Consider the following 57,671-nt stretch of genomic DNA (forward strand, 5'->3'; position numbering starts at 1 on the left):
CACACGTCTGCCCACAGATACTTGCTGGGCGGTGATTCAACTTTACCGCAGTTCCCGATCAGATCCGACCGGAGCGGACCGCGCCGTTTCTGGCGCAACCCTTCAAGCTTACTTCATCATCTTGCCCGTGTCCAATCGCCGTCTCCGGCGGGTTGAGCTCGGTGGGATGTCCCTGGGTTCCGGCGCTGCCGTGTTCCCGGGGCGAAGAGAACATTAGGCAACCCGGAACCTTGCGTCAAATCAGCGTCCACACGGCGTTTCCCCAGGTCAGAGCACCTATTAAAGGCTCCGATGACTATTGGGCGACACGACTGTTACCCGGGTCACATTTCATGCGGCGCGGAGTTCGGCCGCTCGGGCCAGGTCGGCGGACGCGTCGCCGGCGCAGTCGGCCGCCTGGTAGGCCTCCGCGCGGACCTCGTACACCTCGGGGGAATGCGGCGACGACGCGGCGGCGCGGAAGCAGTCGGCCAGGGCGGCGATCGGGTCGCCCGAAGCCAGGTTGGCGCGGGCGCGCAGCAGGTGCACCCGCAGAGGGTGGACCCGCAGGCGGCCACCGCGCGGGCCGGTTCGCCCAGGATGAGCAGGCATTCGGCGCGGTCGATCCGGGCGTCGCCGTCGTAGGCCTCGGCCCTGGTGGAGACGTCGAAGTCGGCCAGCGCGTCGGCGGGACGGCCGAGCGCGAGGAAGACCCGGCCGCGCACGGCGTGCCCGCCCGGGTAGGACGGGTCGAGCAGCAGCGCGCGTTCGGTGTCGGCCCACGCGCCTTGAAGGTCGCCGCCGAGGCAGCGGGGCATCGCGCGGGCGGTGTACCCGGCCGCCGTGAGGCGGACCGCCAGCGACCGCGTGGCGGCGATCTCGGCCTGGGCGTGTTCGCCGAGGCGGCAGAGGAGGACCGCGCGGCGGCGGTGGGCGGCGGCCAGGTCCTCCTCGGAGAGGTCTCCCGTCACCGCCACGGCGAGCTCGGCGAGCGCGGCGCGGTGGTCGCGGGCGGCTCCGTAGGCGATGCCGCGCCGCAGCCGCAGCGCCGGGGACGGGTCGCCCCCGGCGAGCGGGCGGTTGCATTCGACGAGTTCGGCCATCACCGGGCCGAGCGCGGTCACATCACGGTCGAACATGCGCTCACCTATCGTCGCTGGTGGGAGGGGTGTGGCAACGATAGGGCGGAGCACTCAGAAGTTCTGTGTACGAATTCACACAGGACTAGGCGATCTCGACGCCCCCCAGCGTCTTCTTGCCGCGCCGCAGCACCAGGAAGCGGCCGTGCAGGAGGTCGTCGGCGGTCGGGACGTACTCCTCGTCGGTGACCTTGACGTTGTTGAGGTAGGCGCCGCCCTCCTTGATGGCGCGCCGGGCCTCCGACTTCGACTTGGCCAGGCCGCTCTCGGCCAGCAGGTCGACGTAGGTCGTACCGAGAGAGGCGGTGGCCTTGGGGACCTCGGCCAGCGCGGCGGCGAGCGTCGGGGCGTCGAGATCCTGGATCGACCCCTGCCCGAACAGGGCCTTGGACGCGTCGATGGCGCGGGTGACCTCGTCGGCTCCGTGGACCATCGTGGTCAGCTCTTCGGCCAGGGCGCGCTGCGCCTCGCGGGCGAACGGGCGCTCGGCGACGGCCTGCTCCAGTTCCTCGATGCGGCCGCGCTCCAGGAAGGTGAAGACCTTGAGGAAGCGGATCACGTCGCGGTCGTCGGCGTTCAGCCAGTACTGGTAGAACGCGTAGGGCGAGGTCAGCGCGGGGTCGAGCCAGACCGCGCCGCCGGCGGTCTTGCCGAACTTGGTGCCGTCGGCCTTGGTGATCAGCTTGCCGGTGTAGGCGTGGGTGTGGGCGCCCTCGACGCGCCGGATCAGGTCGGTGCCGGCGGTGATGTTGCCCCACTGGTCGCTGCCGCCGACCTGGAGGGTGCAGCCGTTGCGGCGGTAGAGCTCCAGGTAGTCGTTGGCCTGGAGGATCTGGTAGCTGAACTCGGTGTAGCTGAGCCCCTCGCCGGCGAGCCGCGCGGAGACCGACTCGCGGCCGAGCATGCGGTTGACCGGGAAGTGCTTGCCGATGTCGCGCAGGAACTGGATGGCCGACATCTCGGACGTCCAGTCGAGGTTGGAGACCACCTGGGCGGCGTTGGCGCCCTCGAACGACAGGAACCGCTCCAACTGGACGCGGATCCGGCTGACCCAGTCGGCGACGACGTCCTCGCTGTTCAGCGAGCGTTCGGTGCTGCGGCCCGACGGGTCGCCGATGAGCCCGGTGGCGCCGCCGACCAGGCCGATCGGCTTGTGGCCGGCCCGCTGGAAGCGGGTCAGGATGAGCAGGGTGGCCAGGTTGCCGACGTGGAGCGACGGCGCGGTGGGGTCGAACCCCGAATAGACCGTGACCGGACCGTCGGCCAGCGCCTTGCGCAGCGCTTCGAGGTCGGTGGTCTGCGCGGTCACATCGCGCCATTCGAGCTCATCGAGGATGTCGGTCACGATTCCTGGCTTTCGGTGAATATCCGGTACGGAGTCGCAAGAAACCCTATCGGCCGGTGCGGGGCCGCGTCGCCACGATAAGCCGCGTGGGGCCCGTCGGCGCAGGTCAGCGTCTCGGCGTGTGGGCCCGGTAGGGCGAGACCGTGGGGTCGCCGTCGAGCCAGAACCGCCACGGCACCTCTCTCCCGCTGGACACGCCGGTCCGCGGCCCTTCCATCACTTTTTCCGGCGGAACTCGCGAACCCTCATATACGCGGATATTTCCGGCAATGACGTCTTCGCCATTGTGATCCCGGCCGAACGCCATGGCCACCGCCAGCCGGGCCGGACCCCGGGCCAGGTCCCGCGCCTTCACGGCCGGCCCCCGCCGCTCCGCCGCCACGTCGGCACCGTCGACGATCTCGCCCGCCCGCAGCAGCACCCCCGAGCCCGTTCCCGGCGGCAGGCAGGTGACGTTGGCGCAGTAGTGCATCCCGTACGTGAAATAGACGTAGAGATGCCCCGGCGGCCCGAACATGACCGCGTTGCGCGGGGTCAGGCCCCGGTAGGTGTGCGAGGCGGGATCCTGGCCGGGGAGGCCGTAGGCCTCCACCTCGGTGAGGCGGACCGCCACCGGCCCATGGACGACCACCTTCCCCAGCAGGGAAGGGGCCACCTCATGGGCCGGCCGGTCGAAGAAGGACCGGTCGAGGCTCAGGCCCCAGTCGCCCATGCGGCCTGCGCGTCGACGAGGTCGCGGAGGTCGGCGAGCTGGTCGCGGACCCGGTCGGGCGCGGTGCCGCCGCGGGCCTTGCGGGCGGCGAGCGCGCCGGGGACGCTGAGCACGTCGCGCACATCGGGCGTGAAGTGCGGCGAGACCTTCAGCAGTTCCTCGTCGGTCAGGTCGCCCAGGTCCTTGTCGTTGACCTGGCACCAGACGACGAGGTGGCCGACGGCCTCGTGGGCGTCGCGGAAGGCCACGCCCTTGCGGACCAGCAGCTCGGCCAGGTCGGTCGCCAGGGCGAAGCCGTCGGGCGCGCTCGACTCCAGCCGCGAGGTGTTGACCCGCATCGTGGAGACCAGGCCCGCCATCGCCGGCAGCACCAGGTTGAGGGTGTCGACCGCGTCGAACACGGGCTCCTTGTCCTCCTGGAGATCCCGGTTGTAGGTGAGCGGCAGGCCCTTCAGCGTGGTCAGCATCGTCATCAGCGAGCCGATCAGGCGGCCCGACTTGCCGCGCGCCAGCTCGGCGACGTCGGGGTTCTTCTTCTGGGGCATGATCGACGAGCCGGTCGAGTAGGCGTCGTCCATCTCGATCCAGCGGAACTCCTGCGAGGCCCACAGGACGATCTCCTCGCCCAGCCGCGACAGGTGGATGCCGATCATCGCCGCGGCGAAGAGGAACTCGGCGGCGAAGTCGCGGTCGGCGACGGCGTCCATCGAGTTGGGGGCGGCCGAGTCGAAGCCCAGTTCCGCCGCGACGGCGACCGGGTCGAGCGGCAGCGAGGAGCCGGCCAGCGCGCCCGAGCCCAGCGGCGAGACGGCGGCGCGTTTGTCCCAGTCGCGCAGCCGGTCGATGTCGCGGGTCAGCGGGTGGACGTGGGCCAGCAACTGGTGGCCGAAGGAGACCGGCTGGGCGTGCTGGAGGTGGGTCATGCCGGGGGCGGCTGTGTCGGCGTGCTCCTCGGCCTGGCTCATCAGCGCGGTCTCCAGGTCGACGACGCGCGACACGATGGTGCGGACGTGGTCGCGCAGGTAGAGGCGCAGGTCGGTGGCGATCTGGTCGTTGCGCGACCGGCCGGCGCGCAGCTTGCCGCCGAGGGTGCCGAGGCGTTCGAGCAGGCCGCGTTCGAGGGCCGTGTGGACGTCTTCGTCGGCGACCGTGGGCCGGAACTCGCCGGCCTTGCAGGCGGCCTCCAGGTCGTCGATCGCGGCCAGCATGCGGCCGAGTTCGTCGTTGGTGAGCAGACCGGCCCGGTTCAGCACGCGGGCGTGGGCGCGGGACGCCATCAGGTCATAGGGCACCAAGCGCCAGTCGAAGTGAACGCTCACCGACAGGCGGGTCAGCGCGTCGGCCGGCCCCCCTTCGAAACGGCCACCCCACAGCCGCATCGGCTTCCGTTCCGAGCTCACCGCAAACGCCCACCCTTCGAATACGTTCGTGTCCAATCGGCGACCTTAGCCGATGCAGATGGTCACTGGTCCTTGTTGCGGGCGGTCAGGCGCAGGAACGCCGCCGCCAGGGCGTCCCCGCCCAGGGGATCCCGGCTGATCACCAGGATCGTGTCGTCTCCGGCGACCGTGCCGAGGACGGAATGCCATCCGGCGTGGTCGATCGCGGAGGCGAGGAACTGCGCCGCGCCGGGGGGCGTCCGCAGGATCACCAGGTTGGCCGACGCCTCGGCCGACACCAGGAGTTCCTCGGCGTGCCGGCGCAGCCGGACCTCGGGTTGTTCGGCGGGGGTGGCGGTCCGGTAGATCGGGACCCGCTCCCCGCCTTCGCCGGGCACCGCGTAGACGAGCGTGCCGTCGTCGGTGCGCAGCTTCAGGGCGCCCAGCTCGTCGAGGTCGCGCGAGAGGGTCGCCTGGGTCACCTCGACCCCGCTCTCGGCCAGCAGGCGGGCCAGTTCGGGCTGCGACCTGACCTTGTTGCGGGTCAGCAGCTCGACGATCTTGGCGTGCCGGGCGGCCTTGGTGAGCGGGATCGTCATCGGTTCACCAGCCAGTGGAGCAGCGCTTTCTGGGCGTGCAGACGGTTCTCGGCCTCGTCCCAGACGGCGCTGCGGGGCCCGTCGATGACGTCGGCCGAGATTTCCAGGCCACGATACGCGGGCAGGCAGTGCAGCACGATCGCCTCGGGCGCGGCGAGGGCGAGCAGATCGGCGTTGAGCTGGTAGGGCGACAGAGCCGCGACGCGGGCGTCCTTGCCGTCCTGGCCCATGCTGATCCAGGTGTCGGTGGCCAGCACGTCGGCCGACGAGGCGGCGGCGTGCGGGTCGGCGAGCACCTCGACCGATCCCCCGGTCTCGGAGGCGATCCGCCCGGCCTTCTCGACGACCTCCGCCGCGGGACCGTAGGCGGCGGGCGTGGCGATCCGCACGTGCATCCCGGCCGTGGCCCCGCCCAGCAGGTAGGAGTGGGCCATGTTGTTGGCCCCGTCGCCGAAGTAGGCGAGCGTGACGCCGCGCAGGCCGCCCCGGCGCTCCCGGACGGTCAGCAGGTCGGCGAGGACCTGGCACGGGTGGAACTCGTCGGTCAGCGCGTTCACGACGGGCACCCGGCTGGCCGAGGCCATCGCCTCGACCCGTTCCTGGCCCGCGGTCCGCCACACGATCGCCGAGCACTGCCGGTCGAGCACCCGGGCGGTGTCCTCGATCGGTTCGCCCCGGCCCATCTGGGAGGTGCCCAGGTCCATGATCAGAGCGTTGCCGCCGAGTTCGGCGACGCCGACCGCGAAGGAGATGCGGGTGCGGGTGGACGGCTTGTCGAACAGGACCGCGACCGTCTGCGGGCCCTCGAAGGGCCGGTAGCCGTAGCGGTCCTTCTTCATGGCCTCGGCGAGGTCGAGGACGTCGGCCTGCTCGGCGGGCGACAGGTCGTCGTCGCGCAGGAAGTGTCTAGCCATCGGCGGCCTCATCCAGGATCGACGGGAACGCGGTCAGGAAGCTCCGCACCTGCGCCGAGGTGATCACCAGCGGCGGTGCGAGCCGGATCGCGTCGGGTTGCACGGCGTTGACCAGGAATCCGGCCCGCTGGGCGGCGGCCTGGACCTGGGCGGCCCGGTCTTCGGTGAGGACGGCGGCCAGCCACAGGCCCCGTCCCCTGACCCCCTTCAGCAGGGGGTGGGAGATCGCCTCGATGCCGTCGCGGAGTTCGGCGCCGACGGCCCGGACGTGGGCGAGGTCGACGTTGCCGAGCACCGCCAGCGCGGCCGCGCACGACACGGGGTTGCCGCCGAAGGTCGAGCCGTGGTCGCCCTTCTCGAAGACGGTGGCGGCCGGGCCGAAGCCGACGCACGCGCCGATCGGGAGGCCGCCGCCCAGGCCCTTGGCCAGGGTGAGGACGTCGGGCAGGTAGCCGTCGGCCTGGTGGGCGAACCAGTGGCCGGTCCGGCCGATGGCCGACTGGATCTCGTCGGCGACCAGCAGCGCGCCGGCGGCCCTGGTGATCTCGCGGGCTCTGGCCATGTAGCCGTCGGGGGGCGGGACCACTCCGGCCTCCCCCTGGGTCGGCTCCAGGAAGACCGCCGCGCAGCCGCCGTCGACGGCGGCGGCGGCCAGGGCGTCGGCGTCGCCGTACGGGACGAAGCGGACGTCGAGCGGGAACGGGCCGAACTGGTCGCGGATCGACGGCTTGCCGGTCAGCGAGAGCGCGCCCAGCGTGCGGCCGTGGAAGCCCATCTCGGCGGCGACGAAGTAGCTGCGGCCGGTGGACTTCCCGTACTTGATGGCCAGCTTCAGCGCGGCCTCGTTGGCCTCGGTGCCCGAGTTCGCCAGGAAGACGCGGCCGGGAGCCCCCAGGAGCGAGAGCAGCTTCTCGGCGAGTTCGACCTCGCGCTCGTGCAGGAGCAGGTTCGAGGTGTGGGCAAGGGTCGCGACCTGCTTCGACACCGCCTCGACGAGCGCCGGGTGGGCGTGGCCGAGGGAGCTGACGGCGATGCCGCCGAACATGTCGAGGTATTCGGTCCCGTCGATGCCCCGGACCACCGAGCCCTCGCCGCGCGCCAGGGCGACCGGCGGCACGCCGTAGTTCGGCATGAACGCCGCCTCGAAGCGGTCGAACAGGCTGATCATGGGGTGTCTCCTTCGTCGGGCAGGACCATGGTGCCGATGCCCTCGTCGGTGAAGATCTCGCTCAGCAGGACGTGGGGCTGCCGCCCGTCGACCACGTGGGCCTGCGGCACTCCTCCCTGGACGGCGTGCAGGCAGGCCTCCATCTTCGGGACCATGCCGCTCGACAGCGTCGGCAACATTCGTGCCAGCTCCCCCGCGGTGATGCGGCGGATGACCTTGTCGCTGGCGGGCCAGTCGGCGTACAGGCCCTCGACGTCGGTGAGGACCACGAGCTTGGCCGCGCCGAGCGCGGTCGCGAGCGCGGCGGCCGCGGTGTCGGCGTTTACATTGTAGATCTGCCCGTCGTGACCCCGGGCGATCGAGGACACCACCGGCACCCGCCCGTCGGCCAGCAGGGCCCGCACCGCGCCCGGGTTGACCTCGACGATCTCGCCGACCTGGCCGATGTCGACCGGGATGCCGTCGACGACCGCGTGCTTGCGGGCGGCGGTGAACAGGTGGGCGTCCTCCCCCGACAGGCCGACCGCGAACGGGCCGTGCCGGTTGACCAGCCCGACCACGTCGCGGTTGACCTGGCCGACGAGCACCATCCGGACGACCTGCATGGCCTCGGGCGTGGTGACCCGGAGCCCGGCGGTGAAGTGGGAGGCGATGCCGTGGAGGTCGAGGGCGGCGTTGATCTGCGGGCCGCCGCCGTGCACGATCACCGGGCGCAGCCCGGCGTAGCGCAGGAACACGACGTCGTCGGCGAACTTCTCGCGCAGGTGCTCCTCGGTCATGGCGTTGCCGCCGTACTTGATCACGACGACCGCGCCCTGGAAGCGGGCCAGCCACGGCAGCGCCTCGATCAGCGCCTCGGACTTCTGCAACGGGGTCATGAGCTGTACGCCGAGTTCTCGTGCACGTACTCGGCCGTCAGGTCGGTCGTGTGGATGGTCGCCGAGTGGGGACCGGCCGACAGGTCGGCGGTGACGTGGATGTCGCGCGGGCGCAGGTCGACCTTGGAGCGGTCGTCGCCGGCCGCACCGCCCCGGCAGATCCAGATGCCGTTGATCGCGACGTTGAGCCGGTCGGGCTCGAACTCGGCCTGGGTGGTGCCGATGGCCGACAGGACGCGCCCCCAGTTGGGGTCTTCGCCGTGCATGGCGCACTTGAACAGGTTGCTGCGGGAGATCGCGCGGCCGACCTCGACGGCGTCGGCGACGGAGGCGGCCCCGACGACCTCGATGGCGATGGCCTTGGAGGCGCCCTCGGCGTCGACGAGGAGCTGGCGGGCCAGGTCGGCGCAGACCTCGGTGAGGCGCCTGGTGAACTCGGCCAGGTCGGGCCGGACGCCGGAGGCGCCGCTGGCCAGCAGCAGCACGGTGTCGTTGGTCGACATGCAGCCGTCGGCGTCGAGGCGGTCGAAGGTGACCTCGGTGGCGGCCCGCAGCGCGGTGTCGCACTCCTCGGAGGTCAGGTCGGCGTCGGTGGTCAGCACCGACAACATCGTGGCCAGGGCGGGGGCGAGCATGCCGGCGCCCTTGGCCATGCCGCCGACCATGTAGCCGTCGCCCCGGCGGAAGGAGATCTTGCTGACCGTGTCGGTGGTGCGGATCGCGTCGGCCGCGGCCACCCCGCCGTCGCGGGAGAGCTGCCCGGCGGCGTCGGCGACGCCGGCGAGGAGTTCGTCCATGGGGAGCCGCTCGCCGATGAGGCCGGTCGAGCAGACCACGATCTCGCCGGCCGAGTCGCCGATGACCTCGGCGACCTTCTCGGCGGTGGCGTGGGTGTCCTGGAACCCGGCGGGGCCGGTGCAGGCGTTGGCGCCGCCGGAGTTGAGCACCACGGCCTTGACCCGGCCGCCGCTGACGACCTGCTGCGACCAGATGACCGGGGCGGCCTTCACGCGGTTGCGGGTGAAGACGGCCGCCGCCGCGCGCGAGGGGCCGTCGTTGACGACCAGGGCGAGGTCACGGTGCTCGCCGGGCTTGATCCCGGCGTTGATCCCGGTGGCCCGGAAGCCCAGGGGGGCGGTCACGCTCATGGCGAGGTCTCCTCATCTCCAGAACCGGACATCACGGGCTCACCCCGGCGACGGGGAGGCCGAGCTCTTCGGGCAGGCCGAGCGCGAGGTTGGCGCTCTGGATCGCGCCGCCCGCGGTGCCCTTCGTGAGGTTGTCGATCGCCGCCAGCGCCACGATCCTCCCGGCCCGCCGGTCGAGCGTGACCTGGAGGGCGGCGGTGTTCGCGCCCAGGGTCATCGCGGTCGAGGGCCAGACGCCCTCGGGCAGCAGCGTCAGGAACGGCTCGTGCCTGACGGCCTCCTCGTACGCCTCCCGCAGCGACTCGGGCGTGACGCCCGGCGCGGCCGGGACGACGCAGGTCGCCAGGATGCCGCGCGGCATGGGCGCGAGGGTGGGCGTGAAGGAGACGGTCACCGGCTGCCCGGCGACGGCCGAGAGGTTCTGCTCGATCTCGGGGGTGTGCCGGTGGACGCCGCCGACGCCGTAGGCGCTGACCGCGCCCATGACCTCGCTGCCCAGCAGGTGGGACTTGGGGGACTTCCCGGCGCCGGAGGTGCCGCTGGCGGCGACCACGACGACGTCGGGCCCGGCGAGCCCGGCCGCGAAGGCGGGGAACAGGGCCAGCGTGGCGGTGGTCGGATAGCAGCCGGGCACGGCCACCCGCTTGGCCTTGGCCAGCAGGTCGCGCTGTCCCGGCAGCTCGGGCAGGCCGTAGGGCCAGGTGCCGGCGTGGACGCCGCCGTAGAATTCACCCCAGGCCAGCGGGTCGGCGAGCCGGAAGTCGGCGCCGCAGTCGACGATCAGGGTGTCGTCTCCGAGCTGGGCCGCCAGGGCGGCCGACTCGCCGTGGGGCAGGGCCAGGAAGACGACGTCGTGCCCGGCCAGGGTCTCGCGGGTGGTCTGCTCGATGACCCGCCCGGCCAGCGGCACGAGATGGGGCTGGTGGGCCCCCAGGCGGGTGCCCGCGCTGGACGCCGCGGTGACCGCGCCGATCTTGATCTCCGGATGCCCGAGCAGCAGCCGGAGCAGCTCGCCCCCGGCGTATCCGCTGGCGCCGGCGATGGCCGCCTTCATCCCGCCCCCCGATGGTTTTGCATGTTCATGCAGTGGTTCACATTTTCTTGCTTCCTGAAGATTATGCATCGGCCGACATGATCATGCAAGCCGGGGTTCATTGTGCGAGATGACACTGAAGGCCGCCGAACGTTGTGAGGTGGTCGCTTGGATCCGTACCTACCGGTCGGTATCGTGACGTCTCGTGACGATCTCGCATGACCAGGCGCAGGCGGCGCTGACCGCCCCGGGGCAACTGTTCGAGATGACGCGGACCCCCGGCGGGGTCCGGATCTGGAAACACGCGCCGGCGACGTTCCGGGCCATGCTGGAGACCACCGTCTTCCACGGCGACAAGACCTTCGTCGTGTACGAGGACGAGCGCCTCACCTACGCCGAGTTCTTCCGCGCCACCGCGACGCTGGCCCACGCGCTGCGCGACTCGGGGATCGCCAAGGGCGACCGGGTGGCCATCGCGATGCGCAACTACCCGGAGTGGATCGTCTCCTTCTCGGCCGTGCTGGCCATCGGGGCCATCGCGGTGCCGCTGAACGCGTGGTGGACGGCGGCCGAGCTGGATTTCGCGCTCGGCGACTCGGGCGCCCGCCTGGTCGTCACCGACGGCGAGCGCGCCGGCCGGGTGGCCGGCGTCCCGCTGATCGTCACGCGGCGGGGCTCCTTCGAGGGCGGGCGCGACTGGGACGACGTCCTGGCCGACGAGAAGACCACGCTGCCCCCGGTCGAGCTCTCCCCCGACGACCCGGCGACCATCTTCTACACCTCCGGCACCACGGGCCGTCCGAAGGGCGCCCTCGGCAGCCACCGCAACCTCGGGCAGGCGCCGATGACGGTGGCGTACGCGATGATGCGCGGCGTCGCCATGGCCGGCAGGGACCCGGCCGAGAGCGCCGGTCAGCGCCGCAACACCCTGCTCACCGTGCCGCTGTTCCACGCGACCGGGTGTTTCGCGGTGCTGATGACGACGATGTTCACCGGCGGCGGGCTGGTGCTCATGTACAAGTGGGACCCCGGACGCGCCCTGGAGCTCATCGAGCGGGAGCGCGCGACGGTGATGAGCGGGGTGCCCACCAACGCCTGGCAGTTGCTCTCCCATCCCGCTCTCGGCAAGCACGACATCTCGTCGCTGACGGCGATCTCCTACGGCGGCGCGCCCGCTCCCCCGAAGCTGCTGGAGCGGGTCACCGCGCTGCTGCCCGACCGCACCCCGTCCAACGGCTACGGCATGACCGAGACCACCGCCCTGGCGATCTACAACAGCGGCCGCGAGTACGCGGCGCACCCCGACAGCATCGGCCGCCCGCTCGCGGTGATGGACGTCAGGATCTGCGACCCCGGCGGCCGGGAACTGCCCCGGGGCGAGGTCGGCGAGCTCTGCATGCGCGGGCCCGTGGTGATCATGGGCTACTGGAACCGGCCCGACGCGACCGCCGAGGCGATCGTGGACGGCTGGCTGCACACCGGCGACCTGGCCCGCGTCGACGAGGAGGGCTTCGTCTACATCGTCGACCGGGCCAAGGACATGGTGATCAGGGGCGGCGAGAACGTCTACTGCGCCGAGGTCGAGGCGGCCCTGTTCGAGCATCCGGCGATCGACGACGCGGCCGTCATCGGCATCCCCGACGACGAGCTCGGCGAGCAGGTGGGCGCGGTGGTGCGGGTCACCAGCCCGGTGACCGCCGGGGACCTGCGGGCGTTCCTGCGGACCCGGCTGGCCGAGTTCAAGATCCCGGTGCGGTTCTGGTTCCACGAGGAGGAGCTGCCGCGCAACCCAGGCGGGAAGATCCTCAAGACGGTGCTGCGGCGGCAGGTCCTGGAGGGCCGGCCCGGGCCGGCGGAGCCGCCTGTCCGAGGAGCGTGACCTGGGACGTAATCGACCGCCCGCACGGGCGGATGGGACGTTGGGGTCGTTCCCGCCTCGTACCGGAAGGACCATCCCATGACCGATTACGCCGCCATCGTCGACCGCAGCCTCGTGGCCTGGAACGAGACCGACCCGGAGGCCCGCGCCAAGGCCGTCGCCGCGTCGTGGACCGAGACCGCGCGCTTCGCCGACCCCCTCGCCGACGTGACCGGGCACGACCAGATCAGCGCCTTCATCGGGCAGGTGCACCAGCGGTTCCCGGGCATGCCGCTGACGCGGGGCGAGATCCTCGACGGCCACCACGACACGCTGCGGTTCACCTGGACGATCGGTCCCGAGGGAGGCGAGCCGGTCGTGCGAGGCTATGACGTGCTCGTCCTCGACGGCGACCGGATCGTGCTGCAGCTCGGGTTCTTCGACTGAATATCGAGTTGCGGCTCACCCGCCGAATCGGCCAATCTGGCCGTTCGTGGCCAATAGTTCCCTCGCTCTGCTGCGACGCCTGAAGATGGACGTCAGCCCGCTCCGCGCGTCCCGCGACTTCCGGCTGTTGCTGGGGTCGGCCGCGATCACCATGTTCGGGTCGTTCATCACGCTGGTCGCGGTGCCCTACCAGATGAAGGAGCTCACGGGCTCCTACGTCGCGGTGGGCCTGGTGAGCGTGGCCGAGTTCGTCCCGATGGTCGTCTGCGGCCTGTGGGGCGGCGCCATCGCCGACTCGATGGACCGCCGCAAGATCATCATCTCGACGGAGATCGGCCTCTGCCTGGCCGCCCTGATGCTGATGGTCAACGCCCTCCTCCCGAACCCCCAGGTCTGGGTTCTGTACGTCGTGGGCGCGCTCACCGCCGGGTTGTACAGCGTGCGGGGTCCCAGCGAGCAGGCCGTGATCAACCAGGTGCTCAAGCTCGACCAGATGGGCGCCGCCTTCGCCATCCAGGGCCTGGTCAGAAGCGCCGGAGGCGTCGCCGGCCCGGCCCTGGGCGGCCTGATCGTCGTCTCGTTCGGCGTCGCGTTGTCGTACGGGATCAACGTGGTCACGTTCCTGATCTCGCTGGTCCTGCTGTTCCGGGTGGCCCCGATGACCCGCAGGGCGGCCGTCACCCAGCCGGCGTCCCTGGCCTCGCTCGTCGAGGGGGTCAGGTACGCCGTCCGCCGCCCCGACCTGATGGGCACCTACGTGGTCGACATCGCGGCCATGTTCTTCGCCATGTCGAACGCGCTCTACCCGTTCATGGCCGAGCAGTTCGGCGGCGAGCACGAGCAGATCGCCCTCGGGCTGCTCTACGCCTCGGCCGGCATCGGCTCGGTGCTGGCCTCGGTGACCTCGGGGTGGACGGCCCACGTGCACCGGCACGGCCTGGCGGTCATCGTCGCGGCCCTGCTGTGGGGCGCGGCCGTCGCGGTGGCGGCGGTGATGCCGAACATCTGGCTGATGGTCGTCTTCCTGACCCTGGCGGGCGGCGCCGACATGATCAGCGGCATCTTCCGCGGCACGATCTGGAACCAGACCATCCCCGACGAGTACCGGGGCCGCCTGGCCGGAATCGAACTGCTGTCGTACTCGACCGGCCCGATGCTGGGCAACGCCCGCGCCAGCGCCATGGCCGAACTCGGCGGCACCCGCTTCTCGCTGGGCGCGGGCGGCCTGCTGTGCATGGGCGGCGTGCTGGCCATGGCCGCGATCCTGCCGAAGTTCCGCCGGTACGACGCCCGCACCGACGAACACGCCGAAGCCCAACGGGTCGCGCGGGCGACCGCGTGAGCTCTCCGCCAAGATGGACGGATGCCGGACCCCCTGAGCGAGACGGCCATCGACGACCTGGCCCGCGCCGTCCATGACCACTACCTGCGCACCCGCCGCGCCGCCGGCGACGACGAGACGACCAACGCGTCCCTGGTGACCTGGGACCGGCTGCCCCGCCTGCTGCGCGCCGACAGCCGCGCCCACGCCCGCGACGTCCCCCGCAAACTCGCCGCCGTCGGCTGCCGCCTGACCCGGCGGAGCGACCTGCCCCCCGCCGCGCTGACCGACGTGGAGATCGAACGCCTGGCCCGGATGGAACACGTGCGCTGGACGCTGGCCCGCCTGGCGGCGGGCTGGCGGCCCGGCCCGGTCCACGACGCGGAGGCGCGGCGGCACCCCGACCTCGTCCCGTGGGAACGGCTGACCGAGGACGCCCGCGACAAGGACCGCTCGACGCTGCGCACCCTTCCGGCGGTGCTGGCGGTGGCGGGCCTGCGCATCGTCCGCGGCCCGGCTGAGGCCGTGCTCTGAATCCGGTGCCGGTCTGTGCGTCACTGGCGGGGCGTTGGTGACAGCGGGTGCGGCGCTAGCCGGTGAGGCCGACGGCGATCTCCGCGCGGAGGGTCTGCGCGAGCGGGTCACCGGCCCAGTGGCGCAGGTCACGGGCGAAGAGTCGCAGTTCGGCGCGAGCGGATGCCGAACCGGTGCGGCGAGCCATGTCGAGAGCCGTGCGCACCACCGCCGCGGCTTGTTTCAGGTCGCCGAGGTCGAGGTGGGCCCGGGCCAGGCGGGCCCCGAGGAGGCTGCGGGCGCGGTGCCCGTCGGGCGGGGAACCGTCGATCGCGGTAGTGAGGCGTGTGACGGCGCCGGCAGTACGGCCGAGATCGAACAGGCTCCAGCCGGCGGCCGCCGCGGCCTCGTCGCCGACCGTGGACGGCCCCACCGGGTAAGGACCGAGTTCACCCGGCTGGGTCAGCAGCGCGGCTCCCGCGTCCAGGGCGTCCTCCACGGCGCGGGAGGGCCCGGTGAGAGCGAGCGCCTTGGCCTGCGTGAGCGCGGCCAGCCCCTGAATACGCGGCGACACCCCCCGGTGCCCTCTGACGCCGGCGGCCAGTTCGGCGGCTTGGCGGGGATCGTCCATGAGGAGTTCGGCGCGGCGCACCCACACGTACGCCTCCAGGTCGCGGGCACTGCCACGGCGGGCCAGATCGGCGGTTGCGGTGATCAAGGTGAACGCATCGGCGGTGTCACCCGACTCCTGGGCCATCCAGCTCGCATACTCCGTCAGATGAGCCGCCACCCCGGCCACGTCGGCGGCGCGGGCGCCGTCCAGGTCGGCGACCGTGGCTCGCACCATGTTGAGCACAAGTCGCGCGGGGCGACGGCGCCCGAGTTCCCACAACGTCAGCAGTACGTCGCCGTAGGCCGCCTCATCCGCTCCGTGTACGAGCTTCGGGTGCAGCCGCCCGCGATCGTCTCTGGCCGCTGCCTGCAACGCCCCCTTGGCGTCGAGCAGCGTATCCAGATGTGCGGCGACCTCGGGACTGGGCCGGCGCTCACCCGATTCGAGGCGGCTCAGGTAGGACTTGGAGCAGCTCGATTCCCTGGCCAGGACGTTCAGCGATTTCCCGGCGTGGGTGCGGTAGTCGCGGAGTTTCTCGCCGAAGGTCATCGCGCCCCCTTTTGCAGGGTTGCCCGTTCGCCGCAGTCAACCGGGCAACCCCGGCGGGTCCCGGGCCGGTCCCGCAGACTGAGATCAAGCGTGACAGAAGCCCGCAGGAGTGGCCAGATGAATCTCAGCGAGGTGCGCGTAGGGCGGGAGGGAGAGATCTACACCTCCGACCCTCCGTCTGACCAGCCTCTTTCCCGCATCGGCGGCGTATGGGAGGGGGACGACGCGCGGTACGTGGCTGCGTACATGCCTCGGAACACGGTGTTCGTCGACCAGGGCTGGATGTACAAGATTCAGACGAGCGTAGGGCGGGCGTACACGCTGTTCGCCTTCTTCGACGGGTGCGGCTACCAGGTGAACCTGATGACCCCCCGGCTCGTCGGGTTCCCCGCCGGCCGCATCGACCTCAGCTCCGGCCCTGGGAGGCCGTCGCTCGAAGACGCGTATGCGAGGTCGGTCCTCTGGGCGGCAGGCATGGACCTTGCGCTCGCCGCCGGCTCGACTGTAGTCAGCTACATTAATGATCTTTACCCAGGTATGAGAGTTGTAACCTAAGGGTCACGCGGCACTGGCGCAGAAAAGACGATAATTCAGATGTAAGCATCCAGCGGAAGCCAAGGATGGGAAATGAACGAACGCATCCTGGGGGCGGGCATTCCGTTCGTCCTCAACCTGCAGGCCAAGGAGCCGGTGAAATTCCGGCTGCCCAAGCGTATGCACCCGTCGGGCCAGGCGGGCGAGATCTCCTATCAGGAGATGTGTGAAATTCAGGAGCACGGCAAGTCGGGCACGATGAAGTGGGAGGAAATCCTCTTCAGCGGCACGAAGGCGGACATGCTCGGGCTCTGAGATCACCGCGAAATGCTCGCACCGTTTCCCGGTGCGGGCATTTCTATTTCTGCAGTAGCCAGCCGGCGATGGACGATGAAATCGGGTGCCCGGCGAGCTCTTCAACGAACTCGAATATACCGGCGGGATTGATCTCCAGAAAGACGTATTCACCTTCGGGGGTGACCCTGAAGTCGGCCGCTCCGTAGGTGAGGCCGAGGTCGCGCATCATCGATCGCAGCGCACTCTCGACGCTCTCGTCGAGCGTGAACTTCGTCATCGGCACGGTGTAGTCGAAACGCCAGTCGAGGGTGCTGGCGCCCTGCTGGCTATGGATGGCGGCGGCATAGACCTCCTCGCCTACCACGGTCACGCGCAGGTCCACCGCGGCCGGGATCATCTCCTGGAAGAGGGTGGGAATACGGGGGGCCAGCACGAGCCCCTCCAGGTCGTGGCGATGCACCTGTCTGGTGATGGCCGCGATTCTCTCTGAGATCTTCCAGCCGGAGTAGGAGCTCACGTTCTTGGTGATCACTCGTCCGTCGTTCTCCGCCCAGAAGTCACGCAACCGATCAGGGTCACTGGAAACACAGGTACGCGGGACCCTCAGCCCCAGCGCCCGCGCCATGGCCAGTTGCGGCAGCTTGTATTCCGCGTTTCTGCCGTGCAACGGATGGTTCATCCAGCGAACCGGTAAGGTCAGCAATCCGCCGACGAACCCGCTGACCGTCTCTTCGAGGCCGAATTCGGCGTAGGCGTCGTCGAGAAGACCGGAGACCTTGAGGGGGCCCTGCTCGATCAGCCCCGAAGGGTTCAATCGGGCACCGGGGCTGTAATAGGCACTTCGAATAACGCTGGCGTCGACGCGAAGTTCGTTGAACTCGAGCACGGAGTCAGTCCCCGTCTCCCGCCAGCAGAACGAATTCCCCTGCTCCAGCCACAAGGGCGAGACATGGAGCCAGGATCCGGCCGGAAAATGCTTCTGGATCCGCCGCGTCTCGGTGTTCTCCTCGGCGATGAACAGCAGTCGGACATCGGTCATGGGATCTCCCGGACCACTCGGAAGCCGATGCCCCGGTATCGCCCACCAGGGTCATTGGCGGTTCGATAAGCGGAGCGACAACATTCCGTGTCGTTGTTCCAGCCGCCCCCGCGCATGACTTTCCACCTGCCGGTTTTCGGGCCCTGCGGATCGACCAGATCGTCGGCCTGGTCGGCGTAGGGTTCGAACCAATCGGAGACCCATTCCCATACGTTGCCCATCATGTCATGCAGCCCCAGGGGGTTGGCCTCGCGTAATCCGACGGGATGCGTCTGCCCACCTGAATTGTCTTCGTACCAGGCAAACCGTGGGAGCAGCGTCTCATCGTCACCGAAGTGGTAACTGCCCGTCGTGCCCGCACGGCAGGCGAATTCCCACTCGGCCGAGGTGGGCAGCCGATGAGTCATTCCCAGATGATTTTGGTTCAACGCTCGGATGTATCGCTGCGTGTCTTCGTAGTCGACATTCTCCACGGGGCGGTTGGGGTTGTTCCGGAAGTAGGAGATGTTCGCGGCCACGCCGAGAAGTTCCTCATACTGCCCCTGGGTGATCGGATATTTCGACAGGAGAAACGGACGGGAGATGGTCACCAGCCGGGACGGGCTCTCCATCGATTCGCTCAGGTCGGCGCCCGGGACCGCCGGGGTGCCCATGACGAAGCCGCCGCCCTCGACCCTGACCCATTCGATGTCGATCGGCCGGGTGACCGGCGGCGGGACGATACGGCCCAGCAGGTCGTCGAGGAGTTCGGTCATCGCACCGTGGAACTGCGCGTCGTCCCGGAAGTCGACGTAGAGGTGGTCGCGGAGGTGGATGGGCGGGGCACTGCCCTCGCGGTAGATTCCGATGAGCCGCATGTTCTCGCCAGCGAGCCGGCGGGCTGTGGCCATTTGCATCTCGAACTTGACGTGGCCACCGGGATCAGCCGATTCGACCGCCTTGACCGACCGGTCGGTGATGATGAAGAGGACGATGTCCGCCTCTCGGATTCGCGACGCCATGTAGTCGATGACGGAATCGCCGCCCCGGATCTCCCATCGGTCGAGTTTCGCGTCGATTCCCGCCATTCGCAGGGTCTCGGCGAAAGTCTTGACCCAGGAATCACTTTCCTCCGTGTCCCATTTGTAGGACACGAAAACCTTCAACGGGTTTCCCATGAAACGCTCCTCAGGCCAGGACGATCTGGCAGGCGGCCCGTCTTCAGCATACCCGCGCCGACGCCGATCCAGCCGCCTTCCCGGCGTTGTGGAGTGGGGCCGGAGAGACGCTTGATCTCCCCGTTGCCATTGCAGGATAGCCAGTTGCGTCGAGATTGCATTCGAAGCGGAGCGGCGGCGTGACCCAAAATAGGGATCCCGTTCCTCGCCTTTGATGCCGAACCGTTTCGTTCGGCCGTCCCCAAGGCCGGCGACGACTTCGGCGAGGCGCTCGGTGAACTGGAGTTTCTGCGGGAAACACCTGCCGCCGGCCTGCTTGAGAGACGCGTTCCCCGTCCGGTACCTGGCGACCGGCTCACCCGCACCCGCATTATCTCCTGGCCGAGGTCAGGGTTTCGGCCATATCCGACTTCTGTTGCCACCTCGGGTCAGCGAGCGAAGTCAGCTATCCTCGGCCACGGACGGACAGAGCCACACACCCCACATGTCCGGTCCCAGGGGTCCGTCTCAGGACAGGCGTTCGCGCACCTCCTCCAGCGACGCCGCGAACCCCTCCTCGAACGCCCGCTCGTAGCCCTCGTCCCCCAGCACCAGCCGGGCCCGTTCCGCCGTCGCCACCCGGGGGGCCGCGAGTTCGTCCGACCCCATCGCCGTCAGCCCGAACGTCAACCACAACCGTTCGGCCGCGCCGTGCATCCAGGCCGCCGAGCGGGCGTCGCCCAGCGCCATGGTCACGGTCGCGAGGTGGTCGGCGCCCATCGCGACGCCCAGCACGTCGTTCAGCCGCCACTTCACCGCCAGTGACTCGCGGCCGGCGCGGTCGGCGCCCTGGACCTCGTCGCGGGCCAGCATGAGCTGCGACCGGAACAGGTCGCCGAAGGCGCGCATCCAGATCTCGCCCCTGCTCCGCGACTTCGTGTGCATGTCCTGGAGCACCCCCCAGGCGCGGGTCAGGTCGCCCAGGAAGATGAAGGCCATGGCCTGGCCGCCGTCCATCACCAGGTCGTCGATCGTGTCGGTCGCGCCGGCCGCCGTCAGGTGGGTGCGGGCCTCCTGCATGAGCTCCTCGACCTTGTGCGGGGCGCCGCTGAACAGGCGCACTCCCCCGAGCCGGACCAGCGCGTGGCCCATCGCCTCCACGTCGCCGATGCGGCGGGCCTCGGCCAGGGACTGCCGGGAGCTGCGTTCGGCCAGGCCCATGTCGCCCTGGAACAGGGAGATCCAGCCGAGCACCCACAACGTCCGCGCGTAGGACGAGCCCTCGCGGGGGCCGGCGGCGAGGGCCCGTTCGACGAAGTAGCGGCCCTCGCGCATCTGGCCCAGCGCGCCCCAGATGATCCAGCACGACGAGACCAGGTCGAGGCAGGCGGTGCCGCCGTGGCTGATCCCGTAGTCGAGGGCCAGCCGGATCTCGGCCAGCTCGGCTTCCGCCCAGTCGGCCCATTGGAGCTGGTCGGGGCCGTACCACTCGCGGTCGAGGCGGGCGGCCATCATCCGGTAGTGGGCCAGGTGGGCGGTGCGCATCACCCGCTCCTCGCCGAGTTCGCGCAGCCACTCGCGGCCGTATTCGCGGATGCCGTCGAGCAGCCGGTGCCGGTCGCCCTTCCGGACGACGATCGACTTGCGGACCAGTTCGGCCAGCACCCGCCCGACGTCGGGCAGCCGGTCGTCGGCGCACACGGCCTGGGCGGTCTTCTCATCGAACGAACCCGCGAACACCGACAGGCGGGCCCAGAGCAGCCGTTCCCGCGGGGTGCACAACTCGTGGCTCCAGCCGACGGCGGTGCGGAAGCTCCGGTGCCGGGCCGGGCCGCCCCGGTATCCGGCGGTGAGCAGGTCGAAGGGGTCGGTGAGCCGGTCGGCCAGCTCCTCGGCGGACAGGGCGTGCAGGTGCCCCGCGGCCAGCTCGATGCCGAGGGGGATGCCGTCGAGGCGGCGGCACAGGCGCCCGACGGCCATGAGCGCGCTGTCGCCCGCCTGCCAGCCGGGGATCCGGTCGGTCGCCCGCTCGACGAAGAGGCGCACCGCGTCGTAGCCGAGCAGGTCGTCGGACTCGGGTTCGGGGCGGGCGAACGGGGCGACTTCCAGGATCTTCTCCGACGGCACGTCCAGGGGAACCCTGCTGGTCGCCAGCACCCGCAACCCCGGCGCCACGTCGAGCAGGCCGTCGACGAGGGCGGCGCAGGCGCCGACGAGGTGTTCGCAGGTGTCCAGGACGAGCAGCAGCCGCTTCCCGGCCAGGTATTCGGCCAGCACCTGCTCGTAGGGCCGGGTCGACTGCTCCCGCAGCCCCAGCGACCGGGCCACGACGCTGGCCAGCAGGTTGGCGTCCTGCTCGGGCGACAACTCGGCGAACCAGGCCCCGTCGGGGAAACTCTCGGCGCAGTCGGCGGCGGCCCGCAGCGCGATGCGGGTCTTGCCGACCCCGGGCGGCCCGGTGACCGTCACCAGGCACGACTCGGCCAGCAGGCCGGCCAGCCGGTCGAGCTCGTCCTTGCGCCCGATGAAGCTGCTGGTCTCGGCAGGCAGGTTGACGGCCATCAGGCCTCCCCTCCCGTCGGCGGGCCCGCGTTCAGGGCCAGGTCGACGGCGTCGTCGAGATCGAGGCCGGGCGCGGCGGCGATCGCCGGGGCACGATCTCTGATGTCGGCCAGCACGGGTGATCGCAGCCCCTCCATCTCGGCCCACGCCCGGTCGGCGGACGCCAGCAACGCGCCGTCGCGGGTCAGCACGCCGACCAGTTCCACCCCGGCCGCCGACGCGGCGGTGTCGCCGAACCGGCGGGCCAGGGTCAGGGCTCCGCGGGCCGACTCCAGGGCGGCCCGGTCGTCGCCCTGGAGGAGTTCGGCCTGGGCGAGCAGGTGGTCGAGGTGGGAGCGGGTCCAGATCTCGCCGGTCGTCACGCACAACTCGCGGCCCTCGCGCAGCACCCTGACCGCGCCTGCCAGGTCGCCCATGCGCAGCAGGGTCGTGGCGATGATCGGGTAGCTCGGCAGGAAGCCCGGGAACAGGTCGGCGTCTCTGCGGTGGCCCTCCCGGGCGTCTCTGATCAGCCGCAGCGCCTCGGGGAACGCGCCCCGCTGGGCGGCCACCCACGCCGACACCTGGGTCAGGCGGGGCGGGCCCTGGTCCGTACAGGCGTAGAGGGCCTCTTCGGCGGCGTCGGGGTCGCCGAGCGCGGCGTGCAGCCAGGCGGCGGTCCAGAGCGCCTTGTCCCGTTCGGGGCCGGGGGATCCGCCCGCCCGCCGGACGCGGGCCAGGTGGGCGGCGCCTTCCCGCTGGAGGCCGCAGCAGGCCCAGAGGAACCACAGGGTGCCGGCGAGATCCTGGGCGTCGTCGGCGCCCCCGGGATCGGCCAGGCGGGAGTCGAGGGCCCTGATCAGGTTGCCGCGGTCCAGGCGCATGCGCCGGTACCAGCGGAGCTGGCCGCCCTGCCACTCGGCCTCGGCCCGCCGGGCGAGGCCGCGAAAGTGCCGGAAGTGGAGGTGCTCGGTGGCCGCGCGCTCACCCGCCCGGCCGAGCCACTCGGCGCCGAACGCGCGGACGGTCGCGGGCAGGCGGAACCGCACGCCCTCGGTGGTCTCCGACCGCACCACGAGCGACTTGTCGACCAGCGCCGCGACGGCCGGCGTCACGTCGCCGCCGCCCTCGCCGCAGACGGCCTGCGCGGCCTCCAGGTCGAAGCCGCCCTCGAACACCGAGGCGCGGGCCCAGACCAGCCGTTCGCCGGGGGTGCAGTGCTCGTGGCTCCAGCCGATCGCGGTCCGCATGGCGGCGTGGCGCAGCGGGCCGTCGTGGTAAGGGTCCTGGAGCAGGTCGAGCAGCGGGCCCTCGGTCTCGCCGCGTCTCAGCGCCGCCGCCAGCAGCACCAGCGTCAGCGGCAGTCCGTCGGCCCGGCGGAGCAGCTCGGGCGGCGCCGTCACGCCCAGCCGGGCGAGGAGTTCGACGCGGTGGGCGGGGGCCAGTTCGCCGAGCGCGACCACCCGCTCCCCCGGCAGCGCCAGCGACTGACGGCACGTCGCCAGGATCGAGAGCCCCGGCCGCCGCTGCAGCGTCACCCCGATGTACGGCACCAGCAGCTCCAGCGCCCGGTCGCAGCCGTCGACGACCAGGAACTCCTCCGCCGACCCGCCGATCTCGGCCAGCGCCGCGGGCCCCGCGTCGGCGTCGACCACCCGCGCGCCGCGTGCGGCCGCGACGACCCGCGCCAGCGCGGTCTTCCCGGCACCGGGAGGCCCGGTCAGGGTGACCAGGCGCGTGTGCCGGAAAGCCTCCTCGATCCCGTTCATGTCGGCGTCTCTGCCGACCAGCCCGTCTCCGGACATGACAATCACCTGCCCCCTCGGCCGGGCCATCGTAGGCCGGTGACGTCGCGTCTGCCTGACGCTCCCTGCTGTCCGGGGAACACACCTCTTCCACCCGGGAGTCCTTTTGTTCCTCCGGGTGGCAAGGTCGCGAGGGCAGCGCCCACGACGGCGACGAGGGCGCCGGGAGACCCGGCGCCCTCGTCTTCCGCGGTGTTATCCGCGGTGTCGTCCGCAGTGGTGATCAGACCCCGCGCAGGCGGGCTCCGACCCGGGCGGCGGCCAGTTCGACCGCCGCGTCGCGGGCGGCGGCGATCTCGTCGGCCGTCAGAGTCCGGTCGGGGGCGCGGAAGCGCAGGGTGTAGGCGAGGGACTTGTTGCCCTCGCCCGCCTGCGCGCCCGCGTAGACGTCGAAGAGACGGACCGACTCCAGCAGGTCGCCCGCGCCGTCGCGCAGCGCGGCCTCCACCGACGACACGGGGGTGCCGGCGGGGACGATCAGCGCGACGTCCTGGGTCGCCACCGGGTAGGCGGAGATCGACGGGGTCTGCGCCGGGGCCGGGGCGGCGAGGCGGGACAGTTCGAGCTCCATCGCCGCCGTGCGCTTCGGCAGGCCGAAGGCCTCCACGACACGCGGGTGCAGTTCGCCGGCGTGGCCCACCAGGACGTCGCCCGCGTAGAGGGCCGCGCAGCGGCCCGGGTGCCACGGCTCGTGCCGGTCGGCGCGGACGTCCAGCGTGACGCCCGCCTCGCGGGCCACCGCACGGGCCGCCTCGATCGCGTCGGCCCAGGTCGCGGCGCGGCCCTGGCCCCACCAGCCGGACCGCTCGAACTCCCCGGCCAGCACGGCCGCGACGCGGACCGGCTGCTCGGGCAGGGCGGCGGCGAACAGCGCCAGTTCCTCGCCGGTCGGACGGCGCTCCACCGTCAGGATCGGCGCCGTCTCCGGGGCGTCGGCGCCGGGGCGGTAGACCAGGCCCGTCTCGAACAGGGCCACGTCGGCGAAGCCCCGGCCCACGTTGCGGACCAGCGTCTTGAGCAGGCCCGGCAGCAGCGTGGTCCGCATGAACGGCTCGTCTTCGCTGAGCGGGTTGACCAGCCGGGTCGCGCGGCGGCGGTCGTCGTCGGCGGGAAGCTGCAGGTTGTCGAGGTCACGGCCGCCGATGAACGGGTAGGACAGCACCTCGACGTAGCCCGACAGCGCCAGCGCACGGCCGACCCGGCGGCGCAGCCGCTGCGTCTCGGTCAGGCCCGCGCCCGCCGGGGCGCCCGGCAGCACCGAGGGCAGCGTGTCGTAGCCCTCCAGCCGGATGACCTCTTCGGCCAGGTCGTTGGGGTCGGTCAGGTCGGGACGCCAGCTTGGCGGGTAGACCGTGATCGGGTCGTCGCCCGTCACGGCCAGCTTCGCGGCCAGGTCGCCGCTGGTCACCACGCCCGTGGCGGCCACGCCGCGACCACCCTCGGCGGCTTCCACGACCCCGTCGACGACGCGGCAGCCGACCTGCTCCAGCCGGGTGACCACGGTCTCGCGGGAGTAGGGCACGCCCGCGACCCGCGCCGGGTGACCCGACGGGATGGTGATCGACACGGGCGCCACGTCTACCTGCGCGTGGGTCACGCCGGGCTCGGCCACGCCGTCGCCCAGCTCGGTGAGGAGCTGGACGGCGCGCCACGACGCCGCGAGCGGCAGCTCGCGGTCGACGCCGCGCTCGAACCGCTTGGACGCCTCGGACACCAGGTTGTGCCGCCGCGACATGCGGGCCACGCCGGTGGCGGAGAAGTGGGCCGCCTCGATGACGATGTCGGTCGTCGAGCCGGAGATCTCGGTCGACAGGCCGCCCATGGTGCCCGCCAGCCCGATCGCGCCCGAGTCGTCGGTGATCAGGATGTCGTCTTCGGCCAGGTCACGGGTGACGTGGTCGAGGGTCTCCAGGCGCTCGCCCGGCAGGGCGCGGCGCACCACGATGCCGCCCCGGATGGTGTTCCGGTCGAACGCGTGGAGCGGCTGGCCGAGCTCCAGCATCACGTAGTTGGTGACGTCGACGGCCAGCGAGACCGGGCGCATGCCGGCCCGCGTGAGCCGCACGCGCATCCACAGCGGCGACTCGGCCGAGGGGTCGAACCCGGACACGGCACGCAGCACGAACCGGTCGCAGGCCGTCGGGTCGCCGATCTCCGCGGGGTGGGTGACCCCTTCGGCAACCGGGAGCTCCAGCGCGGCCGGGTCGCGGAACGGCACCCCGAACGCGGTCGCCGCCTCGCGGGCCACGCCGCGGATCGACAACGCGTAGCCGCAGTCGGGGGTGATCTCCAGTTCCAGTACGTCGTCACGCAGGCCGAGCAACTCGACGACGTCGGCCCCGAGGGGGGTGTCGTCGGGCAGCAGCAGGATGCCGGGCGACGACTCGGCGATGCCGAGCTCGGCCTCGGAGCAGATCATGCCGTCGGACAGGCGGCCGTAGGTCTTGCGGGAGGCGATCTCGAACCCGCCCGGCAGGACCGCGCCGGGCAGCGCGACCGGGACCACCGCGCCGATGCCGAAGTTGGTCGCGCCGCAGACGATCTCGCGCGGCTCGGCCTCGCCGACCTCGACCAGGCAGTGGCGGATCGGCTTCTTGAAGCCGGTCAGCTCCTCGATCTCGATGACCTTGCCCACGACCACGTTCTTCAGGTCGTGACCGTGGGAGGCGATGGCCTCCAGCTTGAGACCGGCGGCGGTGAGCTTGTCGGCGATCTCGTGTGCGGTGACGGGCGGGAGATCGACGTACTCCCGCAGCCACGAAAGCGGGACCTTCATCAGACCTCCATTCCGAACGGCAGGGTGAAGCGGATGTCGCCTTCGACCATGTCGCGCATGTCTTCTGCGTTGTGGCGGAACATCAGGGTGCGCTCGATGCCCATGCCGAACGCGAACCCGGAGTAGACCGAGGGGTCGACGCCGCAGGCGATCAGCACCCGCGGGTTGACCATGCCGCAGCCGCCCCATTCGATCCAGCCCTCGGACTTGCAGGTCCGGCACGGCGGGTTGCCCGGCACGGAGGACGCGCCGCGGCAGACGAAGCAGCGCAGGTCCATCTCGGCCGACGGCTCGGTGAACGGGAAGTAGTTGGGCCGGAACCGGGTCGAGATGCCCTCGCCGAACATGACCTCGGCGAACCGGTCGAGCGTGCCCTTCAGGTGGGCCATCGTCAGGCCCTTGTCGATCGCGAGCCCCTCGACCTGGTGGAACACCGGGGTGTGGGTGGCGTCGAGCTCGTCGGTGCGGAACACCTTGCCGGGCGAGATGACGTAGACCGGCAGCGGGCGCTCCAGCAGGGCGCGGATCTGGACCGGCGAGGTCTGGGTGCGCAGCACCTTGCCCGACTTGACCGACTCGACGAAGAAGGTGTCGTGGTCGGAGCGGGCCGGGTGGTCGGGCGCGATATTCAGCGCGTCGAAGTTGAACCACTCGGCCTCCAGCTCGGGGCCCTCGGCGACCTCGTAGCCCATGGCCACGAAACAGTCGGCGATCCGCTCCTGGAGCGTGGTCAGCGGGTGGCGGGCCCCGCGCGGCGCGCGGTCCCACGGGAGGGTGACGTCGACGGTCTCCTCGACCAGCACCCGAGCGTCGCGCTCGGCCTCCAGTTCGGTCTGGCGGACGGCCAGCGCCTCGCCGACGGCCTTGCGGGCGGCGCCGATCCGCTTGCCGGCCTCGGCACGGGCGGCCGGCGGCAGCGCGCCGATCTCCCGGTTGGCCAGCGCGATCGGGGACCGGTCGCCGGCGTGGGCCAGCCTGACCTGCTTCAGTTCGTCGAGATCCGCGGCCGAGGAGATGGCGGCGAGGGCATCGGCCTCCGCGCGCGCCAGCTCGTCGGCGTGCAGCGGTGTCACCTCGACCGGGTCGTAATCAGACAAGGGAACTCCGTATCCAGGGCCGGAATGGCGGCCCCTGATTCTAAGGGGTGTTTCATCGCCGCACGGTGTCCGATGGCCGCGCCTCCGGCGCGGCGGGCCAAGCGCTCGGACCCGGCGGGCTCCTTCGTCGCTCTGGTCGCTTCGCTCCTGCCGCTCCTCCTCGCCCACCGGCGCGCTTGGCCTGACGTCTGGCCACATTTCGGCGTTTGGCGGGTGTCCGATGTAGGGCCACACTCGCGAGGATCGAAGCGATCAGCGCGACGCAGGAGTACGGCGGATCCCTAGCGGCCAACACGCTGGGCCGAAGGCGCGGCAGTCCAACACGAGGCGCCCACCGAGCGGCCTCGCCGTTTACGCGAAGTCAGGTTGCCCGGTGGGCATGATAAATCGGAACTCCGCGCCGCCGCCGGGGGCGCGTTCGACCGTGATGGCGCCGCCGTGGGCCTCCACGAGGCCCTTGACGATGAAGAGGCCGAGGCCGGTGCCGCCGCGGCGGCGGTCGTTGCCGCGCCAGAACTGGCGGAAGACGCGCGAGGCCAGCTCGGGTTTGACACCCTCACCCTGGTCACGCACGGACACGGCCACTCCCCATTCGACGGGCTCTACGACGATTGTCACCTTACCGCCGCCGTGCCGCACGGCGTTTTCGACCAGGTTGCCGAGGATTTGATCCATCTTGTCCTGGTCGAGCCACATCTCCGGCAGGTCCCCCACGACCGTGAGGGAGAACCGGTCTTCGGGCTCACCGGCGGCCACGCGGCCGGCGATGATGCGCCGCGCGCGGGCGGGGATGTCGACGACCTGCCGCCGGATCTCCACCCGCCCCGACTCGATGCGGGAGACGTCGAGCAGTTCGGTGATCAGCCGGGTCACCCGGTCGGCGTCGGAGTTGACCGTCTGGAGCATGACGAGCTTCTGGGCGTCGTTGAACCGGTCCCACTTGGCCAGCAGCGTGGCGGTGAAGCCCTTCACGCTGGTCAGCGGCGAGCGCAGCTCGTGGGCCACGGTCGAGACCAGGTCGGCCCTGCTGCGCTCCAGGCGGCGGCGGGCCGCGGCGTCGCGCAGGGTGATCACCACGCGGATCACCCGGCCGGCCCGCGCGGGGGTGCGGACGAAGGCCGCCGTGACCAGCAGGTCGCGGCCGTCGAGCTGAAGCGGGAGCTCGACCTGGCGGGACCGGATGGACAGGCCGCCCCGGGGATCGAGCCACTTCCACCAGTCGCGCCCCTCGGCGTCGCGCAACGGGAGCACGTCGGCCACGTGACGCCCGGGGGACGTCTTGCGGTGCAGCCCGGTCAGGCGTTCGGCCGCCCTGTTCACGGCCATCACGACGCCCTCGCCGTCGACCACGACGACGCCGTCGGGAAGGGCGTCGATGGCGATCACACTCGACGGGTCGGCGACCCGTCCATGGGTGTTCTCGCCGCGCAAAGGACCCCTCCAGCCGTGCTCCGCGAGCCGTCTCCGCCGACAATAGCGGGTTTCCGGAGCCCTTCGGCAGCCCGTCACGGACCGGGTACGCACCTATTACACGGAATGTCAGATCTGCCGGAGAACTCGCGCGCTGGCGTACAGGCACACCGCGGCGGCGGTGGCCAGGTTCAGGCTCTCGGCGCGGCCGTAGATCGGCACCCGGACGACCTCGTCGGCCAGGGCCAGCACCTCGGGCGGCAGGCCCCACGCCTCGTTGCCGAACACCCAGGCCGTGGGGGACGCGAGGTCGACGTCGTCGAGGGTGGCCTCGCCGGTGCCGTCGGCGGCCAGGACACGCAGGCCCCGGTCCTTCAACGCGGCGACGGCCTTGTCGACCGGCAGCCCCGTCACGACGGGCAGGTGGAAGAGGCTGCCCGCGCTGGCCCGTACACACTTGCCGTTGTAGGGGTCGACGGACGCGTCGGTGAACACCACCGCGTCGGCTCCGGCGGCGTCGGCCGTGCGCAGCACGGTGCCGGCGTTGCCGGGGTCGCGGACGTGCGCCAGCACCGCCACCAGCCGGGTCTCCTCGACCGAGGAGAGGGGCACGTGGACGAACCTGCACACCGCCATCAGCCCCTGCGGGGTGACCGTCTGGGCGAGCTCGGCCATCACCTCGCCGCTGGCCCGGAACACCGGCACCCCGGCGCTCACGGCCGCGGCGACGATGTCGGCGTGCCGGGTCTCGGCCTCGGCGGTGGCGAACAGCTCCACGGTCACGCCGGGCAGCGCCAGCGCCTCGCGCACCGCCTGCGGCCCCTCGGCGAGAAAGGCCCGGTCGCGGTCCCGGAAGGCCCGCTTGGTCAGCCGCCGAGCGGCCTTGACCCGCGGGGACTTGGGATTGGTCAACTCGGTCACTCGGTCACATGTCCCTCCGAGACGGAAAGAAGGGCCCACCAGGCACGGTGAGCCCTTCCGGAAAGCAGATGATCGCTTAGGCGACCGGAGCGTTCACGTCGGACGGGAGCGCCTTCTTGGCGGCCTCGACCAGCGTGGCGAAGGTCTGCGAGTCGTTCACCGCGAGATCGGCGAGGATCTTGCGGTCGACCTCGATGCCGGCCAGGCGCAGACCCTGGATGAGCCGGTTGTAGGTCATGCCGTTCTGCCGCGCCGCGGCGTTGATCCGCTGGATCCAGAGGCGGCGGAACGCGCCCTTCTTGTCCTTGCGGTGGGCGTACGCATAGGTCATCGAGTGGAGCATCTGCTCCTTGGCCTTGCGGTACAGACGCGACCGCTGACCCCGGTAACCGCTCGCCCGCTCGAGGACGACCCTGCGCTTCTTCTTGGCGTTGAGCGCCCGCTTCACGCGTGCCATGTTGTTCTTCTCCCCGGGGGTCGTTACTTAGCGAGCAGCTTCTTGATCTTCTTGGTGTCCGCGTCGGACATGACCACGTCGTTCTCAAGCCTGCGCGTGCGGGTGGACGGCTTGTGCTCGAAAAGGTGCTTCCGGTTGGCCCGGCGGCGCACGATCTTGCCGGAGCCGGTGACCCGGAAGCGCTTCTTCGCACCACTGTGCGTCTTCATCTTCGGCATCTCAGCCGTCTCTCCCTCGTTGTTCCAAGCCGATCTCCCGGCCCCGCAAGGGGGGCCGGGTAACCGGCGTTCCTGACTCGCAAGAGCCGCGAAGAACGGGCTCCCAGTCTTTGCGTCAGCGCGGCGGCTTTTATTCCTCGGCGGCGACCGTGTCGGCCACCGAGTCGTCGTCGCGCGTCGCCCGAGCCGCCGCCTTCTCGGCCTTGGCCTCGGCTTTCTTCTTGTGCGGGCCGATCACCATGATCATGTTTCGGCCGTCCTGCTTGGGCTGAGACTCCACGAAGCCCAGCTCGGTGACATCCTCAGCGAGCCGCTGCAGGAGCCGGAAGCCCAGTTCGGGACGGGACTGCTCACGTCCACGGAACATGATCGTGACCTTGACCTTGTCCCCCGCCTTGAGGAAACGCACGACGTGACCCTTCTTGGTCTCGTAGTCGTGCGGGTCGATCTTCGGCCGGAGCTTGATCTCCTTGATGATCGTGTGTGCCTGGTTGCGGCGGGCTTCGCGCGCCTTCATGGCCGACTCGTACTTGAACTTGCCGTAGTCCATGAGCTTGCAGACGGGCGGGCGTGCCGTCGCCGCGACCTCGACGAGGTCGAGGTCGGCCTCCTGGGCGAGCTTCAGGGCATCGTGGATGGAGACGATGCCGACCTGCTCGCCGTTCGGGCCGACGAGGCGGACCTCGGGGACACGAATACGATCGTTGATGCGGGGCTCGGTGCTGATGGGACCTCCAAGGGACCTTCGCCTGTGTGCTCGACCGTGCCGGAAACACGAATAGACCCCGGCACGTCACGCATGCGGGGCCACTGAGTCCGAGAACTCTATTGTGATCCTTGAACCCGTCTGCCTCGCGGCTGATCAGGTGGGAGGAAGACCTCCGCTTGCGCGTCCGGCACGTGCCGGACCGATCGGTTGTTTAGTTTAGCACGATTACAACGCCGACTCACCCGCGGATCGCATGGCCTCCACGGGTGCGGGCGAGCGCCCGGTCATCAGCTCGACCTGCTTCACCGCCTGGTGCAGCAGCATCGAGAACCCGCCGACGACCGTCCCGCCCTCTTTCGCCACGGCCTGGGCCAGCGTGGTCGGCCAGGGCGAGTAGACGACGTCGAAGACCGCCCGTGCCCGCGCGGCCTCGCCGGCGAATCCGTCGGCGGCGCCCGAGGGCAGTGTGGAGATCAGCAGATCCACGTCTGCGTCGAACTGGTCGAACGCCCGGGTGGCCACCGACATTCCCAGCCGGTCGGCCACCTCCAGGGTCTCCCCGGCGCGGCGCGGGTCGCGTACCACCAGGGTCACCTCGCGGAGCCCGAGCTCGCGCAGGGCGGCCAGCGCGGAGGCGGCGGTGGCGCCGCCGCCGAGAACGGTCGCGCTGGCCGGGGCCGGAACCCCCGCCTCGGCCAGGGCCGCGACGATGCCGTGCACGTCGGTGTTGGCGCCGTGCCGGACGCCGTCGCGGAAGATCACCGTGTTGGCCGCGCCGACCTCGACCGCCAGCGGCGTGACCGTGTCGAGCAGCGGGAACACCACCCGCTTGAGCGGCATGGTCAGCGACAACCCGGCCCACTCGGGGCCGAGGCCGCCGACGAAGGCGGCCAGCTCCTCCTCCCGGCACTCGATCGCGTCGTACCGCCAGCCGGTCAGGCCGAGCGCGGCGTAGGCCGCCCGGTGGAGGTGGGGCGACAGCGAGTGGAGGACCGGGAAGCCGAGGACGGCTGCTCTCTTGTTCACGTGGTCAATTCTGGGTGGCGTGGAACTTGTCCCGCAGGCGGACGAACTCGGCCTCGCTGGCGGTGAACTCGGTGATGCCGTTCTCCGGGTCGGTGGTCACGAAGAAGAGCCAGTCGCCCTTGGCGGGCTTGAGCGCGGCCTCGATGGCGTGGTCGCCCGGGTTCGCGATCGGGCCGGGCGGCAGGCCGTCGACCCGGTAGGTGTTGTAGGGCGAGTCGTCGCGGGTCTCCTCGAAGGTCGCGGCGATGCCGTACTTGCCGAGGCCGTACATGGTGGTGGAGTCCATCTGGAGCTTCATCGGCGGGTTGAGCGCCAGCCGGTTGTAGATGACCCGGGCCACCTTGCCCATGTCGTCGGGGGTGCCCGACTCGGCCTGCACGATGCTCGCGACGGTCATGATCTCCATCGGGGTGAAGCCGAGCCGCTTGGCCTCGGCGTTCAGGTCGAGCTTCTGGGCGGTCTCGTTGAACCGGTCGGTCATCTTGGTGAGGATCTCGGAGGCGGTGATGTTCGGCGGCAGCTCGTAGGTCGCCGGGAACAGGAAACCCTCGGCCTTGCCCTTGGCGTAGGACGGCAGGCCGATGTCGCCCTTGGCGGCGTCGGCGAACTCCTTGGCGGGGATGCCGGTCGCGTCGGCGAGGGTGTCGTAGACGCGGGTGGCGCGGTAGCCCTCGGGGATGGTCAGGCTGTCGCGCAGGCGCTTGTCGGGGTCGAGCAGCCCGACGGCGGCGACGGCCGACATGCGCTTCTTCATCGCGTAGTGGCCGGGCTGGAGCGAGCCGCCCTTGCCGGCCGCGTCGACGGCCTGGATGAAGGCACGGGCGCTGGCCACGACGTCCTCCTTCTCCAGTTCGGCGGCGACGTCGCCGGCGGAGGCGCCCTCCTCGATCACGATGACCACTTCACCGGAGCCCGAGCCGGTGTAGTCGTCGGCCGTCACGGCGTCGCTGACCCACTTGTAGCCGAGGTAACCGCCGCCGCCCAGGATGCCGACGATGATCACGATCGCGATCAGGGACGCGGCGGCGCCCTTGCGCCTGGTGCGCCGCCTGCGGCGCCGGCTGCGGCTCTGCTGTTTGCGGGAACGCCGCGACCCCCCCTCGTCGGAGGCGCCGAGCAAAGAGTCCATGTCGAGGTCGTTCATAGTGCGCTGGCCAATCTCTCGGTAGGACTGGCCTCGCGTCAAGCGATGCGCCAAACCGAGGGGGGATCAAGCTTCGGTATGGATCTCGGCCCGACACGCGGACCGTCGGTCATCGTTCGGCCTAGTTCGTCCCGAGGTACCTGTTCAGCTCTTCCCGATATTTCACGAACTCGCCTTCGTTGTCAGTGAATTTGGTGATTCTACGGCCTGGATCCGTAGTGACAAACCAGTACCAATCACCCTTCGCTGGCTTCAAGGCCGCCCGAAGTGCCTGCTCACCGGGGTTTCCGATCGGACCGGGCGGTAGACCATCGATCCGATAGGTGTTGTACGGAGAGGCCACCTTGGTGTCCTTCTCCGAGACGTTCAGCGTCCGGCGGTTCTGCGCGTAGAGCACGGTGGTGTCCATCTCCAGGCGCCCGCCCTTTTTGAGGCGGTTGTAGATCACTCTAGCGATCTTGGGATAGTCGTCGTCCCGCCCGCCCTCGGCCTGCACGATGCTGGCCGTGGTCACCACGTCGAGCGGGGTCATGCCCTCGTGCGCGTCGAGCCCGAGGCGGTCGGCGACCCGGCCGAACTGGGCGGCCATGTCGCGCAGCAGGCTCTTGGCGGTGCTCGACGGCTCGACCTCGTAGGTCGCCGGGAACAGGAAGCCCTCGACCGACCTGGCGTAGGGCGGCAGCCCGAGCGTGGCCGGCTGCGCCGCCGCCTTCTCGAACTCGGCGACCGGGAAACCGGAGGCGGCCGAGAGGCGGACGTACACCTCCTTGGCACGCAGGCCCTCCGGGATGGTCACCCGCCGGGACACCCGCGAGTCGGGGTCGAGCAGCCGGTCGAGCGCGACCGAGGCGGCCATGCCCTTGTTCAGCCGGTAGTCGCCCGGCCGGAGGCTGCCCGACTTGGCGCGGGCCTCGACCTCGCGGACGAACACGTTGGAACTGGCCACCACGCCCGCCTTGGCGAGCGTCTCGGCGATCTGGACCGCGCTCTCCCCGGAGCTGATGCGGACCACGACCGCACCGGTTCCGGCGCCGTCGAAGTCGTCGGGCGCCAGGAACGGGCGGGCCACCGTGTAGAGGCCGACGATCCCGGCGGTCGCCACGGCGGCCAGGCCGGCGTAGACGATCTTCCGGGTGCGGTCGCGGCGGAGCCCGTGGTCGACGGGCTCGGCCTCATCCGCAAGCAGGAACGTGTCCCACTCCTGCGGGCTCACCGGTCGGTCCCGGGACTCGTTTCTCCACCGGGGGGTGGGTCGAGGGGATGACCTGGTGGTTTGCCTGACGCGCGCTCGCCGTCGAGGGCGGCCTGGAGCAGCACCACGGCCGCCGCCTGGTCGATGACGTCGCGCTGGTTCTTCGCCTTGCGGCCGCTCTGGCGCAGGTTGGCCTGCGCGGTCACGGTGGTCAGGCGTTCGTCGTAGAGGCGGACCGGGACCGGCGCGACCCGGGCGGCCAGCGCCGCCGCGAACTCGCGGGCGGCTCCGGCGGCGTGGGACTCCCGGCCCGACAGGGAGGTGGGGAGGCCGACGACGACCTCGACCACCTCGTGTTCGGCGACGAGCGCGGCGAGGCGGTCGAGATCGCCCTTACCGCGCCGCACCGTCTCGACCGGCGTGGCCAGCAGCCCCGAAGGGTCGCTGCGGGCCACGCCGATCCGGACCGACCCGGCGTCGACGCCGAGTCGGGTGCCACGTCTCATGACGTCACAGGCTGGAGCCGATCGCCTCGGTGACCGCACGCAGCGCGTCGTCGACAGCGCCCGCGTTCGTCCCCCCGCCCTGCGCGACATCGTCCTTGCCGCCACCGCCACCCCCAAGTGCCTTGGCGGCGACTCCCACCAGACGGCCCGCCTTCAGCCCTCGGTCGCGTCCCGCCTCGTTGACAGCGGCGACCACGACGGGACGGTCCGAGGGGACACCGGCGACGACGACCACCGCGGCGCGATCACCGGGGAACCGGCCGCGCACATCGAGAGCGAGTTTACGCAGGTCATCGGGGGTGGTTCCAGCAGGCGCGCGGTGCGTTACGACGGAAACGCCCTGGATGTCCGAGGCCCCGGACGCGAGCTCCCCGGCCACCGCGAGCACCTGCGCCGAACGCAGCTTCTCCAGTTCCTTCTCGGCGTTGCGCAGCCGGGTGACGATGCCGTCGACCCGCTCGGGCAGTTCCTCGGGACGCGCCTTGAGCGCCCCGCTGAGCTGCGAGACCAGCACGCTCTCGCGGGCGAGGTGGCGGAACGCGTCGAGGCCCACCAGGGCCTCCACGCGGCGCACCCCGGCACCGATCGACGACTCGCCGAGCACCTTGATCAGGCCGAGCTGGCCCGAGCTGGCGACGTGGGTGCCGCCGCAGAGCTCACGCGAGTAGTCGCCGACCTCGACGATGCGCACGACGTCGCCGTACTTCTCGCCGAACAGGGCCAGGGCGCCCATCTTGCGCGCCTCGGACTGCGAGGTGTGCAGGACGTTGACCTTGAGGTCGTCGATCAGGGTCGCGTTGACCTCGTCTTCGACGTCGCGCAGCACGCTGACCGGCACCGCGCCGGCCGAGGTGAAGTCGAACCGGAAACGGCCCGGCGAGTTCTCCGAACCGGCCTGCGCGGCGGTCTCGCCGAGCGCGTTGCGGAAACCGCGGTGGACCAGGTGGGTCGCGGTGTGGCTGCGCGAGATCGACCGGCGGCGGTCGACGTCGATCGCCGCGTGGGCGGCGTCGCCGACCTTGACCTCGCCGGAGGTGATCTTGCCGCGGTGGACGACCAGGCCCGCGATCGGCGACTGCACGTCGACGACCTCGATCTCGCCGTTCTCGGCCCGGATCACGCCCTGGTCGGCGAGCTGGCCGCCGCCCTCGGCGTAGAACGGGGTGCGCAGCAGCACGACCTCGACGGTGGTGCCCGCGCCCGCGACCGGGACCGGGACGCCGTCGACGATGATGCCGGCGATCTCGGTGTCGGTGGTCAGGTGGTCGTAGCCGAGGAACTCGACCTTGCCCGCCTTCTCGAGGATCTGGCCGAACACCGAGATGTCGGCGTTGCCGGTCTTCTTGAGCTTGGAGTCGGCCTTCGCGCGGTCGCGCTGCTCGGCCATGAGGCGGCGGAAGCCCTCTTCGTCGACCTTCAGGCCCTGCTCGGCCGCCATTTCGAGGGTCAGGTCGATCGGGAAGCCGTAGGTGTCGTGGAGCTGGAAGGCCTTGTCGCCCGACAGGACCGACGTGTGCGCCTTCTTGCTCTCGGCGACCGCCGTGTCGAAGATCGTCGTGCCGGTGCGCAGGGTGCCCAGGAAGGACGCCTCCTCGGCGTCGATCACGCCGTGGATCTGCGCCGCGTCGGAGATCAGGTCGTGGTATTGCTCGCCCATCGTGCCGATGGTGGTGGCGGTGAGCTCGTGCATGTAGCGCTCCTCGCCCGAGCCGAGCAGGCGCAGGTTGCGGATCGCCCGGCGGAGCATGCGGCGCAGCACGTAGCCCCGGCCTTCGTTGGAGGGCAGCACGCCGTCGCCGACGAGCATGACGCCCGCCCGCAGGTGGTCGGCGATGACGCGGAGCGACACGTCGTTGCGGGTGTCGGCGCCGTAGCGGGTGCCGGTCAGCTCGGCCGCGCGGCTGAGGATCTTGAAGGTGGTGTCGATCTCGTAGATGTTGTCGACGCCCTGCAGGATCGCCGCCATGCGCTCCAGGCCCATGCCGGTGTCGACGCTCTTGGCGGGCAGCTCGCCGACCACGTCGAAGTCGATCTTCGAGCGGACCGCGCCGAGCGTGTACTGCATGAAGACGTTGTTCCAGACCTCGAGGTATCGGGTCTCGTCGGCGACGGGCCCGCCCTCGCGGCCGTATTCGGGGCCCCGGTCGAAGTAGATCTCCGAGCAGGGGCCGCCGGGGCCCGGCACGCCCATGTGCCAGTAGTTGTCGGCCAGGTCGCGGCGCTGGATGCGCTCGGCCGGGACGCCGGCCCGCTTCCAGATCTCGATCGCCTCGTCGTCGTCGAGGTAGACCGTGACCCACATCTTCTCTTCGGGGAACCCGAAGCCGCCCGCGGCGACCGGGTTGGTGAGCAGCTCCCACGCGAAGGGGATCGCCTGCTCCTTGAAGTAGTCGCCGAACGAGAAGTTGCCGAGCATCTGGAAGAAGCTGGCGTGCCGCGTGGTCTTGCCGACCTCGTCGATGTCGAGGGTGCGGATGACCTTCTGCGCGCTGGCGGCCCGCTTGTAGGGCGGCTTCTGCTGCCCGAGGAAGTAGGGCTTGAACGGGACCATGCCCGCGTTGACCAGCAGCAGCGTCGGGTCCTCTGCGACCAGGCTGGCCGAGGGCACGACGGTGTGCCCGCGCTCTTCGAAGAAGCGCAGGAAGCGGCGTACGATCTCTGCCGACTCCATTTCAGCGGCCGTCCTTTACGTCGTTGGTGATGTGTCCGACTGTTCCGAGCCCGTGCCGGGCCCGCAACTCGTTTTCCCTGCTCGCCGCCATGGCGCGCACGTCGTCGGCGAAGCCGCGCACCTGGTGGGCGGTGCGCCGGGCGACGTGGTCGGGTTTCAGTGCTTCCAGTTTGCGCATGACCCAGACCGCCAGTGACGCGCCCAGGGTCATGTAGAAGAGGCGGCGGATCACGGCCGCGGCTCCAGCGACTTCCTGCGCCGGCCGCGCCGCGACAGGGCGCCGCGGATGCCGTGGGCGATCGAGGAGACCTTGATCAGGGGCCCGGTCACGACCGTCGAGGCCAGCCCGGTGATCTTGGCGACGTCGTCGCTGACCTCCTTCACGTTGGAGGCTATCGCCTCCACCGCGACGAGCTGGCGGTTGGTCTCGCTGACCGTGTAGCTGACCTCGTTGAGCAGGGGCACCACCTTGTCGCCGAGCTCGTTGACGACCTTGGTGGTGGCGGTGAGCAGCCGGGCCAGCTTGATCAGCACGTAGGCCAGGAAGCAGACGAGGATCGCCCAGAACATGGCGACGATCAGGCCCGCGACCTCTCCGGCGGTGAGCATGGGCGAACCTCCTTGGCGGGGCCCCTGCGTTGAATGGCAGAAACCCTATCGCGTATTCCAGGTCCGCCTTCTGCCACGGCGATCGCCGGGCATGCGTGTTCGGGCGGCCGGAGGTCAGCGCTCGCCGCGCAGGAAGGCGCGCAACCTCCCCCACCGCTCGGCCACCGGGGCCTCCGCGCCGTGGGTGGTCGGCTCGTAGTAGCGCCGGTCGCGCAGTTCCTCGGGCGCGTAGTCCTGGCGCACCACGCCGTGCTCGAAGTCGTGGGGGTAGCGGTAGTCGTCCCCGTGGCCCAGCTTCTTCGCGCCCGGATAGTGGGCGTCGCGCAGGTGGGCCGGGACCTGGCCGATGTGCCCGGCCCTGACGTCGGCCTGGGCGGCGCCGATGGCCTTCACGACGGCGTTCGACTTGGGCGCCAGGGCGCAGTGGATGACCGCCTGGGCCAGGTTGATGCGGCCCTCGGGCAGGCCGATGAAGTCGACCGCCTGGGCGGCGGCCACGGCCACCTGGAGGGCGGTCGGGTCGGCCATGCCGACGTCCTCGGAGGCGAAGATCACGACCCGGCGGGCGATGAAGCGGGGGTCCTCCCCCGCCTCGACCATGCGGGCCAGGTAGTGGAGGGCGGCGTCGGCGTCGGAGCCGCGCATGCTCTTGATGAAGGCGCTGATGACGTCGTAGTGCTGGTCGCCCTGGCGGTCGTAGCGGACGGCGGCCTTGTCGGCGGCCTTCTCGACGACCTCGACGGTGATGTCGCCGGCCAGGAGGGCGGCGGCCTCCAGGTAGGTGAGGGAGCGCCGGGCGTCTCCCCCGGCCAGCCGGACGAGTTGCTCCCTGGCCTCGGGCCGGAGGGTGACCGCGCCGTTCAGGCCGCGCTCGTCGGACACGGCCCGGTCGAGGACGGCGCCGACGTCGTCGTCGGTGAGCGACTCCAGGGTCAGCAGCAGCGAACGCGACAGCAGCGGCGAGATGACGGAGAAGAACGGGTTCTCGGTCGTGGCGCCGATGAAGGTGACCCAGCGGTTCTCCACCGCCGGGAGCAGCGCGTCCTGCTGGGCCTTGTTGAAGCGGTGGACCTCGTCGACGAACAACACGGTCTGCCGCCCGGTCATGCCCAGCTCGCGGCGGGCGTTCTCGATGGCCGTACGGACGTCCTTGACCCCCGCCGAGACGGCCGAGACCTCGACGAACCGCCGTTTGGTCACGTTGGAGACGACGTAGGCCAGCGTGGTCTTGCCGGTGCCGGGCGGCCCCCACAGGAACAGCGACATGGGGGCCTCGCTCTCGACCAGCCGCCGCAGGGGGGTGCCGGAGCCGAGCAGGTGGCGCTGGCCGATGACCTCGTCGAGGGTGCGCGGGCGCATGCGCACGGCGAGGGGTTCGGGCGTGTTGTCCCGTGCGGCCGAATCGAACAGGCTCTCCACGAACCCCTAGCCTAGGCCCCACACGGCGGTGGCCCCGGTGTGCCCGGCGCGGACGACGTAGAAGGTGACGGCGAGCGCGCCCACCACGGCCAGCACCGACAACACGGTCGTCAGGGTGCGCCCCTTGCCCTTGGAGACCGCCCAGACCAGCACCAGCGCGACCACCGCGAGGGCGATCGAGGTCAGCAGCAGCGGGGTGGCGAACGACTCGTGCTCGGCGACCGGCGCGGGCGCCTGGTCGCCGTAACGCGACTCCTTCAGCGCCTCGCCGCTCATCCGGGCGGCGAGCACGCTGATCGGCGCCGCGACGGCCAGCAGCACCACGGCCCAGTCGAGCCGGGCGCGGAACCGGGGCAGCAGGGCGTAGGCGACGGAGACGGCGGCCAGCAGCGGGGTGAAGACCACCGCGGCGTGCACGACCAGCGGATGCAGGGGAAGGCCGAAAACGGAATCGAACATGTGATGGGCATCTCCTTCGTCATCCACTCATACCCGAGCGATCCTGCGAGGTTCCCAGACGGATCTGAGAACGGGATGAGAGCGCGATGAGAGCCGTCAACCCCTGACCCGGCCCCGGAAGGGGCGGGTCGCGGGGTCGGGCGGCACGCTGACCGGGCGGCCCTCCATCGCCCGCAGGGCGTGCCGCACCCCGGCGTCGAGCTGCGGGTCGGCGCCGCGGGCCCAGTCGGCGGGGGTGATCAGCACCTCCTCGTCGGGGGTCGCGCCCCGGTTCTCCAGCTCCCAGCCGTAGTTCTCGCTCCAGTGGGCGAATCCCGGCACCCGCATCCGGGTGCCGTCGGCCAGCCGGTAGACGCCCCGGATCCCGATGACGCCGCCCCACGTCCGGGTCCCGATGACCGGCCCGAGGCCGAGGGCCTGGACGGCGGCGGTGATGATGTCGCCGTCCGAGGAGGTCTCCTCGTCGCACAACACCACGACGGGGCCGCGCGGGGCGTCCGCGGGGTAGCTCCTCGGCTCCTCCCGGCGGGAGAGCTTCCAGCCGACGATGCGCCGGGAGAGCTTCTCCACCACGAGCTGGGAGGTGTTGCCGCCCTGGTTGGCGCGCACGTCGACGATCACGGCGTCCTTGGCGAGCTCGTGGGACAGGTCGCGGTGGAGCTGCGCCCAGCCCTCCCGCTGCATGTCGGGCACGTGCAGGTAGCCGATCCGCCCGCCCGACAGGCGGCGGACCAGCCGGCGCCGGTCGGCCACCCAGGAGTGGTAGCGCAGCCGCCGGTCGTTGACCAGCGGGACCACGGCGACGCGGAAGACGCGGGGGCCCGACTCCACGGTCAGCTCGACGGGATGCCCGTAGGCGGCCCACAACAGCGGCGCGGGGCCGGTCACCGGATCGACCGGCACGCCGTCGACGGCCAGGATCGCGTCGCCGGCCCGCACGCCCGACCCCTGGAGCGGCGAACGGGCGGCGGAGTCGGACAACTCGGAGGGGTAGATCCGCCGGACCCGCCACAGGCCGTCGGTGTCGGGCCCGATGTCGGCCCCGAGCCGGCCGGTGGGGCTGCGCCAGTGGTGCCGGGCGGCGTACACGTAGGCGTGGGAGGCGCCGAGCTCCCCGACGACCTCGCTGACGAGGTCGGCGAAGTCCTCCGGGCCGCCGATGCGGTCGAGCCAGGGGCGGTAGGTCTCCAGCACCTCCGGCCAGTCGACCCCCGCCATGTCGCCGACCCAGAAGTGGTCGCGCATGATCCGCCCGGCCTCGGCGTAGGCCTGCCGCCAGCGCCGGCCCGGGTCGATCCGGACCCGGACGCGGTCGAGGTCGACGGTCACGCCGTCGCCGTTCTTGCCCGTCGCCGAGATCACCCGCAGCTCCGCGGCGTCGCGCACCACGATCCGGGAGCCGTCGCCGCTGACGGAGAAGAAGTGGACGTCGGTGGCGAGTTCCTCGGTCTTGCGCTTGTCCAGGTCGAACCGTTCGAGCACGGTCGGCTCGCCACTGCCGCCGCGGCACCAGACCAGCCCGCCCTTGACCGGGCGCAGCGCCCAGTAGTGGGCGTCCGGGACCGGCAGCGGCACGATCCGCCCGTCGAGCCCGGCCAGGTCGACGGTGACGGGCCCGTCGCCGGACTCGCCGCCGTCGGCCGGCCTGCCCTCGACGGAGGGGGCGAACGGCGAGGGCGCGCCCGCCGCGAGCGGCACCAGGTAGGGCCGGGTGCCGTGGGTGATCACCAGGTCGAAGCTGTGGGAGTCGCGGATCATCTCGAACCCGCGCAGCGACAGGAAGACCAGGTTGCGGCCGTCGCCGGTGAAGGCGGGCGACATGTCGGTGAACCGGCCGTCGGTGACGTGCACGATCTCGGTCGCCGGGGTCTCCGGGGCGGGCGTCTCGGTCACCTCGGCGCCCGATCCGGCGTCGTCGTCGGGTGCTCCGGGCCGCTGGAGGCGGGCCATCCGGATGGCGTGGCCGCGGGACACCGGGTGGCACCACACCAGCCATTGGGAGCGCGGGTCGAACCCGAGGTCGCTGATCACGCCGTGCTCGGTCCGGGTGAGCTCGGTGACCGCGCCGGTCTCCGGGCCGACCAGGAGCAGGCGGCCGTCGTGGGAGGCCACGGCGATCACCGAGCCGTCGGGGGCGGCCTCCATCTCCTCGACCTGGCCGAGCTCCCCGGCGGCGATGGTCCGGGTGGGGCGGCCGGGCACGCCCAGCTCGATGGCGTCCTCGCCGGCCGCGTCGGTCACCCATGCGGCCGGGCCGTTGACGCGTCTGCCCAGGTCGTCGGGTTCGGCGTCGTCGGCGCGTTCGAAGCGGCCCAGGACGATGGGCAGCCGGGCCCGGCCGCGCCCGGACAGGAGCCGGACCGGGCCGTCCTCGTGGGTCACCCAGTGGACGGCGCCGCCCACCTCGACGGCGCTGGCGCGGCCGGTGGTGTCGCAGGCGGCGTCCTCGGGGCCGGGGCTGGCCCAGAAGGGCTGGCGTCCCCGGCCGGCGCCGCCGAGGCGCACCTCCAGCGGTTCGGGCTCGGCGTCGAGGCCGGGCAGCAACCACAGGCTGCCCGCGCGGGCGTAGACGATCCGGGTTCCGTCGGTGGCCGCCTGGCGGGCGTAGAAGTCGTGGTGGTCGGTGTGCTTCCTGAGGTCGCCTCCGTCGTACCGGACCGAATAGAGGTTGCCGGTCCCCTCGTGGTCGGAGAGGAACACGATCCGGCCGCCGACCAGCATCGGCGCGGCGAGCTGGCCCTCGTGGCCGGCCAGCAGGCGCTGCCCGTCGAGCCACAGGCGGCCCATGCCGCCGCCTCGGTAGCGCTTCCAGTGGGCCGGGTCGTGCCCGGCCGAGGCGGTCAGCAGCAGGGTGTGCCCGTCGCGCAGGTCGAGGTCGCTGACGGGGCCGTAGGGCAGCCGCTCCCCCGGGCCGCCGTCGACCGGCACGGTCCGCGCCCATGTCCAGTGGGCGAACGGCTGGTCGTGGGAGCTGCCGGCGATCACGGTCCGGGCGTCGAGCCAGCCGTGCACCCGCGCGCCGCTGCCGCCCCAGTGGGTGAGCTGCTCGATCCCGCCGCCGTCGACCGGCGCGACGTGGACCTCCGCGGGGATCCGCCCGCCCTGCCAGGCCACCGTCGCCCCGTCGGGCGACAACCGGGGATGGGCGGCGCCCACCTGCTCGACCGTGAGTCGCCAGGCCCGCCCGCCGTCGAGCGGAGCGATCCAGACGTCATCCTCCGCGACGAACGTCAGAAGATCACGATGGATGTGAGGAAACCGGAGGTATGACCCGCTAGGCACCCCCACAATGCTAATCCCAGCCCTGGTGAAGGCAAGATCGTTACGCATGGGGCCCCTGGGACGAGGCTTACGCGAAGCGAACACGATCACGGATAGAGTGACGCGAAACTTCAGCAATGGACGATTAAAGGGAAGGCAACGCAGTGACCCACACGAATCGGCAGAAACCCCTGGCCCTGGGCCAGGCCCGTCGCGTCCGGTTGGGGGTCGGTGCAGTGATCCTCTCGCTCTTCGCGGTGACCGCGTGCACAAGCGCGGACGGCAACACGGCGGCCCCCGGCGAACAGACGCCGCCGGCGTCGGCCGCGCCGTCGATCACGGCGATCCCCTCGACGCTGCCGGACCAGCCGACCGCGCCCCCGACGCCGGTCGACCCCAAGGACGTCAAGTGCGAATACCGCAAGGACGACACCGGCGTCCCGAGCAAGTTCGTGGGCATGCCCCCGGCCAAGCCGGTGAAGGCGGCGCTCAACGCCAAGAACATGACGCTCAAGACCAACCAGGGCGACATCGTCATCGAGCTGGTGCCCGAGTCGACGCCGTGCACGGTCAACTCGTTCTACTTCCTGGCGAAGAAGAACTACTTCGACAACACCCTGTGCCACCGGCTCACCACGACCGAGAGCAACGGTCTCGACCTGCTGCAGTGCGGTGACCCGCAGGCCAAGGGCGACGGCAAGAACAAGAGCGACGGCACCGGGGGCCCCGGCTACCTGTTCCCCGACGAGAACCTCGGCCCGGCCTACACGCGCGGCGTGGTCTTCATGGCCCAGGGCGGCGACGCGGCCAACTCCAACGGCAGCCAGTTCGCCATCTCCTTCAGCGACGAGGCGGCCCAGCTCCCGGCGGCGTACACGCCGTTCGGGGTGGTGACCAAGGGCATCGAGGTGGTCGACAAGATCGCCGCGGGCGGGGTCATCAAGAACGAGGACGACATCCTGTCGGAAGACGGCGGCTCCAACGCGCCGAAGATCCGCGTGGAGATCAAGGACGTCATCGTCAAGTAGGCGTTTCCGGCGAAGGGCGGGTCCACCCGGACTCGCCCTTCGGTGTTTCTGAAGACACGAATCCCAACAGAACCCCTAGAATCTCGCGAAAGGCGAATCTTTCCCAAGATTCCAGGCATGAGTGCCATTCCCCTGACCGGAGGCCACCCGTTGTCCGAGCACGAGCCGGCACCGTCGTGGGTCATCGACCCGCACAAGCCCAGCGTCGCCCGGATGTACGACTATTACCTCGGCGGCAAGGACAACTTCGCCGCCGACCGGGAAGCCGCCGACGAGATCCTCGCCCGCATGCCCTACGTCCGCGACTTCACCCGGGAGAACCGGGCGTTCCTGTCGCGGGTCGTCCGGCTGCTGGCCGCCCGGGGGATCCGGCAGTTCCTCGACATCGGCTCCGGCCTGCCGACCCGTGAGAACACCCACCAGGTCGCCCAGGCGGTCGCCCGCGACGCCCGCGTCGTCTACGTCGACAACGACCCCATCGTGCTGGCCCACGGGCGGGCCCTGCTGGCCAAGAACCGCAACACCGCCGTCGTCCGGGCCGACCTGCACGACCCCAAGGGCATCATCGACCACCCCGAGGTGCGGGCCCTCATCGACTTCTCCCAGCCGGTGGCGATCATGCTGCTGGCCATCGTCCACTTCGTGCCCGACGACGACGAGGCGTCCCGGATCGTGCGGGAACTGCGGGTGCCGATGGTGCCGGGCAGTTATCTGGTCATGTCCCACGGCCACATGGGCGAGGTCGACGACGACCTGCAGGAGGTCGTGTACAAGACGTACCGGCAGACCACCAGCGGGAACATCACGGCCCGCACCTCCTCGCAGGTCGCGGCCTACTTCGAGGGCATGGAGCTGCTGGAGCCCGGAATCGTGCAAGTGGGGGTCTGGCGGCCGGAGATCTCCGGGCTGGCCGACGCCGACCCGCGCAAGGCCGGCTTCTTCGGGGCCGTCGGAGTCGTCAGGTAAAACGAGAAAGGGCCGGTCCGTTACGGACCGGCCCTTTCTCGTTGCTAGGCCTTGGGCGTGGCGTCGACGCCCGCCTCCCTGCGCTGCGCCGGGGTGATCGGCGTGGGCGCGGCGGTCAGCGGGTCGAAGCCGGAGGCCGTCTTCGGGAAGGCGATCACGTCGCGGATCGACTCACCGCCGGCCAGCAGCATGCAGACCCGGTCCCAGCCGTAGGCGATGCCGCCGTGCGGCGGCGGGCCGTACTTGAACGCCTCCAGCAGGAAGCCGAACTTGCTCTCGGCCTCCTCCTTGGAGATGCCCAGCACGTCGAAGACGCGCTGCTGCATCTCGGCGCGGTGGATTCGGATCGAGCCGCCGCCGATCTCCATGCCGTTGCAGACCATGTCGTAGGCGTAGGCCAGGGCCTCGCCCGGGTGGTCTTGGAAGTTGTCGTTCCACTCGGGCTTGGGGCCGGTGAAGGGGTGGTGCACGGCCGTCCAGCCGCCCTCGCCGTCGTCTTCGAACATGGGCGCGTCGACGACCCACAGGAACGACCACTGCGACTCGTCGATCAGCTCCTTGCGGCGGCCGATCTCCAGCCGGGCCGCGCCGAGCAGCTCACGCGAGGCGTGCCGGGCGCCGGCCGCGAAGAAGATCGCGTCGCCGACCTCGGCGCCGGTCGCCGCGCGCAGCCCGGCGGTCTCGGCCTCGGACAGGTTCTTGGCCACCGGGCCGCCGAACCCGTCTTCCTGGACGAGCACGTAGGCGAGCCCGCGCGCGCCGCGGGACTTGGCCCATTCCTGCCAGCCGTCGAGCTCCTTGCGGGTCTGGGACGCGCCGCCCGGCATGACGACCGCGCCGACGTACTCGTTCTGGAACACCCGGAAGGTGGTGTCCTTGAAGTAGTCGGTCAGGTCGACCAGCTCGCAGCCGAACCGCAGGTCGGGCTTGTCGGAGCCGAAGCGGGCCATCGCGTCGGCGTAGGTCATGCGGGGCAGCGGGGAGGGCAGCTCGTAGCCGAGCGTCTCCTTCCACACCCGGCCGATGATCGCCTCGCCGAGCTCCATGACGTCGTCCTGGTCGACGAACGACATCTCGATGTCGATCTGGGTGAACTCCGGCTGCCGGTCGGCGCGCAGGTCCTCGTCGCGGAAGCACTTGGTGAGCTGGTAGTAGCGCTCCAGGCCGGCCACCATGAGGAGCTGCTTGAACAGCTGGGGCGACTGGGGCAGGGCGTACCAGTTGCCCGGCTGGAGCCGCACCGGCACCAGGAAGTCGCGGGCGCCCTCGGGGGTCGAACGGGTCAGGTTCGGCGTCTCGACGTAGACGAACCCGCGCTCGTTCATCACCTCGTTGACCAGGTAGGTCGCCTTCGACCGGATGCGCAGCGCGTCGCCGAGCTGCTGGCGGCGGATGTCGAGATAGCGGTACTTGAGCCGGGCCTCCTCCGAGACGCCCGAGGCGCCCTCGATCGGGAACGGCAGCGGGGCCGCCTCGCTCAGCACCTCGACCTCGGCGGCCACGACCTCGATCCCGCCGGTGGGGATGTCGGGATTCTCGTTGCCCTCGGGCCGCACCCGGACCTCTCCGACGACCTTCACGCAGTATTCGGAGCGCAGGCCGTGGGCGTCGTCCTCCTCGCGGAAGACGACCTGGGCGGAGCCGGAGGAGTCGCGCAGGTCGATGAAGACCACGCCGCCGTGGTCACGACGACGGGCGACCCATCCGGCCAGCGTCACCTGTTGGCCGGCGTGCTCGGGGCGCAACGTCCCGGCCTGGTGGGTGCGGATCACAAGAGTTTCCCTTTCAGGGTGTCGACGACCGCGGCGAGGGACACCTCGGTCTGTTCAGCGGTTTCCAGGTCCTTCAGCTGTACGGCCCCCGCCTCGATGTCGCGCTCACCGAGGATCAGCGCGTATCTGGCCCCCGACTTCGACGCCGCCTTCATGGACCCCTTGAGCCCCCGGGAGCCGTAGGCCATGTCGGCCGCGAGCCCCGCCCGGCGCAGCTCGGAAAGCAGCGTGAACGCGCGCCTCCGGGCCTCCTCGCCCAGGGGCACGGCGTAGACGTCGACCGTCGAGACGGCGGCGGCCGCGACCTTCTCGGCCTCCATGGCCAGCACCGTGCGGTCGAGGCCGAGCCCGAAGCCGATGCCGGGCAGCGGCGGCCCGCCGATGGACTCGGAGAGCCCGTCGTAACGACCGCCCCCGCCGACGGCCGACTGCGCCCCCAGCAGCGGGTGGTCGAACTCGAAGGTGGTGCGGGTGTAGTAGTCGAGGCCGCGTACCAGGCGCGGGTTGTCGGTCCACGGGATCGACAGGTCGGCCAGGGCGGTGCGCACCTGGTCGTGGTGGGCCTTGCAGGAGGCGCACAGGTGGTCGGTGACCAGCGGCGCCCCTTCGAGCTGCGCCTTCACTTCGGGCCGCTTGTCGTCGAGCACCCGCAGCGGGTTGATCTCGACGCGGGCGCGGGTGGCCTCGTCGAGGTCGAGGGCGCGCAGGAAGTCCTGCAGCGCGGCCCGGTAGATCGGGCGGCACTCGGCGCAGCCGAGCGTGTTCAGCAGCAGCGTCAGCCGCTGGAGGCCCAGCTCCTGGTACCAGTCCCACGCGATGGCGATCGTCTCGGCGTCGACCAGCGGGTCGTCGCTGCCGATCGCCTCCAGGTCGACCTGGTAGAACTGCCGGTAGCGCCCGGCCTGGGGCCGCTCGTAGCGGAAGGCGGGGCCGACGGCCCAGACCTTCGCGGGCAACTGGCCGTGGTGCAGGCCGTGTTCCAGCACCGCCCGCAGGACGCCCGCGGTGAACTCGGGCCGCAGGGTGACCGATCGGCCGCCCCGGTCCTGGAAGGTGTACATCTCCTTGGTCACGACGTCGGTCGACTCGCCGACGCCGCGCGCGTAGAGCTGGGTGTCCTCGAACACCGGGAGTTCGAGGTAGCCGTAGCCGGCCCTGGTCACCGCGGCGGCGAAGGTGTCGATCGCCCGCCGGAACGCCGCCGAACGGGGCGGCGCGTATTCACTAACGCCCTTGGGCGCCTGGAAGGTCATCACAGTCCTCGGTTCGGGCCGGGCGCCCCGTGCTCCAGATCTTTCAGGAACGGGTTGCTGGCGCGCTCGCGGCCGATGGTCGTCTGGGGTCCGTGACCGGGGAGAACCACCGTTTCGTCCGGCAGTGTCAACGTCTTGGCGAGACTGCCGAGCATGGCCTGGTGGTCGCCGCCGGGCAGATCGGTGCGGCCGATGGAGTCCATGAACAACAGGTCGCCGCTGAACAGCACGTGTTCGTCGTCGAGCCTGAAGGTCACCGACCCCCCGGTATGGCCCGGCCGGTGGTCGACGACCAGCTCAAGGCCGGCCAGCTCCAGGACGGCGCCGTCGGTGAGCTCGCGGACGTCGTCGGGCTCGCTGAACTCCAGCCCCCCGAACATCTGTTTGCTCATCGCGCCGAATCCGCGGCCCGGATCGCTCAGCAGAACCCGATCATCGGGATGAATCCAGGCGGGAATTTCACGAGCTCCGCAAACCGGACCGACCGACCACATGTGGTCGATGTGCCCGTGGGTCAGGACCACCGCGACCGGCTTCAGCCGGTGCTCGCGGATCAGCTCGTCGAGGCCCTCTTCAGCGTTCTGACCTGGGTCGACGACCACGCATTCCGCGCCCGCGGCGGGCGCGACGACGTAGCAGTTGGTCTGGAAAGACCCGGCTGGGAACCCTGCGATCAACAACGGAGCGGCCTCGATGTCTCAAAGGATTGAGCGAGCGAATGTAACCGAAGGGTACCGGTGCGGGTCGGCGGGCTGCGAACCAATACCCGTGTGCCGATACGATTCGCCCACCTCAATAGTCATTCTTGGACAGTCGGGAGGACGAAGTGGTCACCGGGAAGGACCGGCAGAAGCAACTCGCGCGCGAGCACCACGAGCGCCAGCAGGCCGCACGGGCCCAACGTGAGCGCGTCGCGAAGCGCAACGCCGCCATCGGGACCACCGCCGGTGTCGTGGTCGTCATCGCGGGCATCGTGGCGGCGGCGATCTTCCTGACGGGCGGCAGTGACGACGCCGACCCGGCCACCGCGGCGGCGTCGGCCTCGGCCAATCCGGCCGAGAGCGCGGCGGCCCCCGCGGAGCCCCTGCCCTTCGACAAGGGCACCGGCAGGTGCGACTACGTGAGCGACCCGGCGGGCGGGGCCAAGGACGTCGGCAAGCCCGATCCCAAGGTCGCGGCGGCCCCGGCGGTCATGAAGATCGACACCAACCTGGGCGTCATCCAGGCCGACCTCGACGGCGCCAAGGCGCCGTGCACGGTCGGCTCGTTCACCCACCTGGCGAGCAAGGGCTACTTCGCCAACACGAAGTGCCACCGCCTCACCACCGAGGGCATCAAGGTGCTCCAGTGCGGCGACCCGACCGCCACCGGCAGCGGCGGCCCCGGCTACCGCTTCGTGGACGAGAACCTCGAAGGCGCCAGCTACAAGCGGGGCGTGCTGGCCATGGCCAACAGCGGCCCGAACACCAACGGCAGCCAGTTCTTCATCGTCTACGGCGACGAGACCGACACCCTGCCCGACTCGTACACGCCCTTCGGCACGATCACCAAGGGCTTGGACCTCGTCGACAAGGTGGCCAAGGCGGGCGTCGAGGGCGGCGGCGGCGACGGAACGCCGAAGCAGGCTGTGGAAATCAAAGACGTGACAATTACCGGCAAGAGCTGACGTAATACAACCAAGGGCTAAACGCCCTGGAGGCTGATTCGAGTGCGGGAGGACACGGTGACCACCGACCCGTGGGGCCGGGTAGACGACGACGGCACCGTCTACGTGCGTACGGCTGAGGGAGAACGGGCCGTCGGGTCCTGGCAGGCCGGGGAACCGGAAGAGGCGCTGGCCTACTTCCACCGCAAGTTCGACGAGCTGGCCGGTCAGGTCCAGTTGCTCGAACAGCGGGTGAAGGGCACCGACCTGCCGCCCGCACAGGCGGAGGCCGGCATCCTGAAGCTGCGCGAGGCGATCACCGGGGCGAACGCGGTCGGTGACCTCGACTCGCTGAACAACCGGCTCCAGGCCCTCTCCGAGATGGTGGGCAAGCGCCGCGAGGAAGTGAAGGCGGCCCGCGAGGTCGCCCGCGGCCAGGCCAAGGAGATCAAGGAGCGGATCGTCGGCGAGGCCGAGCGCATCGCCGAGGACGCCACTCACTGGAAGTCCGGCGGCGAGCGGCTGCGCCAGCTCGTCGAGGAGTGGAAGGCCGCCGAGCGGATCGACCGCGCGACCGAGGCGGCGCTGTGGAAGCGCCTGTCGACGGCCCGCACGGCCTTCGCCAAGCGCCGCAAGGCCTACTTCTCCTCGCTCGACGAGCAGCGCGACCAGGTGCGTTCCGCCAAGGAGCGCATCGTGAGCGAGGCCGAGGAACTGTCGTCCTCGACCGACTGGAACGCCACGGCCGCGGCCTACCGCGAGCTGATGCGCCGCTGGAAGGCGGCCGGGCGGGCCTCCCGCGAGGCCGAAGACGAGCTCTGGAACCGCTTCAAGGGCGCCCAGGACCAGTTCTTCCAGGCCCGCTCGACGGTGTTCGCCGAGCGCGACGCGTCGTTCGCGGCCAACGCCGACGCCAAGGAGCTGCTGCTGGTCGAGGCGGAGAAGATCCTCCCGGTGACCGACGTCCGCACGGCGCGCGGCCAGCTCCGGGCCCTGGTCGAGCGGTGGGAGGCCGTCGGCCCGGTGCCGCGCGAGCAGCGCGACCGGCTTGAGGGCGGCCTGCGGAAGATCGACGACGCGGTCCGCAAGGCCGAGGAGGCGGAGTGGAAGCGCTCCAACCCCGAGGCCCGCGCGCGTGCCCAGGACACGGTCAACCAGCTCCGCCGCTCGATCGAGCAGCTGGAGACCCGCCTCGCCAAGGCTCAGCCGGGCAGCAAGCAGGCCAAGGAGGCCGAGGAGGGCATCGCCGCCCGCCGCTCCTGGCTCGAAGAGGCCGAGCGCACGCTCGCCGAGTTCTCCTGAGGTGACGCCGGCGGCGCCTGACCGGCTCGGTCAGGCGCCGCTGGTCACCCGGTAGACGTCGTAGACGCCCGGGATGTTGCGCACGGTCCTGAGCACGTGGCCCAGGTGCTTGGGGTCGCCCATCTCGAAGGTGAACTTGCTGACCGCCACCCGGTCGCGTGAGGTCGTCACCGACGCCGACAGGATGTTGACGTGGTGGTCCGAGAGGGTCCGGGTCACGTCGGACAACAACCGGGGCCGGTCGAGCGCCTCGACCTGGATGGCCACCAGGAACACCGAGTCGTCGCCGGGCGACCACGCCACCTCGACGAGCCGCTCGGGCTGCTCCTGGAGCTGCCCCACGTTGGCGCAGTCGACCCGGTGCACCGAGACGCCGTGGCCGCGGGTCACGAAGCCGGTGATGTCGTCGCCCGGGACGGGCGTGCAGCACCGCGACAGCCGCACCCACACGTCGGGGTCGCCCGCGACCATGACACCCGCGTTGGTGCCGGCCCTGGGACGCCCCTTGAGCTGCGTGGGCAGCGCCGCCTCGGCGATGTCCTCCTCGGCCCCCTCGACTCCTCCGAGGGCCTGTACGAGCTTCTGGACGACCGCCTGGGCCGCGATGTGGCCCTCGCCCACCGCCGCGTAGAGCGCCGACACGTCGACGTAGTGCAGGTCCCGGGCCAGGGCGAGCAGCGCCTCCCCCGACATGAGCCGCTGGAGCGGCAGGCCCTGCTTGCGCATCGCCCGCCCGATGGCCTCCTTGCCGGCCTCGATCGCGGTCTCGCGGCGCTCCTTGGAGAACCACTGGCGGATCTTGTTGCGGGCCCGGCCCGACTTGACGAACTTCAGCCAGTCGCGGGAGGGCCCCGCGTCGGGCGACTTCGAGGTGAAGATCTCGACCGTGTCGCCGTTGCCCAGGCGCGACTCCAGCGGCACCAGCCGCCCGTTGACCCGGGCCCCGATGCAGCGGTGGCCGACCTCGGTGTGGACGGCGTAGGCGAAGTCGACCGGGGTCGCGCCGTCGGGCAGCGCGATGACCTGGCCGCGCGGGGTGAAGACGAACACCTCGGAGACCGACAGGTCGAACCGCAGCGACTCCAGGAACTCGCCCGGGTCGGAGGTCTCCTTCTGCCAGTCGAGGAGCTGGCGCAGCCACGCCATGTCGTTGACGTCCTTGACCTTGCCGCCCGGGTTGGAGGCGACCATCTCCTCCTTGTACTTCCAGTGGGCGGCGACGCCGTATTCGGCGCGGTGGTGCATCGCGCGGGTGCGGATCTGCAGCTCGACCGGCTTGCCCTCGGGCCCGATGACCGTCGTGTGGAGCGACTGGTACATGTTGAACTTGGGCATCGCTATGTAGTCTTTGAACCGGCCGGGCACCGGGTTCCAGCGGGCGTGGATCGTTCCGAGCGCGGCGTAGCAGTCGCGGACGGTGTCGACCAGCACCCTGATGCCCACCAGGTCGTAGATGTCGTCGAAGGCGACACCCTTGGCGATCATCTTCTGGTAGATCGAGTAGTAGTGCTTCGGGCGGCCCTTGACGGTCGCCCGGATCTTCTGCTCCCGCAGGTCGGAGTGGACGTTCTCGATCACTTCCTGCAGGAACAGGTCGCGCCGGGGAGCCCGCTCGGAGACCATGCGGGCGATCTCGTCGTAGCGCTTGGGGAAGAGCATGGTGAACGCGAGGTCCTCCAGCTCCCACTTGATCGTGTTCATGCCCAGGCGGTGGGCCAGCGGCGCGAAGATCTCCAGCGTCTCGCGGGACTTCTGCTGCCGCTTGTGCTCGGGCATGTAGCGCATGGTGCGCATGTTGTGGAGCCGGTCGGCCAGCTTGATGATCAGCACGCGGATGTCGCGGCTCATCGCCACGACCATCTTGCGGACCGTCTCGGCCTGCGCGGCGTCGCCGAACTTGACCTTGTCGAGCTTGGTCACGCCGTCGACGAGTAGCGCGATGTTCTCGCCGAAGTCGGCGCGCAGCTCGTCGAGCCCGTAGGCGGTGTCCTCCACGGTGTCGTGGAGGAGCGCCGCGCACAGAGTCTCGTCGTCGGTGCCCAGCTCGGCCAGGATGGTCGCCACGGCCAGCGGATGGGTGATGTAGGGGTCACCGCTCTTCCGCTTCTGGTCGCGGTGGTGGTAGGCCGCCGTCTCGTAGGCACGCTCGATCAGCCGCAGATCGGCCTTGGGGTGAGTGGCCCGGACCGTCTTGAACAGGGGTTCGAGGACGGGGTTCATCGCACCCCACTGCCCCCCGAACCGGCCCAGCCTGCGCCGGACGGCCGTCCCCTTCTCCGGGGGCGCCGCCTCGGCGGGCGCGTCGGGAACCGGCGCGCCGGGCGATTCGACGGGCGCGTTGCCGGGGGCCACATCACGGGGCACTCAGACTCCTCACATTCGAGTCCAGATCACTCAGTGTAGGTCAAACGGTAACCAAAGCTCTGACGTCGAGACCGGGCAGCCTCTCCCTGCCAGGGAGGAAGGACAACTCCATCAGGAAGGTCACGGCCACCACCTCGGCGCCCGCGCGCCGCACCAGGTCGACCGCCGCGGCCGCCGTGCCGCCGGTCGCCAGGACGTCGTCGACCACCAGGACCCGCTCGCCCGGGGCGAACGCGTCGGCGTGGACCTCGATCGTCGCGGAGCCGTATTCCAGATCGTAGGAGGCCTCTAGCGTCTCGGCGGGCAGTTTGCCCTTCTTGCGTACCGGCACGAAACCCGCGCCCCTTCTGAGGGCGACGGGGGCGGCCAGGATGAAACCCCTGGCCTCGATGCCGACCACCTTATCGAAGGAGAACCCCTCAGCCAGGTCGTCGACGACCGCGGTGAACGCGGCCGGGTCGGCCAGCAGGGGGGTGATGTCCTTGAACAGGATGCCAGGCTGCGGATAGTCGGGAACGTCCCTTATCAGCGAGATCCACTCGGTCACCTGCCAACAGTAGTGGCTACACGAAAACGAACGCCCCGCGGGCTCCCGATCTTCCCGGGTGCCCGCGGGGCGTCTCGTCTGTCTGTCGGGTGGACCCCGGCGCTACTTCTTGGCGTGCTCCTTCTTCTCCTTCGAGGAGGCCTGCTTGGCCTCGGAGGCCTCGCGCTGGGCCACCCGCTTGGCGAGGGCGATCCACTGAGGCTCGCGCTCCTTGAGCGACACCAGGATCGGGGTCGCCACACAGAGCGAGGAGTAGGTGCCGACGAGCATGCCGACGAACAAAGCCAGTGAGAGGTCCTTCAGCACACCGGCGCCGAGCAGCGTGGTCCCGATGAACAGGATCGCCGCCACCGGCAGGATCGCCACCAGCGAGGTGTTGAGCGACCGGATCAGGGTGTGGCTGAGGGCGTTGTTGGCCGCCTGGGTGTAGGTCATCTTCGCCGACGTCTTCAGCGGGGTCGTGACCTCCTTGATCATGTCGAACACCACGACCGCGTCGTAGAGCGAATAACCGAGGATGGTCAGGAAGCCCAGCATGGTCGCCGGGGTGACCTCGAAGCCCGACCAGGAGTAGACGCCGGCCGTGATCACGAGGTCGTGGACGAGCGCGACGATCGCCGCCAGCGCCATCCGCCACTCGAACGCCATGCTCAGATAGGCCATGATCGCGATCATGAAGAAGATCAGGCCGATCCAGGCCTTGGTGGAGACCTCGCCACCCCAGGTCGCACCGATGACCTGGGTGCTGACGTCGTTGGGCTGGATCTTGTACTCGTCGGCGACCGTCTGCTGGACCTTGGTGACCTGGGCGCCCTCCAGGCTCTCGGTGGTCACCCGCCAGTTGGGCCCGGCCTCCTGGACGATCACCTGGTGGGGACCGGCCGAGCCGACCACCTCGCGCACCTGCTCGATGGACGAGCCGGGCGTGCGGGTGAAGTCGAAGACCGAACCGCCGGTGAACTCGACGCCCAGGTTGAGCGGCTTGATGAACAGACCCGCGATCGAGATGATCAGCAGCGCGATCGACAGGCCGTACCAGAGCTTGCGCTTACCGACGAAGTCGATGTCGATGTCGCCGCGGTAGAGGCGGCGCGCGAGGCCCGTGGCCATCACGCCTCCTGGAGGGTCGAGGTGGACGACGACTCGGTGCGCGCCATGCGCTCGGCGTCGAGTCCGGACAGCGGGTGGCCCTTGGCGAAGAACTTCATGCGCGCCACCAGCGACATGAGCGGCTTGGTGAAGAGGAACACCACCACGACGTCGATGACCGTCGTCAGGCCCATCGCGAACGCGAAGCCGGCGACGTCGCCCACGGCCAGGAAGTAGAGCACCAGGGCCGCGATCAACATGACCGCGTCGGCCACGAGGATCGTGCGGCGGGCCCGCTTCCAGGCCACCTCGACGGCCGTGCGCAGGCTGCGCCGGCCCTCCTTCATCTCGTCTCGGATTCGCTCGAAGTAGACGATGAAGGAGTCGGCGGTGATGCCGATCGAGACCACCAGGCCGATGATGTGCGGCAGCGACAGGCGGAAGCCCGCGTTGGCGCTGAGCACCACCACCGACAGGTAGGTGACGACCGTCGCGACCAGGAGGCTGGCGATGCCCACCAGGCCGAGGCCGCGGTAGTAGAGCAGCAGGTAGAGCATGACGATCACGAGGCCGATGCCGCCCGCGATCAGACCGCCGCGGAGCTGGTCGGCGCCCAGGGTCGAGGAGACCGACACCGTCGAGCTGACCTTGAACTTCAGCGGCAGCGCGCCGTACTTGAGCTGGTCGGCCAGCTCGGTCGCCGTCTGCGAGGTGAAGCTGCCCGAGATCTCGGTCTTGCCGCCGGTGATGCGGCCGTTGGAGACCGGGGCCGTGACGACCACGCCGTCGAGCACCGCGCCGATCTGGTTGCGCGGCGGCTGGCTGTTGAAGGTCTTGTTGGTCAGCTCGGACCACTTCGTGGCGCCCGCGCTCTTGAAGTCGAGGTTGACGACCCACTCGCCGGTGTCCTGGCGCAGGCCGGACGAGGCGGTGCTGATCTCCGAACCCTGGACCGCGGCCACGTCGAGGATGTATTTGGCGGTGCCGCTCTCGTCACACGCGGCGAACTGCTTGGTCGGGTCGTCGAGGACGCCCGCGCCCTTGTTGTTGGCCGAGCACTTGAGGTCTTTGAACTGCTGCAGGACGGCCGGGTCGATGCCCGACAGGTCCTGGCCCGCCAGCGGGTCGGCGGCGGCGTTCGGGTCGGCCGAGGGCTGCGTCGTCACGAGCGGCGAGGCGGCCGGGCTGGGCTCGGCGTTCTTCTTCTTGCCGTTGCCCTGCTGGTTGCCCTGCTGGTTGTCGCCCTGCTTGTTCCCCTGGCCCGCCTCGGCGCTCGCAGTCGGCGAGGGCGCCTGGAGGGCCTTGGAGACCGCCCGGCCCGCCGGGCTGGCGGCCGGAGAGGCGGCGGCCGAGGGCGTCACGGCCGGGAGCGAGCCCGACGGGGCCGGCGAGGCCGCGTCGCTGGGCAGCGCGGCCGGCTGCTCCTGGGCCGGGGCGACGGCGAGCACCTGGCGGAAGCGGAGCTCGGCGGTCGTGGCCACCAGCTTCAACGCCTCTTCCTGACCCGCGCCCGGGATCTGGATCAGGATGTTGTCACTGGCCCTCGCGACCTGGGCGTCGGAGATGCCCTGCCCGTTGACGCGGTCACGGATGATGTTGACGGCCCGATCGAGGCTCTCTTGCGAGGGCGCCTTGTTGTCGAGGGTCTCGGGCGAGAGGGTGACTGTCGTGCCGCCCGCGAGGTCGAGACCGAACTTCGGGATGTACGCGTTCTGCAGGACCACGGCCGCGCCCATGGCGGCGATGATCGCCAGAAGAAGCAGGAGCGTGCGTCCCGGCTTGATCTGGCTGCTGGTCGGTGGGGCCACTGGTGGTCAGTCTTTCGTCAAGGGGTCTTCAATGAGGGTACTCAGGACTTGCGGGTGCTGGAGTCTCCAGTCTCCGGGCTTTCCGCGACGTTGTCGCCGTCGGACTTCTCGTCGTTCTCGGTCGAGTCGATCCCGTCGCCGGGCTCCTCGGTGAGGACGCGGCCGATGGCGGCCTTGACCCAGCGGGTCTCGACGCCGGGCGCCACCTCAAGGATGACGTCGTCGTCGCTGAAGCCCACCACGGTGCCGAACAGACCCGTAGTGGTCATCACGCGGGAACCCACGCTGAGCGAGTTCTGCATCGCGACCTGCTCCTGCTGCCGCTTCCGCTGCGGGCGGATGAGCAGGAAGTAGAAGACCACGAAGAGCAGGACGATCGGGAGTAGCTGCGCAAGCCCTTCCACGGGGCTCTCCTTCGTTGAAGAGATGACCGGCCATTCGCCGGAGGTCACACGAGGTTTGACGCCGGTCCGGGCCATACGCTCGGCACGTCACCTTACATAGCGAGCCTAGCCACCCAGCCAAGCCACGCAGTGTAGGCGAGCTGTCAGAACCCCGGCAACGAAGCCACGATCCGCCGCGCGGGAAAGTTCCGTTTTCACGCCTATTGCAACCATTCCGTGATCCCCAAGGTCCTTTCCGGCATCACTGTGGGTTATCAGGAGGGTCGTCGAAGGCGACACCGGCCCCGAACGCGTCGGGCGGCGGGACCAGCCCCAGATGGACCCAGGCGGCGGCCGTGGCCACACGCCCGCGCGGGGTCCGGGCGAGCAGCCCCTGCCGGACCAGGAACGGCTCGGCGACCACCTCGACGGTCTCGGGTTCCTCTCCGACGGCTACGGCCAGTGTCGACAGCCCGACGGGCCCGCCGCCGAACTTGCGCAGCAGCGCGCCCAGGACCGCCCGGTCGAGCCGGTCGAGGCCCTCGGCGTCGACTTCGTAAAGATTCAGCGCGGCGGCGGCGATCTCCCGGGTGATCAGCCCGTCGGCGCGCACCTCGGCGAAGTCGCGGACCCGGCGCAGCAGCCGGTTGGCGATGCGGGGGGTGCCCCGGGAGCGGCCGGCGATCTCGGCG

Annotated in this window: 51 protein-coding genes (1 of these 51 running past the window's edge); 10 read left to right on the forward strand and 41 right to left on the reverse strand. The window is 70.6% G+C overall.

The window, feature by feature from the left end; translation table 11 throughout:
- Positions 1-323: 323 nt before the first annotated feature.
- The 10 genes from AW273_RS33600 to argC form a co-directional block, all read right to left on the reverse strand.
- Positions 324-1,118: a tetratricopeptide repeat protein gene (locus AW273_RS33600; protein WP_062357319.1), complete on the reverse strand. Its 795-nt coding sequence runs from the start codon at positions 1,116-1,118 to the stop codon at positions 324-326.
- A gap of 85 nt (positions 1,119-1,203) precedes the next feature.
- Entirely contained in the window at positions 1,204-2,463 is a 1,260-nt protein-coding gene (gene tyrS / locus AW273_RS33605) for a tyrosine--tRNA ligase (protein WP_062357322.1), read from the reverse strand.
- A gap of 106 nt (positions 2,464-2,569) precedes the next feature.
- Positions 2,570-3,175: a DNA-3-methyladenine glycosylase gene (locus AW273_RS33610; protein ID WP_062357324.1), complete on the reverse strand. Its 606-nt coding sequence runs from the start codon at positions 3,173-3,175 to the stop codon at positions 2,570-2,572.
- Positions 3,157-4,554, reverse strand: a complete 1,398-nt coding sequence (argH, locus tag AW273_RS33615) for an argininosuccinate lyase (RefSeq protein WP_062357435.1) — start codon at positions 4,552-4,554, stop codon at positions 3,157-3,159. Before argH ends, AW273_RS33610 begins: the two co-directional genes overlap by 19 nt.
- Before the next feature lie 83 nt (positions 4,555-4,637).
- On the reverse strand, positions 4,638-5,153 hold the full coding sequence (locus AW273_RS33620; RefSeq protein ID WP_083950252.1) for an arginine repressor: 516 nt from the start codon (positions 5,151-5,153) through the stop codon (positions 4,638-4,640).
- Complete coding sequence (gene argF / locus AW273_RS33625) at positions 5,150-6,067, reverse strand: ornithine carbamoyltransferase (protein WP_062357329.1); 918 nt, start codon at positions 6,065-6,067, stop codon at positions 5,150-5,152. The genes AW273_RS33620 and argF overlap by 4 nt, the downstream gene beginning before the upstream one ends.
- Complete coding sequence (locus AW273_RS33630; RefSeq protein WP_062357331.1) at positions 6,060-7,235, reverse strand: acetylornithine transaminase; 1,176 nt, start codon at positions 7,233-7,235, stop codon at positions 6,060-6,062. Before AW273_RS33630 ends, argF begins: the two co-directional genes overlap by 8 nt.
- Positions 7,232-8,113 carry an acetylglutamate kinase gene (gene argB, locus AW273_RS33635; protein WP_062357333.1) on the reverse strand — a complete coding sequence of 294 codons (882 nt, stop codon included), beginning with the start codon at positions 8,111-8,113 and terminating at the stop codon, positions 7,232-7,234. Before argB ends, AW273_RS33630 begins: the two co-directional genes overlap by 4 nt.
- Positions 8,110-9,261 carry a bifunctional glutamate N-acetyltransferase/amino-acid acetyltransferase ArgJ gene (gene argJ / locus AW273_RS33640; RefSeq protein ID WP_062357335.1) on the reverse strand — a complete coding sequence of 384 codons (1,152 nt, stop codon included), beginning with the start codon at positions 9,259-9,261 and terminating at the stop codon, positions 8,110-8,112. Before argJ ends, argB begins: the two co-directional genes overlap by 4 nt.
- Before the next feature lie 31 nt (positions 9,262-9,292).
- Positions 9,293-10,315, reverse strand: a complete 1,023-nt coding sequence (gene argC / locus AW273_RS33645; RefSeq protein ID WP_062357337.1) for an N-acetyl-gamma-glutamyl-phosphate reductase — start codon at positions 10,313-10,315, stop codon at positions 9,293-9,295.
- A gap of 184 nt (positions 10,316-10,499) precedes the next feature.
- On the opposite strand from argC, the gene AW273_RS33650 reads away from it, so the two are divergent.
- The 4 genes from AW273_RS33650 (at position 10,500) to AW273_RS33665 (ending at position 14,454) form a co-directional block, all read left to right on the forward strand.
- Entirely contained in the window at positions 10,500-12,173 is a 1,674-nt protein-coding gene (locus AW273_RS33650) for a class I adenylate-forming enzyme family protein (RefSeq protein ID WP_062357339.1), read from the forward strand.
- A 78-nt stretch (positions 12,174-12,251) separates the two neighbouring features.
- Entirely contained in the window at positions 12,252-12,599 is a 348-nt protein-coding gene (locus AW273_RS33655; protein ID WP_062357340.1) for a nuclear transport factor 2 family protein, read from the forward strand.
- Between the two features lie 46 nt (positions 12,600-12,645).
- Positions 12,646-13,941 (forward strand): MFS transporter, encoded by a 1,296-nt coding sequence (locus tag AW273_RS33660; RefSeq protein ID WP_232327727.1) that lies wholly within the window; start codon positions 12,646-12,648, stop codon positions 13,939-13,941.
- A 21-nt stretch (positions 13,942-13,962) separates the two neighbouring features.
- On the forward strand, positions 13,963-14,454 hold the full coding sequence (locus AW273_RS33665) for a RyR domain-containing protein (RefSeq protein ID WP_062357343.1): 492 nt from the start codon (positions 13,963-13,965) through the stop codon (positions 14,452-14,454).
- Between the two features lie 55 nt (positions 14,455-14,509).
- Here the strand turns inward: AW273_RS33665 and AW273_RS33670 are convergent, their stop codons facing one another.
- Positions 14,510-15,595 (reverse strand): helix-turn-helix domain-containing protein, encoded by a 1,086-nt coding sequence (locus tag AW273_RS33670; RefSeq protein ID WP_062357346.1) that lies wholly within the window; start codon positions 15,593-15,595, stop codon positions 14,510-14,512.
- A 117-nt stretch (positions 15,596-15,712) separates the two neighbouring features.
- On the opposite strand from AW273_RS33670, the gene AW273_RS33675 reads away from it, so the two are divergent.
- A complete protein-coding gene (locus AW273_RS33675) occupies positions 15,713-16,150 on the forward strand; it encodes a hypothetical protein (protein ID WP_062357348.1) in 438 nt (145 codons plus the stop codon).
- A 72-nt stretch (positions 16,151-16,222) separates the two neighbouring features.
- On the forward strand, positions 16,223-16,444 hold the full coding sequence (locus AW273_RS33680) for a hypothetical protein (protein WP_062357350.1): 222 nt from the start codon (positions 16,223-16,225) through the stop codon (positions 16,442-16,444).
- Between the two features lie 43 nt (positions 16,445-16,487).
- Here the strand turns inward: AW273_RS33680 and AW273_RS33685 are convergent, their stop codons facing one another.
- The 21 genes from AW273_RS33685 to AW273_RS33785 form a co-directional block, all read right to left on the reverse strand.
- Positions 16,488-17,465 carry an MvdC/MvdD family ATP grasp protein gene (locus AW273_RS33685; protein WP_062357352.1) on the reverse strand — a complete coding sequence of 326 codons (978 nt, stop codon included), beginning with the start codon at positions 17,463-17,465 and terminating at the stop codon, positions 16,488-16,490.
- Positions 17,462-18,622 (reverse strand): SUMF1/EgtB/PvdO family nonheme iron enzyme, encoded by a 1,161-nt coding sequence (locus tag AW273_RS33690; RefSeq protein WP_062357354.1) that lies wholly within the window; start codon positions 18,620-18,622, stop codon positions 17,462-17,464. Before AW273_RS33690 ends, AW273_RS33685 begins: the two co-directional genes overlap by 4 nt.
- Positions 18,623-19,129: 507 nt before the next feature.
- On the reverse strand, positions 19,130-21,163 hold the full coding sequence (locus AW273_RS33695; protein ID WP_062357356.1) for an ATP-binding protein: 2,034 nt from the start codon (positions 21,161-21,163) through the stop codon (positions 19,130-19,132).
- Complete coding sequence (locus AW273_RS33700) at positions 21,163-22,947, reverse strand: ATP-binding protein (RefSeq protein WP_062357359.1); 1,785 nt, start codon at positions 22,945-22,947, stop codon at positions 21,163-21,165. The genes AW273_RS33695 and AW273_RS33700 overlap by 1 nt, the downstream gene beginning before the upstream one ends.
- A gap of 223 nt (positions 22,948-23,170) precedes the next feature.
- Positions 23,171-25,723 (reverse strand): phenylalanine--tRNA ligase subunit beta, encoded by a 2,553-nt coding sequence (locus tag AW273_RS33705; protein ID WP_062357362.1) that lies wholly within the window; start codon positions 25,721-25,723, stop codon positions 23,171-23,173.
- Positions 25,723-26,859: a phenylalanine--tRNA ligase subunit alpha gene (gene pheS, locus AW273_RS33710; RefSeq protein WP_439648650.1), complete on the reverse strand. Its 1,137-nt coding sequence runs from the start codon at positions 26,857-26,859 to the stop codon at positions 25,723-25,725. The genes AW273_RS33705 and pheS overlap by 1 nt, the downstream gene beginning before the upstream one ends.
- A 312-nt stretch (positions 26,860-27,171) precedes the next feature.
- Positions 27,172-28,251, reverse strand: a complete 1,080-nt coding sequence (locus AW273_RS33715; RefSeq protein ID WP_062357368.1) for a sensor histidine kinase — start codon at positions 28,249-28,251, stop codon at positions 27,172-27,174.
- Positions 28,252-28,359: 108 nt separating this feature from the next.
- The gene (locus AW273_RS33720; RefSeq protein WP_062357371.1) at positions 28,360-29,151 is read right to left on the reverse strand and encodes a TrmH family RNA methyltransferase; all 792 of its coding nucleotides are present in this window, start codon (positions 29,149-29,151) and stop codon (positions 28,360-28,362) included.
- 76 nt (positions 29,152-29,227) lie between these two features.
- A complete protein-coding gene (gene rplT / locus AW273_RS33725; RefSeq protein ID WP_030456929.1) occupies positions 29,228-29,608 on the reverse strand; it encodes a 50S ribosomal protein L20 in 381 nt (126 codons plus the stop codon).
- 23 nt (positions 29,609-29,631) lie between these two features.
- The gene (gene rpmI / locus AW273_RS33730) at positions 29,632-29,826 is read right to left on the reverse strand and encodes a 50S ribosomal protein L35 (protein ID WP_030456928.1); all 195 of its coding nucleotides are present in this window, start codon (positions 29,824-29,826) and stop codon (positions 29,632-29,634) included.
- 130 nt (positions 29,827-29,956) lie between these two features.
- On the reverse strand, positions 29,957-30,553 hold the full coding sequence (gene infC, locus AW273_RS33735; RefSeq protein WP_083950253.1) for a translation initiation factor IF-3: 597 nt from the start codon (positions 30,551-30,553) through the stop codon (positions 29,957-29,959).
- Between the two features lie 207 nt (positions 30,554-30,760).
- Positions 30,761-31,561 (reverse strand): shikimate dehydrogenase, encoded by an 801-nt coding sequence (locus tag AW273_RS33740; RefSeq protein ID WP_062357376.1) that lies wholly within the window; start codon positions 31,559-31,561, stop codon positions 30,761-30,763.
- 4 nt (positions 31,562-31,565) lie between these two features.
- On the reverse strand, positions 31,566-32,690 hold the full coding sequence (gene mltG / locus AW273_RS33745) for an endolytic transglycosylase MltG (protein WP_232327728.1): 1,125 nt from the start codon (positions 32,688-32,690) through the stop codon (positions 31,566-31,568).
- A 136-nt stretch (positions 32,691-32,826) separates the two neighbouring features.
- The gene (mltG, locus tag AW273_RS33750; protein WP_062357380.1) at positions 32,827-33,918 is read right to left on the reverse strand and encodes an endolytic transglycosylase MltG; all 1,092 of its coding nucleotides are present in this window, start codon (positions 33,916-33,918) and stop codon (positions 32,827-32,829) included.
- The gene (ruvX, locus tag AW273_RS33755; RefSeq protein ID WP_062357383.1) at positions 33,915-34,403 is read right to left on the reverse strand and encodes a Holliday junction resolvase RuvX; all 489 of its coding nucleotides are present in this window, start codon (positions 34,401-34,403) and stop codon (positions 33,915-33,917) included. Before ruvX ends, mltG (AW273_RS33750) begins: the two co-directional genes overlap by 4 nt.
- A gap of 4 nt (positions 34,404-34,407) precedes the next feature.
- Positions 34,408-37,074 carry an alanine--tRNA ligase gene (gene alaS / locus AW273_RS33760; RefSeq protein ID WP_062357385.1) on the reverse strand — a complete coding sequence of 889 codons (2,667 nt, stop codon included), beginning with the start codon at positions 37,072-37,074 and terminating at the stop codon, positions 34,408-34,410.
- Position 37,075: 1 nt separating this feature from the next.
- On the reverse strand, positions 37,076-37,306 hold the full coding sequence (locus tag AW273_RS33765; protein WP_062357387.1) for a hypothetical protein: 231 nt from the start codon (positions 37,304-37,306) through the stop codon (positions 37,076-37,078).
- On the reverse strand, positions 37,303-37,683 hold the full coding sequence (locus tag AW273_RS33770; protein ID WP_030456920.1) for a DUF948 domain-containing protein: 381 nt from the start codon (positions 37,681-37,683) through the stop codon (positions 37,303-37,305). Before AW273_RS33770 ends, AW273_RS33765 begins: the two co-directional genes overlap by 4 nt.
- 114 nt (positions 37,684-37,797) lie before the next feature.
- Positions 37,798-39,042: a replication-associated recombination protein A gene (locus tag AW273_RS33775; protein WP_083950259.1), complete on the reverse strand. Its 1,245-nt coding sequence runs from the start codon at positions 39,040-39,042 to the stop codon at positions 37,798-37,800.
- Between the two features lie 66 nt (positions 39,043-39,108).
- A complete protein-coding gene (locus tag AW273_RS33780; RefSeq protein ID WP_062357391.1) occupies positions 39,109-39,561 on the reverse strand; it encodes a DUF2231 domain-containing protein in 453 nt (150 codons plus the stop codon).
- Between the two features lie 96 nt (positions 39,562-39,657).
- Complete coding sequence (locus AW273_RS33785; RefSeq protein ID WP_198168500.1) at positions 39,658-42,843, reverse strand: S41 family peptidase; 3,186 nt, start codon at positions 42,841-42,843, stop codon at positions 39,658-39,660.
- Positions 42,844-43,058: 215 nt separating this feature from the next.
- Here AW273_RS33785 and AW273_RS33790 point away from each other — a divergent pair, with 215 nt between their 5' ends.
- The gene (locus tag AW273_RS33790; RefSeq protein ID WP_062357395.1) at positions 43,059-43,850 is read left to right on the forward strand and encodes a peptidylprolyl isomerase; all 792 of its coding nucleotides are present in this window, start codon (positions 43,059-43,061) and stop codon (positions 43,848-43,850) included.
- A 117-nt stretch (positions 43,851-43,967) separates the two neighbouring features.
- The gene (locus AW273_RS33795; protein WP_157556432.1) at positions 43,968-44,816 is read left to right on the forward strand and encodes an SAM-dependent methyltransferase; all 849 of its coding nucleotides are present in this window, start codon (positions 43,968-43,970) and stop codon (positions 44,814-44,816) included.
- Positions 44,817-44,860: 44 nt separating this feature from the next.
- On the opposite strand, the gene aspS is transcribed toward AW273_RS33795, so the two are convergent.
- The 3 genes from aspS to AW273_RS33810 are packed head-to-tail and all read right to left on the reverse strand — an operon-like array spanning position 44,861 to position 48,521.
- Positions 44,861-46,588 (reverse strand): aspartate--tRNA ligase, encoded by a 1,728-nt coding sequence (aspS, locus tag AW273_RS33800; RefSeq protein ID WP_062357400.1) that lies wholly within the window; start codon positions 46,586-46,588, stop codon positions 44,861-44,863.
- On the reverse strand, positions 46,585-47,841 hold the full coding sequence (gene hisS, locus AW273_RS33805; protein ID WP_062357402.1) for a histidine--tRNA ligase: 1,257 nt from the start codon (positions 47,839-47,841) through the stop codon (positions 46,585-46,587). The genes aspS and hisS overlap by 4 nt, the downstream gene beginning before the upstream one ends.
- Positions 47,841-48,521, reverse strand: a complete 681-nt coding sequence (locus AW273_RS33810) for an MBL fold metallo-hydrolase (protein WP_062357405.1) — start codon at positions 48,519-48,521, stop codon at positions 47,841-47,843. Before AW273_RS33810 ends, hisS begins: the two co-directional genes overlap by 1 nt.
- A 146-nt stretch (positions 48,522-48,667) precedes the next feature.
- Between AW273_RS33810 and AW273_RS33815 the strand changes: the two genes are divergently transcribed.
- A complete protein-coding gene (locus AW273_RS33815; RefSeq protein WP_062357407.1) occupies positions 48,668-49,507 on the forward strand; it encodes a peptidylprolyl isomerase in 840 nt (279 codons plus the stop codon).
- A gap of 57 nt (positions 49,508-49,564) precedes the next feature.
- Positions 49,565-50,788, forward strand: coding sequence for a DUF349 domain-containing protein (locus AW273_RS33820; protein ID WP_062357439.1), 1,224 nt, complete (start codon positions 49,565-49,567; stop codon positions 50,786-50,788).
- A 30-nt stretch (positions 50,789-50,818) separates the two neighbouring features.
- Here AW273_RS33820 and AW273_RS33825 read toward each other — a convergent pair whose 3' ends face one another.
- The 6 genes from AW273_RS33825 to ruvB all read right to left on the reverse strand — a co-directional run.
- Positions 50,819-53,008: a RelA/SpoT family protein gene (locus AW273_RS33825; protein WP_157556436.1), complete on the reverse strand. Its 2,190-nt coding sequence runs from the start codon at positions 53,006-53,008 to the stop codon at positions 50,819-50,821.
- A gap of 184 nt (positions 53,009-53,192) precedes the next feature.
- On the reverse strand, positions 53,193-53,699 hold the full coding sequence (locus AW273_RS33830; protein ID WP_062357412.1) for an adenine phosphoribosyltransferase: 507 nt from the start codon (positions 53,697-53,699) through the stop codon (positions 53,193-53,195).
- 102 nt (positions 53,700-53,801) lie between these two features.
- Positions 53,802-54,809 carry a protein translocase subunit SecF gene (gene secF, locus AW273_RS33835; RefSeq protein WP_062357414.1) on the reverse strand — a complete coding sequence of 336 codons (1,008 nt, stop codon included), beginning with the start codon at positions 54,807-54,809 and terminating at the stop codon, positions 53,802-53,804.
- Entirely contained in the window at positions 54,809-56,596 is a 1,788-nt protein-coding gene (secD, locus tag AW273_RS33840; RefSeq protein WP_232327729.1) for a protein translocase subunit SecD, read from the reverse strand. The genes secF and secD overlap by 1 nt, the downstream gene beginning before the upstream one ends.
- A gap of 41 nt (positions 56,597-56,637) precedes the next feature.
- Positions 56,638-57,000, reverse strand: a complete 363-nt coding sequence (gene yajC / locus AW273_RS33845) for a preprotein translocase subunit YajC (protein WP_063910202.1) — start codon at positions 56,998-57,000, stop codon at positions 56,638-56,640.
- A 241-nt stretch (positions 57,001-57,241) separates the two neighbouring features.
- A protein-coding gene (ruvB, locus tag AW273_RS33850; protein ID WP_083950256.1) for a Holliday junction branch migration DNA helicase RuvB crosses the window boundary here: on the reverse strand, positions 57,242-57,671 show its 3' portion. 761 nt of this gene lie beyond the right edge of the window; 430 of the gene's 1,191 nt are visible here — the last part of the coding sequence; the start codon falls outside the window, past its right edge — the gene reads right to left on this strand; its stop codon occupies positions 57,242-57,244.

Origin of the sequence: Herbidospora yilanensis, from assembly GCF_001570565.1 — a bacterium.
Lineage (GTDB): Bacteria > Actinomycetota > Actinomycetes > Streptosporangiales > Streptosporangiaceae > Herbidospora > Herbidospora yilanensis.

Coding starts and splice junctions, on each gene's coding strand:
- argJ (WP_062357335.1), bottom strand. CDS start 9,261: ATGAGCGTGACCGCCCCCCTGGGCTTCCGGGCCACCGGGATCAACGCC.
- AW273_RS33695 (WP_062357356.1), bottom strand. CDS start 21,163: ATGGCCGTCAACCTGCCTGCCGAGACCAGCAGCTTCATCGGGCGCAAG.
- AW273_RS33670 (WP_062357346.1), bottom strand. CDS start 15,595: ATGACCTTCGGCGAGAAACTCCGCGACTACCGCACCCACGCCGGGAAA.
- AW273_RS33655 (WP_062357340.1), top strand. CDS start 12,252: ATGACCGATTACGCCGCCATCGTCGACCGCAGCCTCGTGGCCTGGAAC.
- rplT (WP_030456929.1), bottom strand. CDS start 29,608: ATGGCACGCGTGAAGCGGGCGCTCAACGCCAAGAAGAAGCGCAGGGTC.
- AW273_RS33780 (WP_062357391.1), bottom strand. CDS start 39,561: ATGTTCGATTCCGTTTTCGGCCTTCCCCTGCATCCGCTGGTCGTGCAC.
- argH (WP_062357435.1), bottom strand. CDS start 4,554: ATGCGGCTGTGGGGTGGCCGTTTCGAAGGGGGGCCGGCCGACGCGCTG.
- alaS (WP_062357385.1), bottom strand. CDS start 37,074: ATGGAGTCGGCAGAGATCGTACGCCGCTTCCTGCGCTTCTTCGAAGAG.
- AW273_RS33665 (WP_062357343.1), top strand. CDS start 13,963: ATGCCGGACCCCCTGAGCGAGACGGCCATCGACGACCTGGCCCGCGCC.
- AW273_RS33675 (WP_062357348.1), top strand. CDS start 15,713: ATGAATCTCAGCGAGGTGCGCGTAGGGCGGGAGGGAGAGATCTACACC.
- mltG (WP_232327728.1), bottom strand. CDS start 32,690: ATGGACTCTTTGCTCGGCGCCTCCGACGAGGGGGGGTCGCGGCGTTCC.
- AW273_RS33705 (WP_062357362.1), bottom strand. CDS start 25,723: ATGAAGGTCCCGCTTTCGTGGCTGCGGGAGTACGTCGATCTCCCGCCC.
- AW273_RS33630 (WP_062357331.1), bottom strand. CDS start 7,235: ATGATCAGCCTGTTCGACCGCTTCGAGGCGGCGTTCATGCCGAACTAC.
- AW273_RS33770 (WP_030456920.1), bottom strand. CDS start 37,683: ATGCTCACCGCCGGAGAGGTCGCGGGCCTGATCGTCGCCATGTTCTGG.
- AW273_RS33700 (WP_062357359.1), bottom strand. CDS start 22,947: ATGTCCGGAGACGGGCTGGTCGGCAGAGACGCCGACATGAACGGGATC.
- AW273_RS33825 (WP_157556436.1), bottom strand. CDS start 53,008: ATGAACCCCGTCCTCGAACCCCTGTTCAAGACGGTCCGGGCCACTCAC.
- AW273_RS33795 (WP_157556432.1), top strand. CDS start 43,968: ATGAGTGCCATTCCCCTGACCGGAGGCCACCCGTTGTCCGAGCACGAG.
- secF (WP_062357414.1), bottom strand. CDS start 54,809: ATGGCCACGGGCCTCGCGCGCCGCCTCTACCGCGGCGACATCGACATC.
- argF (WP_062357329.1), bottom strand. CDS start 6,067: ATGGCTAGACACTTCCTGCGCGACGACGACCTGTCGCCCGCCGAGCAG.
- hisS (WP_062357402.1), bottom strand. CDS start 47,841: ATGACCTTCCAGGCGCCCAAGGGCGTTAGTGAATACGCGCCGCCCCGT.
- AW273_RS33685 (WP_062357352.1), bottom strand. CDS start 17,465: ATGACCGATGTCCGACTGCTGTTCATCGCCGAGGAGAACACCGAGACG.
- AW273_RS33600 (WP_062357319.1), bottom strand. CDS start 1,118: ATGTTCGACCGTGATGTGACCGCGCTCGGCCCGGTGATGGCCGAACTC.
- AW273_RS33690 (WP_062357354.1), bottom strand. CDS start 18,622: ATGGGAAACCCGTTGAAGGTTTTCGTGTCCTACAAATGGGACACGGAG.
- argC (WP_062357337.1), bottom strand. CDS start 10,315: ATGAAGGCGGCCATCGCCGGCGCCAGCGGATACGCCGGGGGCGAGCTG.
- ruvX (WP_062357383.1), bottom strand. CDS start 34,403: ATGAGACGTGGCACCCGACTCGGCGTCGACGCCGGGTCGGTCCGGATC.
- AW273_RS33680 (WP_062357350.1), top strand. CDS start 16,223: ATGAACGAACGCATCCTGGGGGCGGGCATTCCGTTCGTCCTCAACCTG.
- AW273_RS33610 (WP_062357324.1), bottom strand. CDS start 3,175: ATGGGCGACTGGGGCCTGAGCCTCGACCGGTCCTTCTTCGACCGGCCG.
- AW273_RS33620 (WP_083950252.1), bottom strand. CDS start 5,153: ATGACGATCCCGCTCACCAAGGCCGCCCGGCACGCCAAGATCGTCGAG.
- rpmI (WP_030456928.1), bottom strand. CDS start 29,826: ATGCCGAAGATGAAGACGCACAGTGGTGCGAAGAAGCGCTTCCGGGTC.
- AW273_RS33775 (WP_083950259.1), bottom strand. CDS start 39,042: ATGCGCCCGCGCACCCTCGACGAGGTCATCGGCCAGCGCCACCTGCTC.
- argB (WP_062357333.1), bottom strand. CDS start 8,113: ATGACCCCGTTGCAGAAGTCCGAGGCGCTGATCGAGGCGCTGCCGTGG.